Source organism: Streptomyces sp. NPDC028298 (assembly GCF_055565895.1).
This window is the reverse complement of the sequence record NZ_JBVHTL010000005.1, coordinates 426,405-475,302: the sequence shown is the minus strand read 5'-3', so window position 1 is coordinate 475,302 and position 48,898 is coordinate 426,405. Positions and strand designations below refer to the sequence as shown.

Sequence of the window (48,898 nt, the reverse complement as noted above, 5' to 3'; positions counted from 1 at the left end):
CGTCACACACGGATCACCCACCTTGGTGTCAGGGTCCGTGCCGCTGGTCTGCAAGCCGGAGGTGCCGTTCGTCTCCCGCCACAGCTGGAACTCCGCACCACGCAACGGGGCATTGGAGTCCGCGTCGACCTTCCACACCCGCACCCGACCCTGGCCAGGGATCACGGGCGTCTTCGTGTCCTGCGCCGTCACCGAAACACCCGCGTCGGCGTTGTCGTCGGTGAGGACCAGCGGGCCGAACACCGCGGGATCCGGCAGGTCGTAGCCGTCAGGCGCGGCCGTCTCCTGCCAGTAGTACGTCCCCGTCTCGACCGTCTCGCTGCAGGTGCCCGCCGCTCCGGTGGCACAGGGGTCGCCGACCTTGGTGTCAGGGTCCGTGCCACTGGTCTGGAGGCCGTCGGTGCCGTTGCTCTCCCGCCACAACTGGAACTCCGCACCTTGCAGCGGGTCGCCGGTGTCGGCGTCCGTCTTCCTGACGCTGACCGAGCCGGTGACGGGGGTCGGGGTGTCGGAGTCGCACTCCAGGTCGGCGTCGAACGGGAAGTAGTGGATCTCGCCCGCGTTCACCGCGCCGCCACCCGCCCCGCCGGACAGCGGGCCCGCGACGAGTGCGCGGGTGATGATGTCACCCTCGAGATTGGACGGGTCGAGGTCGGTGAGCTCGGCGCGCGGGGCGTAGATCGTGCCCTCGACGCTGTCGCCGTCCGCGATGGTGATGTCGGTCGCGTCGGCGAAGTTCCACAGGATGTACGGGGCCTGGTCCCCGGAGACACCCGCCATCGTGGGCGTGTGCCAGGTGAAGTCGCCGCCGGTGCCCGTGGTGTCCACGTCGATGAGCAGCGGGGTGTCGGCTGACGGCTCGTCCAGGAACGTCAGCGTGCCGATGTTGTCGAGCTGCTCGCCGGTCAGGCGCAGCACGTTGGTCTGCCCCTGAGTGAGGGAGATCTTGATGTCGGACCCGGTCGGGATCGTGTTCTGGTCGGGCAACGGGTCTCCGTTGCCGTCGAGCAGGATCACGGTCGCCCCGCACGTGGCCATCGAGTCGGCCCGGTCGCGGTAGGTGGAGAACAGCGAGGTGAAGTCCATCAGACCGGACTGGGCGACCGAGGCCGCCGACTGCTGAGTGGTGAGCTGGACACGCGGCGTGGAGTTGTAGGCGGCACCCTTGGCCACGACCTCCGTGTTGACGCTCGCCCCGTTCTGGTCCCGGGTGAGGATGTCGCTGGCCGCCGTGTTGCCGATCTTGGCGTATCCATTCTGCAGAACCTGCAGGACGCCGGACTGGCTGGTGCCCGCGTAGTCGATCCCACCGCCGACGAGCAGAGCCGTCGGCTGCGCGTCGCCCGTAGCGGTGAAGGTGCCGGGGGTGTTCAGGGCTACGTTGTAGTTGGCGCCGAAGGCGAGGTTCCCGCCGACGGCCACCGGGCCCTCCGACTCGGTGCTGCCGAACGTCGCGTGCTCTTGAGTGACGACCCCGAAGCCGTTGTTCCCGGCCACCGGGTTCCCGATGACGACTGGGGCGAGTGCCGCGGCGCCTGCCGGGCCGCCCACGAGCACGAACGCCGCCAGCAGCCCCGACCCGGCGAGTCCCGCAGCGGCCCGCAACGGGATCTGTCTCATGGCCGGAGCGCTGCGGGTGATCTGATGAGTCCGTCTTCTCATGGCCGAAAACCTATGAATGCATCCAGTTCTGATGTTGTTACAGGACCGGGACACTCCGTTCGAGCACTCGTATGGCCACTCGCGATTCCACCAGGAGTGGACGGCTGGGCGTCCGTCATCGCACCCCACTCAGAGGAAGCAGGCACTCGCTCGGACCAGCAGGCCAGCCAACTCAGTCGCAGCGGTCCGTTCGGAAGCTGTACAGCACGGAAGTACAGCAGATGCCGTCCATGGCCACCCACCGGTCTGGATCACGGGCCGGATCTGCTTCCGGTGCGCCCCTCCGTCATGGCCGCGGGGTCGATCGCCCCTCTGGCCGGCCACATCGTGCGCGTCTGCCGCCGTACAACCATCCTGCCGCGCCCGTCGTCTGATCACGCAGGTCAGGAGATTGATCGAATCGCTTGGGCCGGCGTGGAGGAGTGCACGGCGGGCCCTCATCCCACTTGAGGAAGCACATGTATGGACGGGTCACGGCCGCAGTTGTGGCCGTCTGCGGTTCTCTCGCTCTGGGTGGACTCACGGCGCCTCACGCCAGCGCGACCGGCGATGGGCCGGAGATCACCAAGGTGGTGGTCAACGGGGGCAAGAACATCGTGGTGGGCCCGACCGCCGTCACGTCCTTCACCGCGTCGGTGACGGCCTCCGACCCTGCCGGTGTGAAGGAGGCCTGGCTCGACATCTGGCATGGCAGCGGCTCGTACGACGACCATGACGGCGGGATCGCTCGCTCCGGCGAGCTCAGGTGCACCTCGTCGAGCTCCACCACAACCACCTGTACGTCTTCCTTCCAGGTGAAGGCCAATGCCAGGGCCTGGACCAACGAAGTGACCAACACGTTCGCCGGCACCTGGCACGTCAGCGCGAGCGCGTTCTCCGGCGCCCGGGTCCAGTCCTCGGAAGACTTCTACGGCACCGTCAAGGTGCAGCGCTCCTCCCAGCTCACCGTCGATGCCACCCCCGAGCCGGTGACGAAGGGCAAGACCGTCACGGTCACGGGAAAGCTCTCACGAGCGAACTGGGACACCCACAAGTACGGCGGATACTCCGGCCAGTTGGTCAAGCTGCAGTTCCGCAAAAAGGGCAGCACGACATACAGCACGGTCAAGACAGTCACCACAAGCTCCACGGGCACCCTCAAGACCACGGTGACGGCTTCGGTCGACGGGTACTACCGCTACTCCTTCGCCGGCACATCGACCACGCCGGCGGTGAACGCCGCGGGTGACCTCGTCGACGTGAGGTAGTCGGCAACGAAGCGGGGCCAGTCTCCGCAGCGGGGGTCGATGTCGAGCCGTCTCGCATTCCGGCTCATTCGCCAATGCCTGACGCCGGTCAGTCACTTGGAGAAACCCCCTCCTCAACTGCCACTGCCATGCCATACGCTGCGCGCAGCAGTCGCACCCCGCGTAACCGCAGCTCAACTGCCATGTCCGGGGTTGCACGGCGCTTTCTTCCGCCTGGTCGACACCGGGCTCAGTCATGGGGGTATCACCACTGTGCGTACGCGCAGCGTCGCCGGCGCGACGGCACTGGCCGTCCTCGCCGGCTCGGCAGTCCTGATCGGTGTCCCGGCCGTGCCCGCAGTGGCGGCCGGGCCCACGGTCGTCAGCACACCCGGCGGGATGGTCGTTGACGGCGTCCTCCAGCGGGTCTTCGTCGGCGACCGGTGGAGCGGGAAGATCCTGGCCGGCAACTACTCCGGCACCCTCGTCGACTCGGTGGACGGAATCGGGGCGGTCGCCGAACTGACCCTCGCCGCCGACGGCAGGACGCTGTACGCGGCTCTGCCCGACAGCCATCAGATCCTGGCCCTGGACGCCGCCACGCTCGACATCGAGGCCCGCTACGACGTGGCGGCAGTCGAAGGGCCGCGCCACCTCGCCTTCGCGGGCGGAAAGGTCTGGTTCGGCTACAAGGATCCGCAGGGCGGCAACCTGGGCTCGGTCGACCCGGCGGGAGGTGCCGCAGCCGTGACGCTCGGGCGGTTGCCTGACGGGGTGCACGCCTCCGATGACCTGGTCCTCGACTCCGACCCCGGCAAGGCGGGCGTGCTGGCGTTCGCCGCGACGGGCCTTGACGCGAGCGGCGGGATGGGTGTCCTGGACGTCTCCGGGACCTCACCGCAGGTCGTGGCCTACGACAACTCCCAGGTTCCTGGGGCCGGTGACGTCGATCTCGTACCCGGTGCTCAAGAGATCCTGATCAACGCGAGGACTCGGTACGCCTACGCGGACGGGAAGCTCAGCGGTGTCGGCTCCTACCCGTACGGTGGATGGGCCGGCGAGATCTCACCGAGCGGCTTGATCGCCAGGTTCGACGACAGATATGTAGTGGTCTACCGGTCCGGCACGGAGAACCCGATCGTCATCCACCGTGTCTCGGACAACGGGGTGGGCGGAGCGGCATGGGCTCCGGACTCCTCACGTCTGTTCGTACTCCGAGGGACGGACGGAGACGGCTATTTCCTCGAGCCGCTCACCGATCCGGCGCGGGACGTCCCGACTTTGACGGTGTACGCGCCGCCGACGGCCACCCGCGCCCGGCAGCTCACCGTCACCGGGGACCTGTCGATGACGCAGCTACCGCCTGACACGAAGCTCCAGGTCACCCGTACCGATCTGGAGTCCCCGAGCGGCAAGGCGCTGCCTGCCGTCACGGTGAAGGCGGACGGCTCGTACTCCTTCACCGACACCCCGCCCGCCGGTGGCACGGTCACCTACAAGGTGGCGTACGCGGGCGATGCCGATCGCGCCGCCGTCACCGCGAGCGACAAGGTGGCCGTCTCCCTCGACCCGACCTCGCTGAGCCTGAACAACAACGGCAAGGTCTACGCCTACGGCACCGACGTGACCTTCACCGCGCACCTCGGTTCGACCTACAAGAACCGCACGGTCGAGATCTGGGCCAATCCCTACGGCGGCGACAAGCCCAACAAGCTGGTCAAGACCGGGACGGTCAACTCCAGCGGCAACATCTCCGCGACGATCGACATGACCCGTGACACCGCGGTGACCGCGGTCTTCAAGGGCGATGCCCGCTTCAAGGCCAGGACCGTCGCGTCCACGGGCTACGCCCTGGTGAAGACCTCCACCGTCGTCTCGAAGCACTACAAGACGGCCAAGATCGGCTCGACGTCGTACTACTGGTTCCACAAGAGCACCAACCCCTTGCTCACCACGACCATGACGTACTACCCGGGCCGCAAGCAGCGCGTGGACCTGCAGGTCTACCGAGCCGGTGAGTGGCAGACGGTCGACGACAGTCCGCAGTACTTCAAGCTCGACTCGAACGGCAGGTCGGCCGTGAGCCTGAAGTCTCCCGGCGCGTCCGGCGTCAAGGTGCGCATGCGCTCGTCGTACGAGAACCAATACTCGGGCGACACCGTCAACTCGACGACGCACGGCTCGTGGAAGTACCTGTACTTCTCCAACTAGCCGGCGGGAGCAACGCCGGCCGAGGGAGCGACGCGGGATGCGGTGTCAGAGCCGCGGGCGGACGACGTCAAGAGGCCTAGGCGTCAAGGGATCACGGCGTCACGATCGTGAAGTCCGGGTCCGGGGTGGCGAGATGGCTGAGGAGGGTGGCCAGGGCGCCGGGGTCGCCGGTGACGCGGACGCCGTCCCTCTCCGCGAGCTCGTCCGGGCCGATGAGGCCCAGCAGGACCGCGCGCAGGTCCGCCTCGGTCAGGGTGTAGGTGACGTCCGGCTCGGGCTGCGCGGTCCGAGTCGGCCCGTGGGTTAGGACTCCGTTGCGGAGACGCTGGGTCACCGGTTGCCCGTCCGTCAGGTCCCAGCGCACGGTGATCACGGCGTCCCAGGCGCGCGGGCCGTCGACGCGGATGGCCAGGGCGTCGAAGAGCTGGTCCAGCGTGAGGGCCGCGAGCAGGTCGGGCGCGGCGGTCTCGATGGGGGTGCCGACCGGACCGTGGCGCAGTTCATGGGCGCCCGTCAGGAAGAAGTTGCGCCAAGTGCCGTTCTCGCTGCCGTAGCCCAACTGTTCCAGCGCGTCGGCCTGCAGGGCCCGGGCCTCGGCGTTGTCCGGGTCGGCGAACACGACATGGTTGACGACCTGGACCACCCAGCGGAAGTCGCCGTCGTCGAAGGACTGCCGTGCCTGGCGCAGCACCGCCTCGGCGCCGCCCATGAACCGCACGTAGCGGCGGGCCGCGTCCGTCGGGGGGTGTTCCCACAGGTGGGCCGGGTTGCCGTCGAACCAGCCGAGATAACGCTGGTAGATCGCCTTGGTGTTGTGGCTGACCGAGCCGTAGTAGCCGTGCGTGTGCCAGGCACGCTCCAGCGCCGGGGGCATCTCCATCCGCTCGGCGATCTCCGGTCCGGTCAGACCCTGGTTGAGCATCCTCAGCGTCTGGTCGTGGAGATACGCGTACAGGTCGCGCTGCTCGGACAGGAACCCCCGTGCCCGTTCACCGCCCCAGACCGGCCAGTGGTGCGAGGCGAAGACCACGTCGGCGGAGGCCGAGAAGAGATCGATGGCCTCGCCGAGGTAGTGGGCCCACACCCGGGGGTCGCGGACCACGGCACCGCGCAGCGTCAGCAGGTTGTGCAGGTTGTGGGTGGCGTTCTCGGCCATGCACAGCGCGCGGAGGTCGGGGAAGTGGATGTTCAGCTCCGCGGGCGCCTCGGTGCCGGGGGTGAGCTGGAAGACCATCCGGATGCCGTCGATCGTCTCCGTCTGACCGGTGCGGGTGATGTCCAGGGTCGGCGGGATCAGACCGACCGTGCCGGTGGAGGTGGTCTGCCCGAGCCCCGCGCCGACCTGCCCGCGTTCGCCCCGCGGCAGCGCGGCGCCGTACATGTAGGCGGCGCGACGGCTCATGGCCGTACCGGCGTAGACGTTCTCGCTGACCGCGTGCTCCAGGAAGCCCTGGGGCGCGAGGACCGGCACCCCCGCGGCGACGTCCTCGTCGGTCAGGACGCCCCGGACGCCGCCGAAGTGGTCGACATGGCTGTGCGTGTAGAGCACGCCGGTCACCGGCCGGTCCCCGCGGTGGGAGCGGTAGAGGGCCAGGGCCGCGGCGGCGGTCTCGGCGGAGATCAGCGGGTCGATGACGAAGACCCCCCGCTCGCCCTCGACGAGCGTCATGTTCGACAGGTCGAAGCCGCGCACCTGGTAGAGGCCCTCGGTCACCTGGAACAGCCCGTGGTCGGCGCACAGCCTGCTCTGCCGCCACAGGCTCGGGTTGGCCGTGTCGGGGCAGTCCTGGTCCAGGAATCCGTAGGCGCCGAGGTCCCACACCGTGCGGCCGGCGGTGTCACGCACCAGCGGGTCCTCCGCCGTTCCCATGAAGCCGCGCCGGGCGTCCTCCAGGTCCCGGGTGTCGTCGAGGGGGAAGCGCCGGATTACGGCCCGGTTCGCGTCGGCGACCGCCGGGTGGGCGGGCTTGCTGTCGGTGGGCTGGGCCATCTCGCTCTCCCCTGTCGGGCCGCGTCGCGGGATCCGGCGGCAGGGTCCACTCTTGCCGGGAACGGGAGACAGGTACGAGAGGGCTTACGCCGTACGGGTAAGGCCGTGTCCGCGCCCCGACCGCCGCTCCGTCACCATGTCACCGCTGCCCTCGATCCCGGCGCCCCGGCACAGGCCAGAGGGTCATTCACCTGCCGGGGGCTCACTCGCCTCCCGGCGACCCGTCCGTCTGCCGAAGGCCCCTTCACCAGGTCGTGAAGGGGCCCGTGCGCGACCTCGTCCGGCGTCACTTCTCCCCTCCAGGCATCACTTCGACATGATGAAGTCCAGGGCGAAGCCGGAAGCGGTGGTCCAGTAGGTGACGAGCTGGCCGTCGTCCGCGTAGAGCTTCCTGACGGGCAGCGGGACGTCGATCGAGGTGCCCGCGGTGCTGCCGGGCTTGCTGCCCTGGAGATTGAGGGTGATGCTCCTCGCCTCGTACTCGTCCCTGGCGCCGCCGGCGACGAGCAGCGCCGCGTAGGCCTCCTGGCCCGGGGCGAGGGTGACCGGCACTCCCGGGGTCCCGTCGCTCTCCTTGATCACGGGGGTGTTCCGGGTGCCGGCGCCGATCCGCACGAGCGGGTAGCGGTAGAGGTTGCACTTCTTGTCGCTCGCGTTCTGGACGGTCAGGACGAGGTGCCTGGCGTCCCTCTCCTTCACGGAGGACACCCCGAGCTCCTTCTGGGAACAGGTGGCGACGGCGGCCTTGGCCGCGGCGCGGTGCGTCACCGCCGCAGGGGCCTTCCCGGTGGCCGTCCGCGCCCCGGAGGCCGAGGCCTGCGCCGACACACCACATCCGAGAGCCAGGACGAGACCCGCGGCCACGGCCACGCGGCGACCCACGACGGACTTCACGTTCATATGCGTGTTCCTTTTCCTATCGGTACGAGGTCGCCCGCAGATGGGTGTTCCCGTGGACGGGTGAGTCGGGGGGAAGGGTGCGCTGCCGGGCGGCCGGCCGCTTCAGTCGGTGCGACATCCACAGCGTCGGATCCCGGGCCGGCCCAGGGCAACAGGCCCCGCCCAACCCGCAACGCCGGAACGATCCCACCCCCGACGAGCTGCGGAAACGAGGAGGGCTGGGATGCCCGTCCGGAACGGGAACCCGCTGGATCCGGCGGCGGATCGGCGGCACGGCGGCCGATGGTCCCCGCAGCGGCCGGTCTCCTCACTGGAACCACCCGCATCCGTGCGGCAGTCTTCTCCTCCGTGGGGAATCTTCCGTCTCAGAGTGCGTCGAGCGACGCCGCCGAACACATGGTGGTGGCCGGGGACGACGCCCTGGCCCAGCGGCTGGCCGCCGAACTGCGTGGGGTGTACGGCGAGCGGGTGACCCTCGTGGTGCCGCCCGTCCAGCGTGGTGTGCGGCCGCCGGTCGTCGGGCGGGCGCGGGCCACCGCCCTGTTCGACCGGGTTTCCGCCGCCGTCAACCGGGCCTCCGGGAACGGGAACGGCGGAGGAGGAGGCGGAGGGGCGGGGGCGGGGACCGCTGGAAGCGACGAGGCGTCCGGTTCCGAGCGCGTCGTCGAAGCCGCCGAACTCACTGAGAACGCGCTCTCCTACGCGGGCGTCGAGCGGGCCACCGCGCTCGCCCTCGTGTACGACGACGACGAGACCAACATCCGTGCCGCGCTCACCGCCCGGCGGCTCAACCCGCGCATCCGGCTGGTCCTGCGGCTCTACAACCGGCGTCTCGGCCAGCACATCGAGGCCCTCCTCGACCAGGCCTCGGCCCTGGCCGCCGCCGCTGCCGCCACCGCCGCCGCCGCCGGACCCGACAGCACACCTGACGCCGGCGGCGGCGCGAACTCCGCCGGAGGCGGCACCGGTTCGGGCGCCTCCCGTGCCGGCCGGACCGCCGAGATCTACGACGCCTCCACCACCGTCCTCTCCGACGCCGACACGGCCGCGCCCGCGCTCGCCGCGACCGCCGTGGCCGGCACCAGCAAGGTCGTCCAGACCGACGGGCTCATGCTGCGCGCGGTGGAGCGGCCGCCACCCGCTCCCGGCGAGGTCGCCGATCCGGGGCTGTGCACCCTGGCGTTGCTGTCCGCCACGGCCAACGACCCGGCCGGCGCCGACGGTTCCGAGGGCAGCGGTTCGCAGGGGCCTCAACTCCTGCCCGACGAAAGGGCGGTGGCCGCCGCCACCGGGCGCGGCACCGTCGTCCTGGAGAACGTGTCGTACTCCGGTCCCGAACTGGGCCCCGGCCGCGGGGTCGTGCCCTGGTTCGGCTCGCTGCTGTCGCGGCGGCTGCGCTGGTCGTTCGCCGGGCTCGTCGCGTGTGTGGTCGGGCTCGCCGTGGCGTCGATGCTGGTCACCGGGGAGCACCCGCTCCAGGCCACGTATCTGACCCTGCTCGATCTCTTCGCCATCAACGACCCGGCCATCGGGCAGCCCCTCGGACGGCAGATCCTTCAACTCTGCTCGGGGCTGGTCGGGTTGCTGCTGCTGCCGGTGCTGCTCGCCGCGGTGCTCGAGGCGCTCGGCACGTTCCGCAGCGGGACCGCCCTGCGGAAACCGCCCCGCGGGCTGTCCGGACACGTCGTGCTGCTCGGGGTCGGCAAGATCGGTACGCGCGTGCTGGCGCGGCTGCGTGAACTGCGGATCCCCGTGGTGTGCGTGGAGGCCGATCCCGAGGCCCGCGGGCTCGCGCTGGCACGGAGCCTGCGGGTGCCCGTGGTGCTGGGGGACGTCACGCAGGAAGGCGTGCTGGAGGCCGCCAAGATCCACCGGGCGCACGCGCTGCTGGCGCTGACCAGCGCGGACACCATGAACCTGGAAGCCGTGCTCTCCGCCCGCACCCTGAATCCCGACCTGCGCGTCGTGCTGCGGCTGTACGACGACGACTTCGCGACCGCCGTCTACCGCACCCTCCGGGCCGCGCATCCCGGCGCGCTCACCCGGAGCCGCAGCGTGTCCCATCTCGCCGCGCCCGCGTTCGCCGGAGCGATGCTGGGGCGACAGATCCTCGGGGCGATTCCCGTCGAGCGGCGGGTGCTGCTGTTCGCCGCGGTGGACGTGGGCGGACACGCGCAGCTCGAAGGGCGCACGGTGGGCGAGGCGTTCCGGGCCGGGTCCTGGCGCGTGCTCGCGCTGGACACGGCGACCCCGGAGGAGCGCCGGGCCGACCCGGCGCCCGACGCGCGTGGTCCCCGGCTGGTGTGGGACCTGCCCTCCAGTTACGTCCTGAAGCCCGAGGACCGCGTGGTGCTCGCCGCGACCCGAAGAGGTCTCGCGGAACTGCTCGGCCGCCGACCCCGGCAACGGGCGGGGGCGTAGCCCGGGGCTCGACAGCAGGCGGGGCCGACCCGGGGCTGGGCCGACAGCGGCCCGGCTGGGCGTGGGCGCCCGACCCGGGGCTCGGCCACAGCGGCGAGGGCTGGTCCGGGCCGACAACCGGGGAGAGCCGACACGGGCCGGCGACGGGACGGACGCAGCACGGGCCGACGACCGGCGGGAATCGGCCCGGGGGCTCGGGCGAGCCCCCGGGCCGACGTGGTCACTTGCCCAAGTGGCGTTCCGCGAAGTCGAGTTCCAGGCGGACCTGCTTGATGCGTTCGTCGACGACCAGGGAGCCGTGGCCCGCGTCGTAGCGGTAGACCTCGTGGACGGCTTCGCGGGCGGCGAGGCGGGTGACGTAGTTGTCGATCTGGCGGATGGGGCAGCGGGGGTCGTTGACCCCGGCCGAGATGTACACGGGGACCTTCACCGCGTCGACGTACGTCAGCGGGGAGGACGCCTCGAAGCGCTCGGGCACCTCTTCCGGGGTGCCGCCGAGGAGCGTGCGGTCCATCGCCTTCAGCGCCTCCATCTCGTCGTGGTACGCCGTGACGTAGTCGGCGACCGGGACGGCGGCGATGCCGAGGGCCCAGGCGTCCGGCTGGGTGCCGACACCGAGGAGGGTGAGGTAGCCGCCCCAGGAGCCGCCGGTGAGGATCAGCCGGTCGGGGTCGGCCAGGCCGGAGGTGACCGCCCATTCGCGGACCGCCGCGATGTCCTCCAGCTCGATGAGGCCGACGCGGTGCTTGAGCGCGTCGGTCCACGCGCGGCCGTAACCCGTGGAGCCGCGGTAGTTGACCCGGACCACCGCGTAGCCGTGGTCGACCCAGGCCGCGGGGCCCGCCGCGAACGAGTCGCTGTCGTGCCAGGTCGGGCCGCCGTGGATCTCGAAGACGGTGGGCAGCGGGCCCGTGGCGCTGGCCGGCTTCTGGATCAGGGCGTGGACGCGGCCGCCGGGTCCCTCCACCCAGACGTCCTCCACCGGGACGGAGCCCGGGGACTTCTGGCCGGGCGGGTCCAGGACGATCTCGCCGGTCGTCGAACGGACGGTGGACGGCTCCGCGGCCGAGGACCACAGATACTCCACCGTCCCGTCCGGGCGGGCCGTCGCCCCGGACACCGTGCCGGGCGGGGTCGGGACCCGGGTCAGCTCACCGGAGGCGAGGTCGTAGCGCCATACGTCGCTGCGCGCCTCGAAGCTGTGCGCGATGAGGAGGGCGGAGCCGTCCGGATACCACTCGGCGGCCACGTCACCGGGCAGGTCGAGACCCAGGTCGGTCTGCTCGCCCGTGGCCACGTCCCAGACGAGGGGCTCCCAGCGGCCGCGCCGCTGGTGCCCGATGAGCAGCCGGCTGTCCCCGTCGACAGGGGCGAAGCCCAGCACCTCGAGGCCCAGCTCGACCGTGCCGCCCTCGGTGTCGTCCAGCTCGGCGACCGCCGAACCGTCCGGGCGCAGCACCCTGAGCGCCGAGTGCATCGCGTCGCCGTGCTCGGTGTGCTCGACGGCGATCAGCGAGCCGTCGTGCGAGAGGTCGCCGACGCCGGCCGACTCGCGGTGCCGGTAGATCTCCACCGTGGCCTCGCCGGCGCGGGCCACGTGGATCGTCGATCCGTCCTCGTCGGTCGAGCGGCCCACGACCGCCGTACGTCCGTCGCGTCCGATGGCCAGGCCCGCGGGATAGGAGGGGTCGAGGCCGGGGACGGCCGGGTCGTCCACGGCGCCCACGACCAGGGCGGCGTCGAAGGGGCGGCGGCGCCACACGCCGAACTCGTCGCCGTCCTTGTCGTCGAACCACCAGATCCACTCGCCGTCGGGCGAGAGCACCCCGTCCGTCGTGCCGTTCGCCCGGTGGGTGACCTGGCGCTGCTCCCCCGTCGCTCGGTCCCACGCGTACAGCTCGTACGTCCCCGTCGCGTTCGAGACGAACAGGGAGCGGTGCGGTGCGTCCTCCGCCCAGTCCGGCAGCGACACCCTCGGTGCCCGGAAGCGCTTCTCCCAGTCGGGCATGTCTGCCTGCTGCGGCTCGGTGGACCTGGTGCTCTCAGTCATGGCCCCATAGTGCCTGGCCCGGCCCGTCCCGCGCCGGGGAGGTCCCCAGCCTGTGGACAACCTCGCGGCGCCCGCGCGCCCGGCCGGCCGCCCCACGGCCCGCGAAGCAGGCCCCGCGTTCCCGTGACGCGGTCGGGGCCGGTCCCGGGGAAGCGTCATATGCGCAGGTCGGAGCCGTTGTCAGTGGCCGGGTGCAGAATTTTTCGCATGACCGATCTACGCAAGGCCGTGGAGAGTTACTGGGCCGCCGCGGACGCCCGGGACTGGGAGGCGTTCGCGGAGCTGCTCGCCGAGGACGTCGTGTACACGTTGCCGCAGACGCGCGAGCGCATCAGCGGCCGGGAGCGGTACGTCGAGTTCAACCGCGAGTACCCGGGCGACTGGCACGTCGAGATCGAGCGCGTTGTGGCCGAGCCGGGCCAGGCCGTCACCTGGACCCATGTCACGGTGGGATTGGAGGAGATGCACGCGATCACGTTCTTCACGGCGGACGCGCGGGGCCGCATCGCCACGGTGACGGACTTCTGGCCCGAACCGTACGAGCCTCCGGCGGGCCGGGACCACCTGGCCGAGCGGTACTGAGCGGGCCCCACGGGCGAGTCCGGCCCGGCCGCCCCGTACCGTGGACGGCGTGTACCGGTTCCTGCTGACGCCCCGCTGGTGGGGGATCAACGTCTTCGTGCTGTTGGCCATCCCCTTCTGCGTCTTCATGGGGTCGTGGCAGTTGGGGCGGTTCGAGGACCGCGTCCAGGATCACCGGACGGCGGACGCCGAAGCCTCGTCGGCCCGGACGGAACCCGCCCGGCCACTGGCCTCGATGCTGCCCGTGACCACCGAGACGTCCGGCAGGCGGACCACCGCGACGGGGCGGTACGCCAAGCAGTTGCTCGTGCCGGGCCGGGAGCTGGACGGCAGGAGCGGGTACTACGTGCTCACCATGCTGCGGGTCGACGGCGGCAGGACGCTGCCCGTCGTCCGGGGCTGGCTGCCCGGTACCGCGGACGCGGCGAAGGCCCCGGTCCCGCCCACCGGCGAGGTCACGGTCACGGGTTCGCTCCAGGCGTCCGAGAGTCCCGGTTCCAACGGGGTCAGCGCGGTCGGCGGGCTCCCCGCGGGGCAGACGGCCGCGATCAGCTCCGCGTCGCTGGTGAACCTCGTGCCGTACACCCTGTACGACGCCTGGATCACGCTCGACAAGGCCGACGCCGGGATGAAGGCGGTGCCTCCGAGCGCGCCCGCGAACAGCGGACTCGACCTCAAGGCGTTCCAGAACCTCGGCTACACCGGCGAGTGGTTCGTCTTCGCGGGCTTCGTCGTCTTCATGTGGTTCCGCCTGCTGCGCCGCGAGACGGAGTTCGTCCGCGACGCCGAACTGGGACTGCTGCCGGAGACCCGGGACCCCTCGGGGACCCCCGAGACCCCGGCCGTCCCCGAGACCCCGGCCGTCCCCGAGACAGCGGCCGAGCCGTCCGGGACGGCCTGAGCACACGGACAGGGCGGCGACGAAGCATCGCCGCCGCCCGATGGCGAAAGGATCAGCCGTCCGTCAGGACGACGCCAGGATCCCGGTGTGATAGACCGTGCCCGCGCAGGCGTTGCCCACGGTGACCGAAGCGCTCGCGCCGGTCGCCGCCGTGCTGGAGACGACGACACTGCCGTCCAGCGTGCCGTCCTCGACGAGGAGCTGGGGCGCTGTGCCCTCCGCGCCGGAGCCGGTGGTCGTACCGCCGGTGTCGGTGGCTCCCTGCGTCGGGGTGGGATCCGGTGAGGGCTCCGCGGTCGGGCAGGTCGACGAGGGCACCCAGGCGAACTTCACGACGTACGAGGTGCCCGGCTGGAGCACCAGGGACGTGACCTCCGTGGACGGGTCGGGCAGCCCGGTGGCCGCGTCGCCCCCCACATGCGTCGCCACACCGATCCTGGCGGGGTCGGCCGCGCCCTGGGCGGACGTGCCGACCGTGCCGGCGCTGGTGACCGTGCAGGCGGTGGTGGAGACGTTCGAGACGGTGAAGGAGCCGTAGACCGCGCCGGTCGCGTCCGGTCCGGCCGCCGTGCCGGTCGCACCGCCGAGCTGGTCGGCCGTGCACGGGAGGGCGGCCGAGGCGGAGGCCGAGGGGTCGGCACCGCCGGTGGCGGCCCCTCCCGCGCCCTTGTCGGTGCCGCCCGGTGTCTCCGTCCTGCCGCCGTCGCCGGCGCCCTTGGATGTGCCCGTCGAGCCGGCGTCCTTGCCGGAGCCGCCGTCCGAGCCCTTGCCCTGGGTGGTGCCGCCCTGGGCCTGTGAGCTGTTGGCCGCGATGGACGGGTCGGGGTTCGACCCCGAGGAGTTGGAGACGTGGACGAACGCGGGGATCGCCGTGCCCATGAAGAGCGCCGCCGCCGCCATGCCGACCACTGCCTGCCGCTTGCGCGCCCGCCGCGCCGGAACCGCCCGGCGCAGATGTTCCAGGGTGCCGTCCGCGGGTTCGATCTCCTGAACGGCCTGGTGCAGCAGCCGGCGCAGTGCCAGCTCGTCGCCGAGCCCTTCGGGTCCCGCTCCGTCCATGTCCGGGATACCGGGCTGTTCGTCGGGGCCGTTGTTCACATTTCCGTTCCCAGCGTGCGATTGCGTGTGCTCGTGTTCCGGGCGTCCCTCGTCCTCGGGGCGCCGCCGGTCGTCGTGCTCGCTCATGCCGAAGCCCCCATGGCGACACGGAGCGCGGCGATGCCCCGCGAGCCGTACGCCTTCACCGAACCCAGGGAGACACCGAGCGTCTCGGCGACCTGGGCCTCGGTCATGTCCGCGAAGTAGCGCAGGACCAGGACCTCGCGCTGGCGCCGCTGGAGCCCCTTCATCGCCTTGATCAGGGCGTCGCGCTCCAACTGGTCGTACGCGCCTTCCTCGGCGCTCGCCATGTCGGGCATCGGCTTCGAGAGGAGCTTGAGGCCGAGGATGCGCCGGCGCAGCGCCGAACGCGACAGGTTGACGACGGTCTGACGCAGGTAGGCGAGCGTCTTCTCCGGGTCCCGGACGCGTTTGCGCGCCGAGTGCACCCGGATGAACGCCTCCTGGACGACGTCCTCGCAGGAGGCCGTGTCGTCGAGCAGGAGCGCCGCGAGGCCGAGAAGCGAGCGGTAGTGCGCCCGGTAGGTCTCGGTCAGATGGTCGACGGTCGTGCCCGCCGCCACGCTGTCCTGGGCGCCGTCACGCTGACTCGGGATGCGGGCGGGCCGCGCTGAGGGCATGGGGGCGATCACCGGCATGCCGCCGGGCGCGCCGGGGCTGCGGGGTCGGCGGGGTGGACGCAGGGCCATGCCCCTTGTCTGGACCGCGGTGAATTCGAGTACCTCTGCCACGCCAGTTGGACACACTTCCCCCCGGCAGGGTTGTACGCGACCGTCATCACATTCGTACCGGATGCCGAAACGGCCGGAACCCGTCTCCTCGGAACGCCCCCCGGACCCCCTGTCGTTACGCGGCCCCGCGCGCGCGACAGTGCACCAGATGCCCTCATGCGTAACAGCTCTTCCCCTGTGCCCAATGCTCTGCCGCCCCCCGGACGCCCCTGAATGGCGACGGCGAAGACGCTCACCGCCCTGCGCGCGGTTGCGCGGGGCGGTGACAAAATCTTCGAACGCCGACCCGGGTCCGTTCAAGTGGTCAGGACCATTAAGTTGATCACTGAACCGACAGAGATCCTACAAACCCGCCCCCCGGACGGCACCGGGATTACGGCCGGAGGCCGCCGGCGGCGCAGAACCTACGGGGTGCGGCTGATCTCGGCCGCCACCAGTTCGGCGATCTGGGCGGTGTTCAGGGCCGCTCCCTTGCGCAGGTTGTCCCCGCACACGAACAGTTCGAGGGCCGTCGGATCGTCCAGTGCCCGGCGGACCCGGCCCACCCAGGTCGGGTCGGTGCCCACCACGTCCGCGGGGGTGGGGAACTCACCGGCGGCCGGGTTGTCGAAGAGCACGACGCCGGGGGCGGTGTCCAGGATCTCCCGCGCCTTCTCGACCGTCACCTCGTCCTGGAAACGGGCGTGCACGGTCAGGGAGTGCGTGGTGACGACGGGAACCCGGACGCAGGTCACGGCGACCTTCAGCCGGGGCAGCCCGAGGATCTTGCGGGTCTCGTCGCGTACCTTCATCTCCTCCGAGGACCAGCCGTCCTCGGCGAGCGACCCGGCCCACGGCACCACGTTCAGCGCGACCGGCTCCGGGAACGGCCCGGTGTCGTCACCCACGGCCCGGCGCACGTCACCGGGGCTGTTCCCCAGTTCCGTGCCCGCGACCAGGGACATCTGGCGGCGCAGGGTGTCGACGCCGGCCCGGCCCGCGCCGCTGACCGCCTGGTACGAGGAGACGACGAGTTCCCGCAGTCCGAACTCGGCGTGCAGGGCACCCAGCGCCACGATCATGGACAGGGTCGTGCAGTTCGGGTTGGCGACGATCCCACGCGGGCGCACCCGCGCGGCGTGCGGATTCACCTCGGGGACGACGAGCGGCACTTCCGGGTCCATGCGGAAGGCGCCGGAGTTGTCGACGACGACCGCGCCCTTGGCGGCGGCGATCGGCGCCCACTGGGCGGCCACGTCGTCCGGGACGTCGAACATGGCGATGTCGACCCCGTCGAAGGCTTCCTCCGCCAGGGCCGTCACCTCGACCTCCACACCGCGCACGGCCAGCTTGCGGCCGGCCGAGCGCGGCGAGGCGATCAGTCGGATCTCACCCCAGATGTCCGCGTGCTGGGACAGGATCTGGAGCATGACCGTGCCGACGGCTCCGGTCGCTCCCACGACCGCGAGCGTCGGTCGTCGGGTCATCGCCCGGTGCCTCCGTAGACGACGGCCTCGTCGCTGTCGGAGTCGAGGCCGAAGGCGCTGTGCACGGCGCGGACGGCGTCGTTGACGTCGTCGGCGCGGGTGACGACGGAGATGCGGATCTCGGAGGTCGAGATCAGCTCGATGTTGACCCCGGCGTCCGTGAGGGCCTCGAAGAAGCCGGCCGTGACACCCGGGTTGGTCTTCATGCCGGCGCCGACGAGCGAGATCTTGCCGATCTGGTCGTCGTAGCGCAGCGACTCGAAGCCGATGACGCTCTTCGCCTTCTCCAGGGCGTCGATGGCCTTGCGGCCCTCGGTCTTCGGGAGGGTGAAGGAGATGTCCGTCAGGCCCGTGGTGGCCGCCGACACGTTCTGGACGATCATGTCGATGTTGATCTCGGCGTCGGCGATGGCGCGGAAGATCGAGGCGGCCTCGCCCGGCTTGTCCGGTACGCCGACGACCGTGACCTTGGCCTCGGAGGTGTCGTGAGCGACACCGGAAATGATGGCCTGCTCCACCTTCTGGTCCCCTTGCTTCATCGGTGCGCTGCTGACCCAGGTGCCCTGAAGTCCGCTGAAGGACGACCGCACGTGGATCGGGATGTCGTAACGGCGGGCGTACTCCACACAGCGGTGGAGCAGCACCTTGGAGCCGGAGGCGGCGAGCTCCAGCATGTCCTCGAAGGCGATCCAGTCGATCTTCTTCGCCTTCTTCACCACGCGCGGGTCGGCGGTGAACACGCCGTCCACGTCGGTGTAGATCTCGCACACCTCGGCGTCGAGCGCCGCGGCCAGCGCGACGGCCGTGGTGTCGGACCCGCCGCGGCCCAGCGTGGTGATGTCCTTCTTGTCCTGCGAGACGCCCTGGAATCCGGCGACGATGGCGATGTTGCCCTCGTCGAGCGCCGTACGGATACGGCCCGGGGTGACGTCGATGATCCGGGCTTTGTTGTGGACCGAGTCGGTGATGACGCCTGCCTGGCTGCCGGTGAAGCTCTGGGCGCTGTGGCCCAGGTTTTTGATCGCCATGGCCAGCAGGGCCATGGAGATCCGCTCTCCGGCGGTCAGCAGCATGTCGAACTCTCGTCCGCTGGGCATCGGAGATACCTGCTCGGCGAGATCGATCAGCTCGTCCGTCGTGTCGCCCATCGCGGAAACGACGACGACCACCTGGTGGCCGTTCTTCTTCGCTTCCACGATCCGCTTGGCGACGCGCTTGATGCCCTCGGCATCGGCTACGGAGGAACCTCCGTACTTCTGCACGACAAGGCCCACGTGCGCTCCTCGCTCAGTCCGTCTCTGCACCGCACTACTGCGGTCGGCTCAGTCTAACGAGCGGCCGGATTTCCCTTCCGGGGTATCGCATCGTGAGATGTCCCGCTCACGACGTGATCACTCCGGGCTGTCAGGTCGGCAAGGGAGTCCGGCCGCTCCGAGACGGCACCTGCCCGTGCCGGAGCCCCGTCACTCCGAACGTGCCCCAGGTCACAGCGGGGGCCGAGCGAGAAGCGGAGGGACGGACGGGCGGTGACGGGTCCTCGGCGGGCTACTTGACCGTGCGCAGACCGAGCGGGCCGGCGATCTCCTCCGCCATCACCTTGCCGGCCTCCTCCGCGAGCGCCTCCTCGCCGAGGTCCTGGTCGGTGTCGAGGCCGTTCAGCTCCTCCAGGGGCTGGTTCAGCCGGACGTGGGCGACCACGGACTGCAGGGCGCGCAGGGTCGCGGAGGCGGTGGAGCCCCAGTTCGAGAAGTAGGAGAACTGCCACCACCACAGGGCCTCCGTGGTGCGGCCCGCGCGGTAGTGGGCCATGCCGTGGCGCAGGTCGGCGATGACGTCGGCGAGGTCGTCGGAGATACGGGCCGGGACCGGGGCCTTGCGGGGCTCGTACGGGTCGAAGACCTCGGAGTAGACGTCGATCGGCTCCAGCATCACGGCGAGGCGCTCGCGGAGTTCGTCCACGTCCGCCTCCGGGCCGAGGTCGGGCTCGTAGCGCTCGTCGGGAACGATGTCCTCGTGCGCCCCGAGACGGCCCCCGGCCAGCAGGAGCTGGGAGACCTCCAGCAGGAGGAAGGGCACGGCCGAGTCCGGCTCGTCGCCCTTGGCCACCTCGGTGACGGCGACCAGGAAGCTCTCCACCTGGTCCGCGATCTGGACCACGAAGTCGTCGGGGTCCGGGCTGGTCTCGTGCAGCGTGGCGTCAGACATCTAGAAGTCGTCTCCCCTCGAAGGCGCGGCCGAGTGTGACCTCGTCCGCGTATTCCAGGTCGCCACCCACCGGGAGGCCGCTGGCCAGGCGGGTGACCTTGAGGCCCATGGGCTTGATCATGCGGGCGAGATACGTGGCCGTGGCCTCGCCCTCCAGATTCGGGTCCGTGGCCAGGATGAGCTCGGTGACCGTGCCGTCGGCCAGGCGGGCCAGGAGTTCCCTGATCCGCAGGTCGTCCGGGCCGACGCCCTCGATCGGGCTGATCGCGCCGCCGAGCACGTGGTACTTCCCCCGGAACTCACGTGTGCGCTCGACCGCGACGACGTCCTTCGGCTCCTCCACCACACAGATCACCGAGAGGTCGCGGCGCGGGTCGCGGCAGATGTTGCACAGCTCCTCCTGCGCGACGTTGCCGCAGGTCGCGCAGAAGCGGACCTTCGCCTTGACCTCCATGAGGGCCTGTGCGAGCCGGCGGACGTCCGTGGGCTCCGCCTGCAGGATGTGGAAGGCGATCCGCTGCGCGCTCTTGGGACCGACGCCGGGGAGCCGCCCCAGTTCGTCGATGAGGTCCTGAACAACGCCTTCGTACAACGGACTGCCTTTCCGAGTGTTTCGGTACCGCCTGGTCCCGTCCTACTGTTTCTTCCTGGTGCGTACGGTAGTTGGATGCCGCCGGTCTTAGAAAGGCAGACCGGGGATGCCGCTGCCGCCGCCGAGGCCCTGGGTGAGTGGGCCGAGCTTCTGCTGCTGGAGCGCCTGCGCGTTCTCGTTCGCCGCCTGGACGGCCGCGACGATCAGGTCGGCGAGCGTCTCGGTGTCCTCGGGGTCGACCGCCTTCGGGTCGATCACCAGGGCGCGGAGCTCTCCGGAGCCCGTCACGGTCGCCTTGACCAGGCCGCCGCCCGCCTGGCCCCCGACCTCGGTCCGCGCCAGCTCCTCCTGCGCGTTCGCCAGGTCCTGCTGCATCTTCTGGGCCTGCTGCAACAACTGCTGCATATTGGGCTGGCCACCACCGGGAATCACGATCAGCTCCTGGTTTCGAGTACGGCTGTGCGAGCGCTTCTTCCTGTCCAGCACGAGCCTACGTGGTCCAAGGGCCCGTCGCCCAAGCACTCTTTCGAGTGACATCGCAGCGCCGCCTATACCTGATCAAGGCCCTCTTCCGGGCGGAAAAGCCGGTAAACCCGGTCCATCGCCACCCATTGGGCGGTAGGAAGGGGGCTGCGCATTTGCACCACGCGTCACACGACGTCACGCACCGCACGCACTTCACGTACGGCCGGTGCCGTCACCGTCGTCACCGACGCCACCGTCGTCCGTCATCACCGTCGTCAACTAGGGAGTGCCGGGTGAGTCAGCCGGAGATGCAGCCGGAGGGGCCGCTCCAGGACGGGCGGAGCGAGGGCGCGGCGGGGCCCCGGCCGGGCGACCTGACCGGTCGGCCGTTCCCGCTCGGCGACTGGGGGGAGCCCGCCGAGCGGCTCCACGAGCTGTACCGCTGGGTGGAGCAGGGGGCGCTCGACACGGCCGCCTGGTATCTCTCCGACCGCGTGTGGAAGCGGCGGGCGGCACGGGTGCTGCGGTCCGGTGCCACGCTGGGAGCCGTCGCCGGGGCCGCGCTGCCGCTGCTCGACCTCGCCGGACCGGTGCGCGGGGCGGCTCCGTGGGGCTATCTGGCGCTGCTGCTCGCGGCCTCCTGCGTCGCCGTCGACCGCTTCTTCGGCGTGACCTCCGGATGGATAAGGGACGTCGCGACCGCGCAGGCCGTGCAGAGGCGGCTTCAGGCGCTGCAGTTCGACTGGGCCTCCGAGAGCGTCCGGGAGGTCCTCGGGCCCGCCGACGGAACGGCCAGCGAGGCCGCCGACCGCTGCATCGGCGTGCTGCGCCGGTTCTCGGAGGACGTCACGGAACTGGTGCGCACCGAGACGGCGGACTGGATGGTGGAGTTCCGTACGGGACCGGCGCCGCTGGGGATCCAGTCCTCGGCGGCGGGAGCGCCCCGCCCCGACGGGCCGCCGCTGAACGGCCGCGCCCCGCTGCCGCCGGGCACCCGCCCGAACATGCCCCGCCAGCGCCCGCCCGAGCCCAGGTAGCCGGGCCGCCGGCGCCCGCACGGGACCCGGCGGCGTCCGGGACGGCCGGGTCCGGCCCCGCCGCGGTACGGCACCGGGCGACGAGCCACGCGCTACGGCACCGGACGGCGAGCCGCCGGTCAGCCGGCTCCGCAGATCCTCAGCCCGACCGGCGTCCCGCAGGGGAGATGGCCGTGGGTGCGGACGACGTCCTGGCCGCTGCCCCGGCTGATGTAGGAGAGGAAGCTGGAGGCGAGCGAGTCGGCGGGCGGCTGTCCGTAGGTGTAGGCGTACTCGATCTCGCGGTACGGGTAGTCCGTGGTGCCGTGCTCCAGGTCCTCGACGGAGGCGGCGTGACCGTCGAGGCTGATCCGGTGCAGGCCCTTGTGGCCGGTGGCGTCGTTGAGTTCGCTGTAGCCGATCGCGCCGGGCAGCCTGGCGACCGTGTCGAGCACCTGCTCGGTGGAGTCGAGTTCGCACCGCACGACAGGTGCCGTCGCGTCGTCCTTGTGGACGCAGTCGAGCGAGGAGTTGGCGATCTCGCCGCGCCCGAGCACCCGGCGCTGGAACACCTGCCGGGTACCGGAGTTGGCGTCCCGGCTGACCAGGAGGACGGGTCGGTCGGGTCCGCCGAGCTGCTTCCAGTTCGTGATCTCGCCGCGGTACAGCCGTCGTACGTCGGTCAGCGACAGGTTCCTGACCGGGATGGCGTCGTCGACGACGAGCGTGAACACCGACACCGCGATCCGGTTCTCCCGCAGGCGCGGGAAGTCGCCGGGTTTGGGGCCGTCGGAGAGCGCAAGGAGGGCCGGGGACCCCTTCTTCGACGCCTGACCCGCCGCGTCGAGTTCGCGCACGCCGGCCGTGCTGCCGTGGGCGTCCACCGTGATCGTGGCGCCCTGGCAGTCGTGCTCGTACTTCTCGGCCAGTTCGCGCGCCACCGGCTCGAAGGCGGTGGAGCCCGTGACGGCCAGCGTGCCCCGCTCGCAGCCGATCGGGGGCGGGGTGTCGTCGCGCAGGACGACGATCACGGCGAGCGTCACGACGCACACCGTCAGCAGGACGGTGATCAGCCGCGCGGCCCGGCTGAACAGCGGCGGCTTGTCGTCCGGTGTCGTACTGCGGTTGGGCCGGACCTCGCCGTCCCGGATGCCGCCGACGATCCGTACCGGACAGCCCACGTCGCCGCCCGACAGCAGGACGAGCAGCTTGAAGTGCTCGCCCCGGTTGAGCGGGACCCGCGGGATGCGCAGCGTGCCGCGCTCGTAGCTGAGACCGGCGGCCGGGGTGAAGTGGTCCATCAGATGGTCGGTGCCGGGCGGCTGGGTCACGGACACACCGCGGATGGTGCGATCGGTGAACACCGCGGTCAGACCGTGCCGTTCACGGCTCGTGTAGTCCTCCGCGCCGATGCTCTGCGAACCGTCGTTCTCGATCCGCAGCAGCACGAGGGTGGCGTCGGACATGCCGGGTGTCTCGTCGAACAGTCCGAGCCGTACGTTCGCGCGCCCCGAGCGGACGCCGTCGCCGATGGGGTTGTCCATCTGGACGCGGTAGCCGACGGTCTTGCGGCGCGGCACCCTTCGCTCGTACCAGACCATCACGGCGGAGGAGACGACACCGATCACGGCGGTCCCGACGGCCACGACGTTCTCTGCGCTCAGCCACTCCACGTGAGCCACTCCCCCGAGCCCTGCCCTGCGGTGCGGTCACCGTACGGCTCTGGCCGGAAACACCCCACATACGGGAAGTGAACTTCAACAGCCTTGACGGGCAAGGGGGTTGGCGCACACGCCGAACCGGCCGAGCGCACACGCCGAACCGAGCGGCCGCCCACGGACGGCTCGCGGGCCGTCCCGCGAGCCGTCGCCCGCGGGACGGCCCGGGACTCAGCCGCTCCTGGTGTACGTCAGCTCGGCCTCGGCCGCCGAACCGGTCTTCGCCCGCCGCAGCCTGCCGTCCGGCAGCAGCGTGACCTCGGAGGCCGCCCCCGGCTTGCAGGACGGCGGGGCACCGACGGTGACCTGGGAGGGACCGATCTCCAGCGGCCCCGCGGTCCCCGGGGCGGCGGCGAGGGCGGCCTGGAAGACACAGTGATAGTTGCTGCCGTCCGCGGTGACCGTCAGCACCGTGTCGCCGACCGCGCCCTGCTGGATGGTCATCCGGCGGGTGTGGTGGCCGCTTTCGTTGTCGATGACCGCGTCCCAGGTGCCGAGGAACGCCTCCGGGACGGTGCCCGACTGCGTCGTCTGCGCGCCGGACGACTCGGGGGTGCCGCCGGCCGGGGGCTGCGAGGCGCTCTGCCCCGGTGTCGTCGGCGCGCCGGAGGTGGAGCCGGACGCCTTGGGGTCGTCCTGGCCGCCCCCGCTCCCCCGCCCGTTCAGCAGCGCGAACACGCTGCCGCCGGCGCCGAGCGCGACGACCAGGGCCACCACCACGAGGAGGGCCGTGGAGCGGCCGTTGCGGTGCGCGGGCTCCGGTCCGAGCGGGGCGACACCGGGACCGTACGGAGGGGTCGCGCCGTAGGGAGGGGTCGCTCCGCCGGGACCGTACGGCTGGGCGGCCACACCGGGACCGTAGGGAGGCGTCGAACCGTACGGCGGCTGGACCGAACCCCAGCCGGCCTGCGGGTAGCCGTACGCGGGGTGGGCCGGGCCCTGGCCGGCGGGCCCCGGGTGCTGCTGCGGATAGCCGTAGGCGGGGTGCGGGCCGGCCGGCGCCGGGGGAGGCGTCGCGCCCGAGCCCCCGATCACCGTCGGGAGATGGTTCACGGGGCCGGGCTGTCCCGGAAGCGGCGGGGTGGCGCTCCCGTCGGCGGGCGCGGGCGCGTGTTCCGGGGAGGCCTCGGAGGACGCGGCGGGTGCCGAGGAGGAGGCCGAGGGCGTCGAGGAGGCGGCGGAGGCCGAGGGAGCGGGCGAGCCGGCGGGCGGCTTGGAGAGATCGGGGGCGGCGACGGGAGCCGGCGGCAGGGCCGGGCGGGCGCCGGGCGCCGGAGCGCCGGGCGGGAGCTGCGGCGGTCCCTGGTCCGGGTCCTCCGTGTCCAGCAGCCGCACGGCGTGCCGTCCGAGCTGGGCCACGAGCGAGCCGGGCAGCCAGGGGTCGAGGGTGCGGCCCTCCGCGACGGTGTCCTCCGCGCCCGTGCGCTCCAGGATCTCGTCGAGCCCGGGCCGGGCGGCGGGATCCTTGCGCAGGCAGTCCCGTACGAGGTCGGCGAGCCCCTCGGGCACTCCCGTCAGGTCCGCCTCCTCCTGCGCGATGCGGAACATCATGGCGTGCACACCGCTGTTGGCCGCGCCGAACGGAAGGGCGCCGGTGGCCGCGTACGACAGGACCGAGCCGAGGCAGAAGATGTCGCACGCGGGCGTGACACGGTCGCCGCGCACCTGCTCGGGAGCCATGAATCCCGGCGAGCCGACGAGCGCCCCGGTGTGGGTCAGGCCGCCGTCCGTCACCGTCTCCAGGGCACGTGCGATGCCGAAGTCGATGACGCGGGGCCCGTCGATGGTGACGAGGACGTTCGAGGGCTTGAGGTCACGGTGGATCAGGCCCGCGGCGTGGATGTCCTGGAGCGCGTGCGCGAGACCCGCGGCGAGGATGCGCACGGACCGCTCGGGCAGCGCGCCGTGATCGCGTCCGACGACGGCCTGGAGCGAGGGCCCCGCGACATAGCCGGTGGCCACCCAGGGAATCGCGGCATCGGTGTCCGCGTCCAGGACGGGCGCGGTCCACAGCCCGCCGACCCGGCGGGCGGCCTGCACCTCCTGGCGGAAGCGGGCCCGGAACTCCTCCTGTTCGGCGAGTTCGGGCCGGACCAGTTTGACCGCGACGGTACGTCCCCGGTCGGACCGCGCGAGATAGACGTGGCCCATTCCTCCGGCGCCGAGTCGCGCCAGCAGTCGGTACGCCCCGATCTGCTGCGGATCCCCCGCCCCCAGCTTCTCCATGGCAGTGCCCACCCTCCCCCATATGTGTGCAACAGACCGAGGATAGTGCGCCGTGGCCGAAGCCGGGCGGGGCCGTGTCCACGGTTCCGTCACGGCTGGTGCCGTTTTGGTAACGGGGCGCATCGGCGTCCTCGCGCCCTCCTCCGGGAACCGTCCCGTGGGGTCGGCGGACTCCCGTGCCGGGGCCCGGCCAAGCCCGACAGTCTGTCGCGGAAAGCCCCCGACCGCAGACAGGACGCCGATGTCGCGCCCGGTCCGTGGACATTTACGCTTCGCCGCATGACCCCTCAGCCCAACCCCCAGGCCGGCGCCGCCGTGAAGGCCGCGGACCGCGCGCACGTGTTCCACTCCTGGTCCGCGCAGGAGCTCATCGACCCGCTCGCCGTCGCCGGCGCGGAGGGGTCGTACTTCTGGGACTACGAAGGCAAGCGGTATCTGGACTTCACCAGTGGGCTCGTCTTCACGAACATCGGCTACCAGCACCCGAAGGTCGTCGCCGCGATCCAGGAACAGGCCGCGACCCTGTCCACCTTCGCGCCCGCCTTCGCCGTCGAGGCGCGTTCCGAGGCGGCCCGGCTGATCGCCGAGCGGACCCCCGGCGACCTGGACAAGATCTTCTTCACCAACGGCGGCGCGGAGGCCGTCGAGAACGCCACACGGATGGCCCGGCTGCACACCGGCCGCCCGAAGGTGCTCTCCGCCTACCGCTCGTACCACGGCGCCACCTCCACGGCGATCAACCTCACCGGTGACCCGCGGCGCTGGCCGAACGACCTCGGCGCGGCCGGTGTCGTCCACTTCTGGGCGCCGTTCCTGTACCGCAGCCCCTTCCACTCCGACAGCGAGCGGCAGGAGTGCGAGCGCGCGCTCCAGCACCTGGAGGACACGATCGCCTTCGAGGGACCGGGGACCATAGCGGCCCTGATCCTGGAGACGATCCCGGGCACCGCGGGCATCATGACGCCGCCGCCCGGCTACCTCGCCGGTGTGCGCGAGATCTGCGACCGGTACGGGATCGTCTTCATCCTGGACGAGGTCATGGCCGGGTTCGGCCGCACCGGCAAGTGGTTCGCGGCGGACCACTACGAGGTGACTCCGGACCTGATGACCTTCGCCAAGGGCGTGAACTCCGGCTACGTGCCGCTGGGCGGCGTGGCGATCTCCACCGCCATCGCCGAGACCTTCGCCCGGCGGCCCTACCCGGGCGGGCTGACCTACTCCGGCCACCCGCTGGCCTGCGCCGCCGCGGTCGCGACGATCAACGTCATGGAGGAGGAGGGGATCGTCGGCCAGGCGGCCACGATCGGCGAGACCGTCCTCGGACCGGGGCTGCGCGCGCTGGCCGAGCGGCACCCGAGCGTCGGCGAGGTGCGCGGCACGGGCGTCTTCTGGGCGCTGGAGCTGGTGAAGAACCGGGAGACCCGCGAGCCGCTGGTCCCGTACAACGCCTCGGGCGAGGCGAACGCGCCGATGGCCGCGTTCGGCGCCGCGGCCAAGGCCCGCGGTCTGTGGCCCTTCATCAACATGAACCGCACCCACGTCGTGCCGCCGTGCAACATCACCGAGGCCGAGGCCAAGGAGGGCCTCGCGGCCCTGGACGAGGCGCTGTCGGTGGCGGACGAGCACACGGTGTGAGGCTCTTGAGGCCTTGAGGGTGCCCGCTCCCGGGTGCTCGGGGGTTCGTCTCCCGGGCGCCGGGAGTTCCCCTCCCCGGTGGTCAGGGGTCGTCGCTCCCGGTGGGGGTCGGTCGTGGTGGTTCCTCGTGTCCCTCCGGGGGTGGCGGGGAGTCGGGCGGCCGGCCCCCACGGCGTATGGTGGCCTGCTCGAAGAGATACACGAGCGGACGCGCACCGACCCACGCGACGGGGAGTGAGATCACCACCATGGCCGGCACCGGCGGCAGTGGCGCCGTAACACGCAGCACCCTGCGGCAGCAGATCGCGGACGCGCTCCGTGACGAGGTGCTCGGCGGGCGCCTGCGGCCCGGCCAGGAGTTCACGGTGAAGGAGATCGCCGAGCAGTACGGCGTGTCCGCCACCCCGGTCCGCGAGGCCCTGGTCGATCTGTCGGCCCAGGGACTCCTGGACGCGGACCAGCATCGCGGCTTCCGCGTCCACGAGTACTCGGGCGCCGACTACCGCGGCATGATCGAGGCGCGCAGCCTGATCACGGAGGGCATGTTCCGCAGCCTCGTGGCGAGCGGCATGCCGCAGGCCGACGACCCCCGCGCGCTCGCCGCCCTCGCGGCCGTCCGGCGCCGCGGCGAGGAGGCCCAGCGCGCGGCGACCGCGGGCGACCTGAACATCCTCATCGGCTACGACCTCCGTTACTGGCGCGAACTCAGCAACCTGTTCGGCAACTCCTATCTCGCCGACTTCCTGCACCGGATGCGGGTCCAGTCGTGGGTCTGCACGGTCCAGCACCTGCGCCACGTCTCCGATCTCAAGGGCCATCTGTGGTCCGGCCACACCGAGCTGGTGGACGCCCTCGCGCGCCGTGACGCCGACGGGGCGCGGGCGATCGTGACGGCGTACAACGAGCACGCGCTGACCCTCATCGAGCGCCTCGACGCCCCCTGAGACGCGGGCCCCGGCCGGATCGTCCCGTTCCCGTGTTTGGGGACACTCCCCGCGGGTGATCGGGAGGATGGGGGCGTGCCCCCTGGAGACGGACAACCCCGGCCGCCCGGCGGCCTACTTGCGCACCGGCCTCTTCACAGGACCGCCACGCGCATTACGCTGCCCTGACCACCCTGCACCCCAAGGAGCAAGAGGAGCCGTCTGTTGGCCTGTGACCTGTGGTTGGTCCCGCTCGTCGACGTGCTGTGCCACACCCCCGACAACCCCTTCGCCGAGGAACTGGCGCTCTACGACAAGGTGCTCGCCGAGGCCGGGCTCCCGCCGGTTCCGGTGTACGCGTACATGCCGGGCCTGTCGGGTGACGTGGCCCCGGTCGCCGGCTTCGACTACGACGCGCTGCACTTCCTGCGCCGCGCGTACCTGCTCCAGATGTGCGGGCTCGCGGTGGCGCCGGTCGACGAACTCGGCGGCGACTACGAGCAGTTGCTGGAGATGTTCGAGTCGAACGCCCAGCAGTCCCATCTGGTCTGGCACTACGACCACGCGGGCGCCTACGTCCCGGTGGACTTCCCGCACCCGCTGGCCAACGACGAACTCCTCGCGGGCGGCGGGCCGCTGGGCTCGTCCCAGGTTCTCCTGCGCGAACTCGAGTTCGTGGCCCCCTCGATCGGCATCGACCCGGCGAATCCGCCGGCGCCGCCGCAGCCCCCCAACGCCCCGACGGAGCTGGAGGAGCCCGCCGCTCCGGCCCCCTACGACTCCAGCCCCTTCGCCCGTGAGCGTCACGTCTGGCTGGGCCTGCATGCCGCGGCGACCCGGAGCCTCGCCCAGGGCTCCATGATCGTGTTCAGCTGATCCGTCCGTGCCTGGGTGCGGGGCCCGGTCTCACGGCCCCGCACCCGGTGACGCCCGTCAGCCTAGCTGGGACAGCCCCTTGTGGAGGTCCTCCGGGTTCATGACGGGGGTGAACTCCACGCGGGCCCCGAGATGCATGAAGAACGGCTCGGAGATCACCGGCATCTGGCTGCTGTCCTGCATGTCGAAGACCATGTAACAGGTGCGGCTGCCCTCCTGGGCGGTGAAGTAGGCGGATTCCGGCTTCAGCCGGTCCATCGTCTGCCGCATCAGCTCCGGCAGCTTTCCGCTGCTGATGAGTTCGTTGGCCTTGTCCGTGTCCATGGTGGCCTTGAGCATCACGCGCATCGCACTCTCCTTGTCCGTCTGCCGACGCACGCGGAAGCACCAGAACGTGCGCTTTCAGGCTATTCCCCCCGCCTGCTGCGCACTCACCGCGCCGGCCCGCACATCACTCTCTCCAGTGAGGCCCGGTCCCGCCCCGGCCGGCCCGTCCCGCGCGGCGCGTCGGCGGCACCCGCGGCCCGCGGCCCGCGGCCCCAGCCCGCCGCCAACGCGTGCGCCCCCGGACGTCGTCCGGGGGCGCACGCGTGGAATCAACCGCTCCGGACCAGGGTCCGGACACTCGGCACTAGATGAACGAGTTGACCTCGATCGTCTCGGTGCGGCCCGGGCCGACACCGATCGCGGAGATCGGCGCGCCCGACATCTCCTCCAGCGCCTTCACGTAGGCCTGCGCGTTCTTCGGGAGGTCACCGAAGGTCTTCGCCTTGGTGATGTCCTCCGACCAGCCGGGCAGGGTCTCGTAGATCGGCTTCGCGTGGTGGAAGTCGGTCTGGGAGTACGGGAGTTCCTCGACGCGCTTGCCGTCGATCTCGTACGCCACGCAGACCGGGATCTCCTCCCAGCCGGTCAGGACGTCCAGCTTGGTGAGGAAGAAGTCGGTCAGACCGTTCACGCGGGTCGCGTAGCGGGCGATGACCGCGTCGAACCAGCCGCAGCGCCGGTCACGGCCGGTCGTCACACCGCGCTCGCCGCCGATGCGCCGCAGCGCCTCGCCGTCCGCGTCGAACAGCTCGGTCGGGAACGGACCCGAGCCGACGCGGGTGGTGTACGCCTTGAGGATGCCGATGACCCGGCTGATCTTGGTCGGGCCGACGCCGGCGCCCGTGCAGGCGCCGCCCGCGGTCGGGTTCGACGAGGTCACGAACGGATACGTGCCGTGGTCGATGTCCAGGAGCGTGCCCTGGCCGCCCTCGAAGAGCACGACCTTGTCCTGCTCCAGCGCCTGGTTGAGGATCAGGACGGTGTCCGCGACGTACGGCTTGAGCCGGTCCGCGTAGCTCAGCAGCTCCTCGACGACCTGGCTCGCCTCGATGGCGCGGCGGTTGTAGAGCTTGGTGAGGAGCTGGTTCTTGACCTCCAGCGCCGCTTCGACCTTCTGGGTGAGGATCGACTCGTCGTAGAGGTCCTGGATGCGGATGCCCACGCGGTTGATCTTGTCCGCGTACGTCGGACCGATGCCGCGTCCGGTGGTGCCGATCTTCCGCTTTCCGAGGAAGCGTTCCGTCACCTTGTCGACAGTGACGTTGTAAGGCGTGATGATGTGAGCGTTTCCGCTGATCAGCAGCTTGGAGGTGTCGACGCCGCGCTCGTTCAGTCCGTTCAGCTCGGAGAACAGGACGGACGGGTCGACGACGACTCCGTTGCCGATCACCGGAGTGCACTCCGGCGTGAGGATTCCGGAAGGGAGGAGGTGGAGGGCGTACTTCTGATCGCCCACGACTACCGTATGGCCGGCGTTGTTACCGCCCTGGTAGCGCACCACATAGTCCACGGATCCACCGAGCAGATCGGTGGCCTTTCCCTTGCCTTCGTCACCCCACTGAGCACCGAGCAGCACAAGTGCGGGCACAGGCGTACACCCCTTCCGGGCGGGGCATGTCCAAGGTCGGGGACGTACGTGGCCGTGGCTACGGCTGCGCACACCGGCGACCACCATTGGCCGCGACCGTCGGACCGGATGCCCCGGAATAGACGAAGCCCCTGGCGCAAAGGCGCAAGGGGCTCTTGCAGAAAGATGCTACCCGAGGAAGCGAGGCAGGACCGAGGTGGCGGCTTCCGACCAGCTCCTGGTGGTCATCGACCCGGTCGCCCGACGAACCGACGGCGAGTCCGTCCGGATCGCGAAAGACGTGCTCAGCGCGGGTGCGGCGACGAAGGTGTGCCTCCCCGAGGGGCCCGAGGAATTCGCTCGGGCGCTGATCCGACGGGGCGCGCGCCGACCCGTCGTCATCGGTGACGACGGCGCCCTGCTGCGGGCGGTGTCCCTGTTGCACCGGCGGCGGGAACTCGCCGGTTGCGCGCTGTCCTTGGTGCCCGTGGGCGGCGCGCTGTCGCTGTCCCGTTCGCTCGGGGTGCCCATGGGTGCCGTGGCGGCGGCCAGGGCGGTCCTCGACGGGGCCGAGCGGCGGCTCGACCTGCTCGTGGACGACAGCGACGGCGTGGTGCTCGGCGCGCTGCGCATCCCCTCGCTTCCTTCCCCGCACCCGGCTCCGGTGCCCGCCGGAGCACCCGGGGAGGAGGCGGGCGGGCATCCGTGGCTGCGTACGTGCCAGTCCCTCGTACGGACCTTCGCCTCCCGGCCGTCCCGGCTCGCCTCCGCGCCCGGGGCGGGGCCCTCCCGGCTGCGGATCGAGGTCGACGGGGTGTGCGTGGTGGACCTGGACCAGCCCGTGGAAGCCGTGTCCGTGACGCCGGGGGGCTCGGGGACCGGGGCCGAGATCGAGGTGCGCGCGGTGTCCGTGGGGGCCGGGTCCTCGCCGCTGCGGCTGCTGGGCCACAAGGTCACCGTCTCCGGCGCCGACTTCCGCTACGGCGCGGACTCCGTGGTGAGCGGCCCGGTCCGCACCCGGACCTGGACGGTACGGGAGTCGGCCTGGGGCCTGACCCTCCCGTCGGCACCCTGAACGGCCGACAGGAGACGGACCCTGCACCGCCCGGCGTGCGGGCCGTCCCCGTGGGCGGGCTGCGGCGCCCGGCGTCAGGCGTCCGTGCCGAACAGGGTCTCGCGGTGGGCGCGCCAGCGTTCCATCATCGCGGCGATCTCACCGTCGACGAACTCGAAGAACGCGAGGGTCTCGGAGAGCCGCCGCCCGGCCGGGGTCGCGGCGCCGAGGGAGTCGACACCGGCGCGCAGGGCCAGTTCCCAGCGCTTGAGCACCGCGTCGCGGTTGGTCAGCGCCTCGTACCACTGGTTGCTGTGCACGCGGTACCGCTCGCGCCGCGAGCCGGGTTCGCGCTCGCGCGAGACCATGTGCTGCTGCGCGAGGTAGCGCACCGCCCCGGACACGGCGGCGGGGCTGACCCGGAGCTGTTCGCCGAGTTCGGCGGAGGTCATGGCGCCGGAGTCGGAGGCCAGCAGCGCGGCGAAGACGCGGGCGGGCATCCGCTGCATCCCGGCCTCGACGAGCTGGGCCGCGAAGCCCTCGACGAACTGTGAGACCGCCTCCGGGTCCCGCTCGGCCGCCCTCGGTTCCGCCATCTCCCGATCATCTCCCCTGCTCACGCTTCGCGGTCGAGTGTATCCAGGATTTATACGTTTCCTTAACTTCACAAATTTCTGAAGGAAGCGTACGTTCGGGCCATGACGAAGGCAATCAGCGTCGCCGGACTGCACAAGTCGTTCGGGAAGACGCACGCGCTGGACGGCCTGGACCTGGAGGTCGAGGCCGGTGAGGTGCACGGCTTCCTCGGCCCCAACGGCTCCGGGAAGTCCACCACCATCCGGGTCCTGCTCGGCCTGCTGCGCGCCGACTCCGGGACGGCGCGCATGCTGGACATGGACCCCTGGGCGGACGCGGTCGAACTGCACCGCCGGGTCGCCTACGTCCCCGGCGACGTCACCCTGTGGCGCAACCTCTCGGGCGGCGAGGTCATCGACCTCTACGGGCGGCTGCACGGCGGGGGCCGTTCCCGGCGCGGCGGACCGGGCGGCGGACGCAGCGGCGGCCTCGACCCGGCACGGCGCGCCGAACTGATCGAGCGCTTCGAACTCGACCCCACCAAGAAGGGGCGCACCTACTCGAAGGGCAACCGTCAGAAGGTCGCCCTCGTCGCCGCCTTCGCCTCGGACGTCGACGTGCTCATCCTGGACGAGCCGACCTCGGGCCTGGACCCGCTGATGGAAGAGGTCTTCCAGAAGTGCGTCCGGGAGGAACGCGACCGCGGCCGCACGATCCTGCTGTCCTCGCACATCCTGAGCGAGGTCGAGGAACTCTGCGACCGCGTCAGCATCATCCGCGCGGGCCGGACCGTGGAGAGCGGCTCCCTCACCGACCTGCGCCACCTCACCCGTACCAGCGTCACCGCCGAACTCGCCGGCCCGCCGAACGGACTGGCGGACCTGCCCGGAGTCCACGAACTCGACGTCCAGGACGCCGGGGTCAGGCCCGACGGATCCGGCCACCGGGTCCGGTTCCAGGCGGACGGCGACCGGCTGGACGCCGTCCTGCGCTCACTGGCCGACTCCGGCGTCCGGTCCCTGACCTCGACCCCGCCGACCCTGGAGGAGCTGTTCCTGCGGCACTACCAGGACGACGTGCGGCCGGACGGATCCGAAGGCGCGGTGGCCCGATGACCGCCACGACCGCGGGCACCTTCGCCGCACGCGTCGGCGGCTCCCGCCCCCTGGCCGGCACCGGGACCCTGCTGCGCTTCGCGCTGCGCCGCGACCGCGTGACGATGCCGCTGTGGATCGGCGTGACCGCGCTGATGGTGCTGTCCCTGCCGGCCTCGCTGAAGAGCGTCTACAGCACCCCGGCCGAACGCGCGGGCCTGGCACGGCAGATGCTCGCCGACAACTCCCTGCGCGCCACCTACGGCCCGGTGTTCGGCGACTCGCTCGGCGGCCTCACCGCCTGGCGCATCGGCGTCTACGCCGGAATCCTCGCCGCCGTCATGAACCTGATCATCGTCGTCCGGCACACCCGGGACGAGGAGGAGAGCGGGCGCCAGGAACTCGTCTCCGCCGCGATGGTCGGGCGCCGGGCCCCGCTGACCGCCGCCCTGCTCGCGGCGCTCGCCGCCGACGGGGTCCTCGCCCTCCTCGTCACGGTCGGCCTCGCCGGACAGGGCGCCGCCGGGGCCCTGGCGCTGGGGCTCGCGATCGGCGCGACCGGGATGGTCTTCGCGACCATGGCCGCGATCGTCGCCCAGCTCACGCAGAGCGGGCGGCTCGCCAAGGGACTGACGGGCGGGCTGATCGGCGCCGCCTTCGTCCTCAGGGCGGCGGGCGACTCCGCGAGCGACGACGGCTCGTCGGCACTGACCTGGATCTCACCGCTGGGCTGGCTGGAGAACGTCCGCGCCTTCGCGGACGAACGGTGGTGGGTCCTGGCGCTGTTCACCGCCGCCGTCGCCGCGCAGGGCGCCGCGGCCTACGCCCTCGCCGGGCGGCGCGACCTGGGCATGAGCTTCCTGCCCACCCGACCGGGCCCGGCGACCGGCCGTCTCGGCACGGCCGGGGCGCTGGCCTGGCGGTTGCAGCGCGGCGCCGTGCTCGGCTGGAGCCTCGGCTTCCTCGCGGCGGGCGCCGCGTTCGGCGGCATCACGAAGGGGGCCGCGGACCTGGTCGGCGGCAACGCCAAGACCCGCGAGATCATCGAGCGGATGGGCGGGCAGGCCGGGATCACCGACGCGTTCCTCGCCGCCATGGTGAACATGCTGGGCATGGTCGCCGCCCTCTACATCGTCGCCTCGGTGCTGCGGCTGCACGGCGAGGAGACCTCCCAGCGCGCCGAACCGCTGCTCGCCGCCGCCGTCGGACGGCTGCGCTGGGCCGGCGGGCACCTGGTCCTCGCCTTCGGCGGCGCGGTCCTCGTCATGCTGCTCGGCGGACTCGGTCTGGCCCTCGGCTACGGCGCCGAGACCGGCGCGATCCTCGGCGCCTGTCTGGTCCAGGTCCCGGCGATCTGGACCCTGGGCGGCCTCGCCGTCCTGCTGTACGGCGTCTCGCCCCGGGTCGCCCCCGGCGCCTGGGCCGTGGCGGGCCTCGCCCTCGTGCTCGGCTGGATCGGCCCCGCCCTGAAGATCCCGCAGGCCGTCATGGACCTCTCGCCCTTCGGCCACCTGCCGAAGCTGCCGGGCGGCACGATGGCCTGGACACCGGTCCTCGTTCTCACCGCGATCGCGGCGGCCCTCACGGCGGCGGGCCTGGCCTGCCTGCGCCGCCGCGACCTGGCCACCTGAGGCGCCCGGCGGCGCGACCCGACGCGACGGAACGAGGGGGCGCGCCGCCCGGAGGGAACGTCGAGCGGTCGCGCCCGCCGGGCGGTACGGCGAGCGGTCACGTCGCGGGGCGCGGCGGCGACGGAGGTCAGACCTCCACCGGCAGGCTCTCCAGTCCGCGGATCACGAGGCCCGGCTTGCGGACCGGCTCCCCGGCTAGCCGGAGACCGGGCGCCTTCGTCAGGAGCGCGCCCATGGACGCGGCCAGCTCGATGCGGGCCAGCGGGGCGCCGATGCAGTAGTGGATGCCCGCGCTGAAGGAGATGTGCGGGTTCTCCGCCCGGGTCAGATCCAGCGTCTGCGGGTTCTCGAACACCGCGCCGTCTCGGTTCGCGGAACCGAAGAGCATCGCGATCTCCGCACCCCGCGGCACCGTCGTCCCGTCGATCTCGACGTCGTCCAGCACCCAGCGCTCGAACAACTGGAGCGGGGTGTCGTACCGCATCAGCTCCTCCACCGCCGTGGGGATCAGGCCGTGGTCCGCCCGCAGCCCCGCGAGCTGCTCCGGATGCCGGAACAGGGTCCACCAGCCGGTCACGGTGGCGTTGACCGTCGCCTCGTGCCCCGCGTTCAGCAGCAGCACGCAGGTCGAGATCATCTCCTGCTCGGTGAGCCGGTCGCCCTCGTCGTGGGCCGCGATGAGCCCCGAGATCAGATCGTCGCCGGGCTCCTTGCGGCGGGCCTCGATCAGCCCGCGCAGATACTCGGTGAACTCGACCGACGCCCGTACCGCCCTGCGCGCCGTCTCCTCCGACGGATTCAGCTCGTACATCCCGCAGATGTCCGCCGACCAGGGCCGCAGCGGCGCCCGTTCGGACTCCGGGACCCCCAGCATCTCGGCGATCACCGACACCGGCAGCGGCTCGGCCACGTCGGCCAGCAGGTCCCCGCCGCCGGCCTCCACCAGCCGGTCGACCAGCTCGCCCGCCAGCCCCTCCACGTACGGCTTCAGCCGCTCGACCGTGCGGGGCGTGAACGCCTTCGACACCAGCCGCCGGATCCGCGTGTGGTCCGGCGGCTCCAGGTCGAGCATCCCGTGGTCGTTGAGCACGTGGAACGGCTCGTGCTCCGGCGGCGGCGCCGTCCGCCCGAAGTCCTCGTGCGTGAAGCGGTGCTGATAGGTCCGGCCCAGCCGGCGGTCCCGCAGCAGTGCCGACACGTCCGCGTGGTGCGGCACCAGCCACTGGTTCGTCGGCTCGTAGTAGTGCACCCGGCCCCGCGCGCGCAGTTCCTCGTACGCCGGGTACGGGTCCGCCACGAACGCCGGATCCCAGGGGTCGAAGGCCCGCGTACTCTCCAAAGCTGCCATGAACGGACGCTAGCCCGGCCCACCCCCCGCTGACCAGGGCCGACCCGGACCGCGGGCGCCGGACGCCGTCATCTGGGGGTGACCAGCCGCGCCTCGTACGCGAACACCGCCGCCTGCGTGCGGTCCCGCAGCCCCAGCTTCACCAGGATGCGGCTCACATGGGTCTTGATCGTCGACTCCGCGACGACGAGCCGCTCGGCGATCTCCGCGTTCGAGAGCCCCTGCGCGATCAGGACCAGCACCTCCGTCTCCCGGTCGGTCAGATCCCCGTACGAGCCGTGCGCCGTCGCCGGCGGCCTCGGCTCCTCCGCGAGCTTGGAGAACTCCGTGATCAGCCGCCGGGTGACCGAGGGGGCGAGCAGCGCCTCCCCGGCCGACACCACCCTCACCCCGTCGGCGAGCTGGCGGGCCGAGGCGTCCTTGAGCAGGAAGCCGGAGGCCCCCGCGCGCAGCGCCTGGTACACGTACTCGTCGAGGTCGAACGTCGTCAGGACCAGCACCTTCGCGGCGCCGTCCGCGGCGACGATCTCCCGGGTCGCGTCGATGCCGTTCATCTCCGGCATGCGGATGTCCATCAGCACGACGTCCGGCCGCAGTTCGCGGACCCGCTCGACCGCCTCCCGGCCGTTGACCGCCTCGCCGACCACCTCGATGTCCGGCATCGCGCCCAGCAGCACGGAGAAGCCCTCGCGGACCATCATCTGGTCGTCGGCGATCAGCACGCGGATCGCCCGACCCGTACCGTCCGTCATCCGTTCTGCTCCCCCGACGGCACCGGCAGGAACACCGCCACCTCGTACCCTCCGTCGTCCGTGACGCCCGTCGTCATCTCGCCGTCCAGCATCGTGACCCGCTCGCGCATGCCCGTGATGCCGTGCCCCGCGCCGTGCGTGGACTTCTCCAGGGTGGTCACCGGCGCGGGGCCGTTGACTATGCGCAGGCCGAGCCCGCCGAGCACGTAGCCGATCTCGACACGGGCGGAGGCGCCCGGCGCGTGCCGCAGGGTGTTGCTGAGGGCCTCCTGGACGATCCGGTACGCCGACAGCTCGACGCCCTGGGGAAGTTCGCGCACCGCGCCGGTGACCGCCTTCTCCACCGTCAGACCCGCCTCCCGCACATTGGCCAGGAGCCCGTCCAGGTCGGCGAGGGTGGGCTGCGGCGCGTCCGGCGCCTCGTAGTCCTCGGCCCTGACCACGCCCAGGACCCGGCGCAGCTCGGTCAGCGCCGCCACCGCGTTCTCCCGGATCGTGACGAACGCCTGCTCCAGCTCCGGGGGCGGGTTCTCCACCCGGTAGGGCGCCGCCTCCGCCTGGATGGCGACCACCGACATGTGGTGGGCCACCACGTCGTGCAGCTCGCGGGCGATCGTCGTGCGCTCCTCGAGCAGCGTGCGCCGGGAACGCTCGTGTGCCGTCTCCGACTGGTGCGCCGTGACCTCCTGCGCGGCCTCCCTGCGGATGTTCCTGACCGTGACGATCAGGAGGATCAGCGCGGAGACGAACAGGAGCGGGAAGGAGTTCGCGCTGTAGTAGCCCCCGCCGAAGAAGGTCTCGGCCGCCAGGCTGTACGCGGCGGTCAGCAGCCACATCCAGACCGCGACGCGAGGACGCGACCGCAGGGCGACGACCGTCAGCACGGTGACGTGGGCCATGAAGCTGCCGGGCGCCCACGGCCAGTCGCCCCACGAGCCGTCGAACACGGAGACGACCGGGACCGCGGCGAGCGAGAGCCAGAAGGCGCCGATCGGACGGACGAGCGTCGCCAGGACCGGGAGCAGGGCGAGGAGCCCGCACAGCAGGGACGCGAACGGTCCGCCGCCGGGGCCGCCGGCGGCGGTGGACCCCGCGGCCATGGCCAGCAGTCCCGCCGCGGCCACCACCGCGTGCGGGGTCCAGGCGGCGTACCTGCGCAGGCCCGGAGACAGGCGACGGGTGATGGGGCCGTCGGTGCGCATGCGGGGCAGCGGGCGGTAGGCGAAGGCGTCGTGGAACATGTCCTGCCGCAGGCCGCGCAGGGCGTCCGCCGCGAGGCGGTACTCCGGGCTGTGCTGCCTGCCCCCGGCGCCGCCGGGGGGCGGGGACGTCGTCTGCGTGTGGGTCGTCTCGGTCACGTTCAGAACGGTAGGCCGGACGGGGGCCGCGGTCGTCACCTGCGAGGAGGGTCCTTCCGGGTCCGTCTCAGGTACTACGGGCGGCCCCGTCCGTCATCCCCGCTCCTGAGCGCGCTACCAGGCCAGTTGCGCGATCTCCTCGGCCACCACGGCGCAGGCGTCGGCGGCCGGGTCGATCAGGGGGAAGTGGCCGACGTCCTCCAGCAGCGTCAGCCCCACCACCTCGCCGGCCTTGGCCGCCGCGTCCGCGTACGACTCGGCGACCGCCTGCGGGACGACGATGTCGGTGCGGCCCTGGACGAGCGTGGTGGCGATGCCGGTGGGGAGCAGGCGCACGGGGTCGGCGTAGGGCAGGCGTTCCGCGAACGTGGCCTGTCCTCCGAGGAGTTGGCGGGAGGCCCCGCCGCACACGTCGAGTTTCTCCGCGACCTCGAAGTCGGCGATCGGGGCGAGGGCGACGACGCCGCGCAGCGGTGCGGGGCGGTCGGTGTGCCAGGGCGCGTCGGCGGGCAGGAGGTGGCGGGCCGCGGCCCACAGGGCCAGGTGACCGCCCGCCGAGTGACCGGTGATCACGATGCGCCGGGCGTCGGCCTGGGGAAGCGCCGCGCGGACGAGGGCGGGCAGCGCGTCGAGCGCGGCCGCCACGTCGTCGAAGGTGTCGGGCCAGCGGCCGGCGACCGGGGCGCCGGCCGCGGTGTCATCCGTCCCGGAGGAGCCGGCGTCGTCCCGTCCGGGGTCGGCGGGGCCGCTCTGCGCGGGGATCGCGGGCCCGGCACCGGCGGGTGAGGGCGCCTCTCCCCGGCGGTACTCGACGTTCGCCACGGCGAATCCGCGGCGCGTCAGGAAGTCGGCGAACGGGGTGATGTGGCGGCGGTCGTACGGGGCACGCCAGGCGCCGCCATGCAGCACGACCACGACAGGGGTGAGGACCTCCGGGTCGGGGTCGCGGGGGGCGTAGAAGTCGATCACCTGGTCGGGGTGGTCGCCGTACGCCAGGGTGACGTCCGGGTCCACCGGCGGGTGCGAGAAGGCCGACGCCTCTTCGGCGGCGTCGCGCGCGATCGCGGCGTCGTCGCCGTCCCGGGGTGCGGCGTCGTCCTGCATGCTCCAACCTCTCAGCGGTGAAACGGATTTGGCGGGCGGGGGAACAATTCGGCCGTTCGCGGGGACGGTATCAGGCCGGTGACGTGGGTCGACAGCGGGCTGTCACTCTCGGTCATCGGGGGAACGGTTCTCCTGTTCGCCCTGTCCCGGGTGGGCAGTCGCCCGGCGTACGGGCAGGGGCGGAGGGGATTTCACCCCCTCCGCCCCTGCCCGTCCCGTACCCGGGGCTCCGCCCCGGACCCCGCTCCTCGAACGCCGGAGGGGCTGAAATTCTCGCCACGGGGCTGAAATCTGCCCGGCGGCCGGGCCTCGCGGCCGATTCAGCCCAACGTCTCCGCCAGGATCCTCGCCGCTCGTTCCGCGTCCGTGAAGCCGACGTACAGGGGGGTGAAGCCGAAGCGGAGGATGTCCGGGTGGCGGAAGTCGCCGACCACTCCGTTGTCGATCAGCCGCTTCATCACCGCGCCCGCGTCCGCGCAGCGCAGGGCCACCTGGCTGCCCCGTTCCGCGTGCGCGGCGGGGGTCACCGACTCGACCCGGCCCTCGGGGACGTACGCCGCGACGCACTCCAGGAAGAAGTCGGTCAGGGCGAGCGACTTGGCGCGGACGCTGTCGATCGAGACCCCGTCCCACACCTCCAGCGCCGCTTCCAGGGCCAGCATCGAGAGGATGTCCGGCGTGCCGACCCGCCCGCGCAGCGCGCCCGGCGCGGGCTCGTAGGACGAACTCATCGCGAAGGGCTCGGCGTGCGAGTTCCAGCCCGGCAGCGGGGAGTCGAACCGGTCCTGGAGGTCCGCGCGCACGTACAGGTACGCGGGCGAACCGGGGCCGCCGTTCAGGTACTTGTAGGTGCAGCCGACCGCGAGGTCCACCCCGTGCTCGTCGAGACCGACCGGCAGGGCACCCGCGGTGTGGCACAGGTCCCAGACGGCGAGCGCGCCCGCCGCGTGGATCGCGGCGGTGAGGGAGGGCAGGTCGTAGCACCGGCCGGTGCGGTAGTCGACGTGGTTGAGGAGCACGGCCGCCGTGCGCGGGCCGAGCGCCGAGGGCACCTCGTCCGGGTCGACCGGGCGCAGCTCACAGCCCGTCATCCGGGCCGCCGACGCCGCGATGTACCCGTCGGTCGGGAACGTCGTCGCGTCGACGAGGATCTCGTCGCGCCCCTCGCCCGCCAGCCGTACGGCGCCCACCAGGGCCTTGAAGACGTTCACGCTGGTCGAGTCGCCGACCACGATCTGGCCCGGCGCCGCGCCGACCAGCGGGGCGATGCGGTCACCGATCCGCTCCGGCGCGGTCCACCAGCCGCTCTCCTCCCAGGAGCGGATGCGCAGTTCGCCCCACTGCCTGCGCACGACGTCCTCGACCCGGCCGGGCACCTCGGCCGGCAGCGCGCCGAGCGAGTTCCCGTCCAGGTACACCACGTCGTCGAGCACGAACCGCTTGCGCAGTCCGGCGAGTTCGTCGGCCGCGTCCAGCTCGGCCGCCCGCGCGGCGAGCGCGGACAGATGGGCTCGCTCAGACATAGGACCTCGCCGTCCACAGCTCGGGGAACACGTTCTTCTGCGCGCGCTTCTCCAGCCAGGCCACTCCGGCGGAGCCGCCGGTGCCGGTCTTCGAGCCCATCGCCCGCCGGGTCGCGACGAGGTGGTCGTTGCGCCAGCGCCACACCAGCTCGGCGACATCGGTCAGCGCCTCGCCCAGGCGGGCGAGCTCGTCGCTGTCGTCACCGGCGTACAGGGCCGTCCACACGGCCTGCACCTCGGGCACGGGCTCGTAGCGGAGCGACACGTCACGCTCCAGCACCGAGGCCGGGATCGCGTGGCCGCGCCGCGCGAGGAGCCGCAGCACCTCGTCGTACAGGCTCGGCTCGTGCAGCGCCTTCTCCAGCTCGGCGTACACCCGCGGCGCGCCCCGGTGCGGGACGAGCATCGAAGCGGACTTCTCGCCGAGCAGGAACTCCATGCGCCGGTACATCGCCGACTGGAAGCCGGACCCCTCGCCGAGGGCCGAGCGGTAGGAGTTGAACTGCGCGGGCGTGAGCTGTCCGAGCGGCCGCCAGGACGCGTTGAGCGCCTCCAGCTCCCGCACGGACCGCTTCAGCGCGGCCACCGCGACGGGGACGTCGTCCGCGCGCAGCGCCTTGGCCGCCGTCTCCCACTCGTGGACGATGACCGTGAACCACAGCTCCATGACCTGGGTCGTCACCAGGAAGACCATCTCTCCGGGGTCGTCGGAGAGGGTGTGCTGGAGGTGGGTGAGCACGTCCGCCTGTACGTAGTCCTCGTACGGCGTCGTGCCCTGGAAGTCGAGATGCGGGGTCTCGGGCTCCTGAGCCTGCGTGGGCTGAGCCTGGTGGGACATCGCTGTCTCCTGATTGTGCTCCGGGTAGCGGTCCGCCCCTGCCGTTACCGACACGGGGGCCCCGGTCCCCACCGGGCATCCTCCACAATCGTCCCCCGAAACCGCAAGGTCCGCCCGGTCACACCGGGCGGACCCGCGCCGGGGGCCCCGCGGACGGGGCCACCGGCGGGATTCCGGCCTAGCCGAGGGTCTGGGCCGCCGTCGGCGAGGAGTCCTTCAGGAACTGGCTGCAGCGCTCGTACTCCTCCTGCTCGCCGATCGCCTGCGCGGCGCGGGCGAGGGCGTGCAGGGCGCGCAGGAAGCCGCGGTTCGGCTCGTGCTCCCAGGGCACCGGGCCGTGGCCCTTCCAGCCGTTGCGGCGCAGCGCGTCCAGGCCGCGGTGGTAGCCGGTACGGGCGTAGGCGTACGACTCGACGACGCCGCCCCGCTCGAACGCGTCGTCGGCGAGCTGCGCCCAGGCGAGCGAGGAGGTGGGGTACTTCGCGGCGACGTCGGTGGGGGCCGTGCCGTTCGCGAGGAGCTCGCGCGGCTCCGGGTCGTCGGGCAGACGGGTCGGGGGCGGTCCCCCGAGGAGGTTCTCGTGAATCGTCATGGGTTCCAGTCTGCTGCATTCTCCGTGATCGTCGACGGTCGCCCACGGCGGCGGGGGAACGATCCGCTCCGGACGCGGGCCCCGGACGGGCGCCGGCCGGACGTGTTCACGCCACGCGGTCGGAGCCGGGTGGGTCGCCCCCGAGGACGCCCCGGGAGCGCTCCGGCTCCAGCGGGGGTGCCGTCAGGGAACCGTGCCTGCGGCACTCGGGGCGCAGACAGCCCGGCGGCGGGCGGCGCACCGTCGTGAAGGCCAGCACCGCGCCGACCACCAGCACGCCCGCGCACAGCGGCATCGCCCGGCGGAACGCCGCGTCGAAGGCGTCCGCCGAGCGGTACGCCTCCGGTCCCATCCCGGTGAGCAGCGGCAGCGCGGCCACGGCGACGAGCCCGGCCGCGCGGGCGGCCGCGTTGTTGATCCCGCTGGCCAGGCCCGCCCGCCCGGTGTCCACCGAGGCCAGGACGGTCGCGGTCAGCGGCGCCACCAGGGTCACCATGCCCAGGCCCATCACCAGCAGCGCGGGCAGCACGTCGGCCACGTACGACGCGTCCTCGCCGACACGCAGCATCAGCAGCATGCCCGCCGCGCACAGCAGCGGCCCGACCGTCAGCGGGATGCGCGGTCCGATGCGCTGGGAGAGTTCGCCGGAGCGGGCGGAGAAGAGCAGCATCAGGGCCGTGGTCGGCAGGAGTGCCGTGCCGGCCTGGAGCGCCGAGTAGCCGGCCACGACCTGGAGCTGGAGCGCGGTCAGGAAGAAGAACCCGCCGAAGGCCGCGTAGACGCACAGGGTCACCAGGTTGACGGCCGTGAACTGGCGCGAGGCGAAGATGTCGAGCGGCATCATCGGATCGGGCCGCCGCCGCTCGACGTACACGAAGGCCACCCCCGCCGCCACGCCCGCGACCGCGGCGACCGGCACCAGCACGGAACCGCTCGGGGCCTCGATCAGGGCGTACGTCACCAGGGCGAGCGAGAGCGCGCCGAGGACGGCGCCGAGGACGTCGAAGCCTCGGTGGGCGGCACCTCCCCCGCTCCCGGCCCCGTCCGGGCGGGCGGTCGACCCGGTGGATTCGGGCACGTGGCGCAGGGCGACCGGGGCGCACACCAGCGCGACGGGAATGTTCAGCAGGAACACCCAGCGCCAGCCCGGCCCGTCCACCAGCCAGCCGCCCAGGAACGGCCCGACGGCGGCCCCGACTCCCCCGAAGCCCGACCACAGGCCGATGGCGCGGGACCGGTCGTCCGGATGGAAGGAGGCCTGGATGATCGCCAGCGAACCGGGGGTGAGCAGCGCCCCGCCGACGCCCTGGAGGACGCGGGCCGCGATCAGCACGCCCACGTTCGGCGCGAGCCCGCACAGCAGTGAGGCGGCGGCGAACCACACCACGCCGAGGACGAAGATCCTCCGGCGCCCGAACCGGTCCCCGAGCGAGCCGCCCAGCAGGATCAGCCCGGCCAGCGAGAGCATGTAGCCGTTCACGGTCCACTGGAGGGCGGCGAGGCTCGCGTCCAGGTCACGGCCGATGGTCGGCAGGGCCACGTTGACGACGGTCGAGTCCAGCAGGGCCATGCTGGAGCCGAGGACGGTGGTCAGCAGGATCCACTTCCCCGTCGGGGAGGCGATCCGTACCGCGGGTCCACTCGCCGCGGGTCTGCCGTCCGATGCGTCGCGCGCAGGCACAGCCATACCTCGGAGCATACGGAAGGGCCCGGCACCATGGCAGGTGCCGGGCCCTTCCGGGGGGACGATCGACAGGCGGCCGTAGCCGGCGGACGGTCCCCGGTCGACTACTTGAGGCGGGTGCCCGTGGAACGCAGGGCGGCGCAGGCCTCGGTCACACGCTGGGCCATGCCGGCCTCGGCGAGCTTGCCCCAGGTGCGCGGGTCGTACTTCGACTTGGTGCCGACCTCGCCGTCGACCTTCAGGACACCGTCGTAGTTGCGGAACATGTGGTCCACGACCGGACGGGTGAAGGCGTACTGGGTGTCGGTGTCGAGGTTCATCTTCACGACGCCGTTCTCCAGCGCGGTGGCGATCTCCTCGGCGGTGGAGCCGGAGCCGCCGTGGAAGACGAAGTCGAACGGGCTCGCCTTGCCGTACTTGGCGGCGACACCCTCCTGGAGGTCCTTGAGGAGCTCGGGGCGCAGGACGACGTTGCCCGGCTTGTACACACCGTGCACGTTGCCGAACGAGGCGGCGAGCAGGTAGCGGCCCTTGTCGCCCAGGCCGAGGGCCTCGGCGGTGCGCAGCGCGTCCTCGACGGTCGTGTACAGCTCGTCGTTGATCTCGTGGCTGACGCCGTCCTCCTCGCCACCGGTCGGGGTGATCTCGACCTCGAGGATGATCTTCGCGGCGACGGCCTTGGCGAGCAGCTCCTGGCCGATGGCCAGGTTGTCGGCGAGGGTCTCGGCGGAGCCGTCCCACATGTGGGACTGGAACAGCGGGTTCTCGCCCTTGGCGACGCGCGCGGCGGAGATGTCGAGCAGCGGACGTACGTAGCCGTCCAGCTTGTCCTTGGGGCAGTGGTCCGTGTGCAGCGCGACCGTGATGTCGTACTTCGCGGCGACGATGTGCGCGAACTCGGCGAGCGCGACGGCGCCGGTCACCATGTCCTTGTTGTGCTGACCGCCCAGGAACTCCGCACCACCGGTGGAGATCTGGATGATGCCGTCGCTCTCGGCCTCCGCGAAGCCGCGCAGCGCAGCGTGCAGGGTCTGGGACGAGGTCACGTTGATGGCCGGGTAGGCGAACTTGCCTGCCTTCGCCCGGTCGAGCATCTCGTTGTAGACCTCGGGGGTTGCGATGGGCATCTGTCCGCTCCTTGTATGTGCGGGTCTGCGTACTGCTGCTGCGGTACGACGGGACTGGTGCTTATGGCCCTGACCTAGGGGGGCGACGTCATCGTCGGCCCCATCTTTCCAGACGCCGCCGGTGAGATAGGACACCCCGTCCGACATGCGGGACCCGGCGTTCGGCCGGGTCCCGTGAGAGCGTCGTCAGTCGAGTCCCAACTCGCCCTTGGCGTAGGCGAAGAGGTACGGAACACCGGCGCCGGCCTCGATCTTCTCGGCCGCGCCGGTGGCACGGTCGACGATCGTGGCGACGCCGACGACCTCGGCCCCGGCCTCGCGGACGGCCTGGACGGCCTCCAGCGGGGAGCCGCCGGTCGTCGAGGTGTCCTCGACCACGAGGACGCGGCGGCCCTTGATCTCGGGACCCTCGACACGGCGCTGCAGACCGTGCGCCTTGGCGGCCTTGCGGACGACGAACGCGTCCAGCCTGCGGCCCTGGGCGGCGGCGGCGTGCAGCATCGCGCCGGCGACCGGGTCGGCGCCCATCGTCAGCCCGCCGACCGCGTCGAAGTCCAGGCCTTCGGTGAGGTCGAGGAGGACCTGCCCGACGAGCGGGGCGGCCTCGCCGTCCAGCGTGATCCGGCGCAGGTCCACGTAGTAGTCGGCCTCAAGACCCGAGGAGAGGGTCACCTTGCCGTGCACCACGGCCTTGTCCTTGATCTGCTGCAGCAGCTCGCCGCGTACGTCACTCATGGGGGCCAGCTTAGAGGCGCCGCCAGCTCCAGGTCGTGGTGGCTTCGAGGGGCTCGATGGGTGTGACCAGCCGGGGGTGGGTGTTGAGCCCGTTCGGCGGACCCGTCTGCGGCTCCACGCACACGGCGGCCTCCTGCTCGTCGTAGACGACGACCCACTGCTCACGGCTCGCGACCTTCAGCTCCAGCCGCTCCGGCCAGGTAAGGGTGACGTCGACGCCCTCCGGCATGCCGAAGCAGTCGTCCCAGGGGCCGGGCGCCGGGTCGACGCGGCGGCCGGTGGGCAGGTGGTCGTCGCCCCGCTCCTCCTGCCAGGCCGGCTGGAAGTCCACCCGGACGTCGTCGCCGCCGTCCCCCAGGTTCCTGTTGAACCAGGGATGCCAGCCGATCTGCGCCGGGAACGACTCCCCGTACGTCTCCACCGACATGGTGATCGCCAGGCTGTCCCCGGTGAGGGCGAACGCCTGGGTGACGCGGGCGGGGTGCGGCCAGGGCTCGACCAGGTCGTACGTGATCACGGCCTCGTCCGCGGTGACGCGGGCCCTCTTCCAGGCGCCGTCGCGGGCGGTGCCGTGGATGGCGTGCGGCGGGGAGTTGAGCGGCATCTGCCGGACGGTGGCGCCGTCGAGGAACCGGCCGTCGCGGATCCGTCCGCACCAGGGGACCATCGGGAAGCACCCGAACTTCGCGCCCTGCCGCAGCAGTTCGACGCCGCCGACCCGCAGACTCCCGACCCGTCCGCCGTTGCCCGGCGTCACGGTCACCTCCGCGTCACCCGCGGTCAGCGTGATGTCTTCGTTACTCACGGAGCCGACCCTACTGGGGCGGGAGCACCATATGGTTCCCCCGCCCTCGTCACCGGCGGGAGCGCGGCACGGTTCCCGCCGCCGTCGTCACCGGCTCAACGGCGCTTGCGCAGGGCCCGGGTGAGCGCGATCGCCGAGGCCAGCGCCAGCGCCGCCGCGGGGGCCGCCCAGCGCAGGGTGGCGCGTGCGGCGGTGGCCTCCGGCGGGGGGACGGGGGCGTAGCGGCCGCGCGGCGGGGCGTGGTCGACCTCCTCCGCGCTGCGCCCGATCATCGTCCGCCGCGCGTGCGCCGCCTCGGCCATCGCGTCCGCCCTTCCCGGTCCCGCGGTCTCCGCCGCGAAGTCCTCCCCGTCGAACTCGTCCTCCTCGCCCACGGGGCCGAGCGAGGAGGAGGCCACGTCGGCCTCGAATCCGGGCTCGGAGTCGGCCTCGAATCCAGGCTCGCCCTCGGAGTCGAACCCGGACTCGGAATCGACCTCGGCTCCGGACCCGGCGTCGGGGAAGGACCCCGGTCCGGCATCGGACGCCGGTCCCGCTTCGGACGCCGGTCCGGCATCAGACACCGGTCCGGATTCCGGCACGGGTCCGGATTCGGCGGGCGCCGGTTCGCCTTCGGCGGCCGGCGCCGGTTCGCCTTCGGGCACGGGCTCTTCGGCGGGCGCCGTTCCGGCCTCGGGATCGGGGCCGACCTCGGGGGCCGGCGTGGGCCCGGGCGCGGCCTCGGCTCCCGCCCCAGGGCCGGGCTCGGAGCCGAACCCGGAGTCGGGGGCGGAGCCGGAGCCGGAGTCGGGGGCGGAGCCGGACTCCGGGGCGGAACCGGAGGCGGGGGCGGAGCCGGAATCCGGGGCGGAGCCGGAGGCGGGGGCGGAGCCGGAATCCGGGGCGGAGCCGGAGTCGGGGGCGGAGGCGGGGGCGGAGCCGGAATCCGGGGCGGAGCCGGAGGCGGGTTGTGCCGCGAGGTCCGATGTCACGGCTTCGGCGAAGCGGGTCAGCAGGCGCGTGCCCGTCGAGGCCACGGCGTCGTGCGGGAGTTCCGCCACGCGGCCGTCGCCGGAGGCCGTCCCCCCGAACGCGAGGGTGGTGCCGCCTTCGGCGGGAAGAAGCCGCAGGATCAGCGCCAGCTTCACCGCACCGCCGCCGCGCACCTCGGTCGCGTCGCCCTCGACGGCGTACGAGCCGTCGCCGCGGGCGGAGACACGGAACGCTCCGCGATAGGTGATCGTGTGACCGGCGACGCGGACCTTCAGCCGCCCGGCGACCCGCGCGTCCCGCCCGTCCCCGGCACCCGAGGACCCGTCCGCGCCGGCCCGCCCGGCCCCGGGGACGGACGGCGAGCCGCCGTCCGCGTCGGCCGCGCCGTCGGCACCGGCCGACGCGTCCTGCTGGAGACCCGGGATCGCGCGGGCGACCCGGACGGGATCGGCCAGCAGCTCGCGCAGCCGCCCGGCCGGAAACGGAACGAACACCTCATGCTCCATGTCAGCCGAGCCTACCCAGCACGAACCGGACCGCACCCGCGTATCCCGGGATTCCCGGACTCCCCCTCAGTCGGGGTACCGCGGATGCACCAGCGTGGACGGCGGGAGCGGACGGTGACCGCGACTGCGGGAGGCGGCGCGCGCGTCCGCGGTGAGGGCCGCCTGGGTGAGGGTGCGCAGCCGCGGGCAGGAGGAGTCCAGCCGCAGGGGCGCGGGCGCCCGGGAGGCGAGGATGAAACCCCAGTCGCCCGCGGCCCCCGGGACCCGGTCGGCGCGGGGGGCGGGGCGGGGCGTGGGGGCTTCGTTCCGGGCGCCAACCCGGTGCGGCCTGGTGGAAAGGGCCGCCCCCCGGGGCGTCCCGTCGGACATCCAAAAAAGCCAGTTGCAGTT

At 72.1% G+C, this 48,898-nt stretch carries 40 protein-coding genes and 1 pseudogene; 12 read left to right on the top strand and 29 right to left on the bottom strand.

What is annotated here, in order from left to right; translation table 11 throughout:
- A partial coding sequence (locus ACZ4TO_RS24800; protein ID WP_468025229.1) for a collagen-binding domain-containing protein occupies positions 1-1,662 on the bottom strand: 1,662 nt, incomplete at its 3' end.
- A 569-nt stretch (positions 1,663-2,231) separates the two neighbouring features.
- On the opposite strand from ACZ4TO_RS24800, the gene ACZ4TO_RS24795 reads away from it, so the two are divergent.
- Both ACZ4TO_RS24795 and ACZ4TO_RS24790 read left to right on the top strand, forming a co-directional pair.
- Positions 2,232-2,909 (top strand): calcium-binding protein, encoded by a 678-nt coding sequence (locus tag ACZ4TO_RS24795; protein WP_468025228.1) that lies wholly within the window; start codon positions 2,232-2,234, stop codon positions 2,907-2,909.
- Positions 2,910-3,161: 252 nt separating this feature from the next.
- Positions 3,162-5,099 (top strand): YncE family protein, encoded by a 1,938-nt coding sequence (locus ACZ4TO_RS24790; RefSeq protein WP_468025227.1) that lies wholly within the window; start codon positions 3,162-3,164, stop codon positions 5,097-5,099.
- 91 nt (positions 5,100-5,190) lie between these two features.
- Here ACZ4TO_RS24790 and ACZ4TO_RS24785 read toward each other — a convergent pair whose 3' ends face one another.
- Positions 5,191-7,089 carry an alkyl/aryl-sulfatase gene (locus ACZ4TO_RS24785; protein WP_468025226.1) on the bottom strand — a complete coding sequence of 633 codons (1,899 nt, stop codon included), beginning with the start codon at positions 7,087-7,089 and terminating at the stop codon, positions 5,191-5,193.
- 306 nt (positions 7,090-7,395) lie between these two features.
- On the bottom strand, positions 7,396-7,989 hold the full coding sequence (locus ACZ4TO_RS24780) for a DUF4232 domain-containing protein (protein ID WP_468025225.1): 594 nt from the start codon (positions 7,987-7,989) through the stop codon (positions 7,396-7,398).
- A gap of 396 nt (positions 7,990-8,385) precedes the next feature.
- Between ACZ4TO_RS24780 and ACZ4TO_RS24775 the strand changes: the two genes are divergently transcribed.
- Positions 8,386-10,410 carry an NAD-binding protein gene (locus ACZ4TO_RS24775; RefSeq protein WP_468025316.1) on the top strand — a complete coding sequence of 675 codons (2,025 nt, stop codon included), beginning with the start codon at positions 8,386-8,388 and terminating at the stop codon, positions 10,408-10,410.
- 220 nt (positions 10,411-10,630) lie between these two features.
- Here the strand turns inward: ACZ4TO_RS24775 and ACZ4TO_RS24770 are convergent, their stop codons facing one another.
- Positions 10,631-12,460 carry a S9 family peptidase gene (locus ACZ4TO_RS24770; protein ID WP_468025224.1) on the bottom strand — a complete coding sequence of 610 codons (1,830 nt, stop codon included), beginning with the start codon at positions 12,458-12,460 and terminating at the stop codon, positions 10,631-10,633.
- 207 nt (positions 12,461-12,667) lie between these two features.
- Between ACZ4TO_RS24770 and ACZ4TO_RS24765 the strand changes: the two genes are divergently transcribed.
- Positions 12,668-13,042, top strand: a complete 375-nt coding sequence (locus tag ACZ4TO_RS24765) for a nuclear transport factor 2 family protein (protein ID WP_468025223.1) — start codon at positions 12,668-12,670, stop codon at positions 13,040-13,042.
- Positions 13,043-13,091: 49 nt separating this feature from the next.
- Positions 13,092-13,943, top strand: a complete 852-nt coding sequence (locus tag ACZ4TO_RS24760) for an SURF1 family protein (RefSeq protein ID WP_468025222.1) — start codon at positions 13,092-13,094, stop codon at positions 13,941-13,943.
- 63 nt (positions 13,944-14,006) lie between these two features.
- Here the strand turns inward: ACZ4TO_RS24760 and ACZ4TO_RS24755 are convergent, their stop codons facing one another.
- From ACZ4TO_RS24755 to ACZ4TO_RS24725, 7 genes are all read right to left on the bottom strand, one after another.
- Positions 14,007-15,128, bottom strand: a complete 1,122-nt coding sequence (locus ACZ4TO_RS24755; protein ID WP_468025221.1) for a hypothetical protein — start codon at positions 15,126-15,128, stop codon at positions 14,007-14,009.
- Positions 15,125-15,751, bottom strand: coding sequence for a SigE family RNA polymerase sigma factor (locus ACZ4TO_RS24750; RefSeq protein ID WP_382783826.1), 627 nt, complete (start codon positions 15,749-15,751; stop codon positions 15,125-15,127). The genes ACZ4TO_RS24755 and ACZ4TO_RS24750 overlap by 4 nt, the downstream gene beginning before the upstream one ends.
- Positions 15,752-16,197: 446 nt before the next feature.
- A complete protein-coding gene (locus ACZ4TO_RS24745; RefSeq protein WP_468025220.1) occupies positions 16,198-17,259 on the bottom strand; it encodes an aspartate-semialdehyde dehydrogenase in 1,062 nt (353 codons plus the stop codon).
- A complete protein-coding gene (locus ACZ4TO_RS24740) occupies positions 17,256-18,533 on the bottom strand; it encodes an aspartate kinase (protein ID WP_339130615.1) in 1,278 nt (425 codons plus the stop codon). The genes ACZ4TO_RS24745 and ACZ4TO_RS24740 overlap by 4 nt, the downstream gene beginning before the upstream one ends.
- Before the next feature lie 271 nt (positions 18,534-18,804).
- On the bottom strand, positions 18,805-19,464 hold the full coding sequence (locus ACZ4TO_RS24735; RefSeq protein WP_382783818.1) for a DUF5063 domain-containing protein: 660 nt from the start codon (positions 19,462-19,464) through the stop codon (positions 18,805-18,807).
- Positions 19,457-20,056, bottom strand: a complete 600-nt coding sequence (gene recR / locus ACZ4TO_RS24730; RefSeq protein ID WP_362069269.1) for a recombination mediator RecR — start codon at positions 20,054-20,056, stop codon at positions 19,457-19,459. The genes ACZ4TO_RS24735 and recR overlap by 8 nt, the downstream gene beginning before the upstream one ends.
- An 87-nt stretch (positions 20,057-20,143) precedes the next feature.
- Positions 20,144-20,488: a YbaB/EbfC family nucleoid-associated protein gene (locus tag ACZ4TO_RS24725; protein ID WP_468025315.1), complete on the bottom strand. Its 345-nt coding sequence runs from the start codon at positions 20,486-20,488 to the stop codon at positions 20,144-20,146.
- 326 nt (positions 20,489-20,814) lie between these two features.
- Between ACZ4TO_RS24725 and ACZ4TO_RS24720 the strand changes: the two genes are divergently transcribed.
- A complete protein-coding gene (locus ACZ4TO_RS24720; RefSeq protein ID WP_382783815.1) occupies positions 20,815-21,558 on the top strand; it encodes an SLATT domain-containing protein in 744 nt (247 codons plus the stop codon).
- 119 nt (positions 21,559-21,677) lie between these two features.
- Here ACZ4TO_RS24720 and ACZ4TO_RS24715 read toward each other — a convergent pair whose 3' ends face one another.
- Both ACZ4TO_RS24715 and ACZ4TO_RS24710 read right to left on the bottom strand, forming a co-directional pair.
- Positions 21,678-23,210: a substrate-binding domain-containing protein gene (locus tag ACZ4TO_RS24715; protein ID WP_385043630.1), complete on the bottom strand. Its 1,533-nt coding sequence runs from the start codon at positions 23,208-23,210 to the stop codon at positions 21,678-21,680.
- A gap of 216 nt (positions 23,211-23,426) precedes the next feature.
- The gene (locus ACZ4TO_RS24710; RefSeq protein WP_385048846.1) at positions 23,427-25,481 is read right to left on the bottom strand and encodes a protein kinase domain-containing protein; all 2,055 of its coding nucleotides are present in this window, start codon (positions 25,479-25,481) and stop codon (positions 23,427-23,429) included.
- A gap of 279 nt (positions 25,482-25,760) precedes the next feature.
- Here ACZ4TO_RS24710 and ACZ4TO_RS24705 point away from each other — a divergent pair, with 279 nt between their 5' ends.
- The 3 genes from ACZ4TO_RS24705 (at position 25,761) to ACZ4TO_RS24695 (ending at position 28,915) form a co-directional block, all read left to right on the top strand.
- Positions 25,761-27,116 (top strand): aminotransferase class III-fold pyridoxal phosphate-dependent enzyme, encoded by a 1,356-nt coding sequence (locus tag ACZ4TO_RS24705; RefSeq protein WP_468025219.1) that lies wholly within the window; start codon positions 25,761-25,763, stop codon positions 27,114-27,116.
- Between the two features lie 248 nt (positions 27,117-27,364).
- Entirely contained in the window at positions 27,365-28,060 is a 696-nt protein-coding gene (locus ACZ4TO_RS24700) for a GntR family transcriptional regulator (protein WP_382783804.1), read from the top strand.
- A gap of 204 nt (positions 28,061-28,264) precedes the next feature.
- Complete coding sequence (locus ACZ4TO_RS24695) at positions 28,265-28,915, top strand: hypothetical protein (RefSeq protein ID WP_382783801.1); 651 nt, start codon at positions 28,265-28,267, stop codon at positions 28,913-28,915.
- 57 nt (positions 28,916-28,972) lie between these two features.
- Here the strand turns inward: ACZ4TO_RS24695 and ACZ4TO_RS24690 are convergent, their stop codons facing one another.
- Both ACZ4TO_RS24690 and ACZ4TO_RS24685 read right to left on the bottom strand, forming a co-directional pair.
- The gene (locus ACZ4TO_RS24690; protein ID WP_468025218.1) at positions 28,973-29,263 is read right to left on the bottom strand and encodes a hypothetical protein; all 291 of its coding nucleotides are present in this window, start codon (positions 29,261-29,263) and stop codon (positions 28,973-28,975) included.
- A gap of 283 nt (positions 29,264-29,546) precedes the next feature.
- Positions 29,547-30,830, bottom strand: coding sequence for an adenylosuccinate synthase (locus tag ACZ4TO_RS24685; protein WP_382783795.1), 1,284 nt, complete (start codon positions 30,828-30,830; stop codon positions 29,547-29,549).
- Between the two features lie 196 nt (positions 30,831-31,026).
- On the opposite strand from ACZ4TO_RS24685, the gene ACZ4TO_RS24680 reads away from it, so the two are divergent.
- On the top strand, positions 31,027-31,884 hold the full coding sequence (locus ACZ4TO_RS24680) for a diacylglycerol kinase family protein (protein WP_382783791.1): 858 nt from the start codon (positions 31,027-31,029) through the stop codon (positions 31,882-31,884).
- Positions 31,885-31,958: 74 nt separating this feature from the next.
- Here ACZ4TO_RS24680 and ACZ4TO_RS24675 read toward each other — a convergent pair whose 3' ends face one another.
- Positions 31,959-32,459, bottom strand: coding sequence for a GbsR/MarR family transcriptional regulator (locus ACZ4TO_RS24675; RefSeq protein ID WP_382783788.1), 501 nt, complete (start codon positions 32,457-32,459; stop codon positions 31,959-31,961).
- A 102-nt stretch (positions 32,460-32,561) separates the two neighbouring features.
- Between ACZ4TO_RS24675 and ACZ4TO_RS24670 the strand changes: the two genes are divergently transcribed.
- Together ACZ4TO_RS24670 and ACZ4TO_RS24665 are read left to right on the top strand one after the other, a co-directional pair.
- Complete coding sequence (locus ACZ4TO_RS24670; RefSeq protein WP_382783785.1) at positions 32,562-33,554, top strand: ABC transporter ATP-binding protein; 993 nt, start codon at positions 32,562-32,564, stop codon at positions 33,552-33,554.
- Positions 33,551-35,164, top strand: coding sequence for an ABC transporter permease (locus ACZ4TO_RS24665; protein ID WP_468025217.1), 1,614 nt, complete (start codon positions 33,551-33,553; stop codon positions 35,162-35,164). The genes ACZ4TO_RS24670 and ACZ4TO_RS24665 overlap by 4 nt, the downstream gene beginning before the upstream one ends.
- Before the next feature lie 127 nt (positions 35,165-35,291).
- On the opposite strand, the gene ACZ4TO_RS24660 is transcribed toward ACZ4TO_RS24665, so the two are convergent.
- From ACZ4TO_RS24660 to ACZ4TO_RS24600, 13 genes and pseudogenes are all read right to left on the bottom strand, one after another.
- Positions 35,292-36,512 (bottom strand): cytochrome P450, encoded by a 1,221-nt coding sequence (locus ACZ4TO_RS24660; protein WP_468025216.1) that lies wholly within the window; start codon positions 36,510-36,512, stop codon positions 35,292-35,294.
- Between the two features lie 68 nt (positions 36,513-36,580).
- A complete protein-coding gene (locus ACZ4TO_RS24655; RefSeq protein WP_468025215.1) occupies positions 36,581-37,264 on the bottom strand; it encodes a response regulator in 684 nt (227 codons plus the stop codon).
- Positions 37,261-38,622 (bottom strand): sensor histidine kinase, encoded by a 1,362-nt coding sequence (locus tag ACZ4TO_RS24650; protein WP_468025214.1) that lies wholly within the window; start codon positions 38,620-38,622, stop codon positions 37,261-37,263. The genes ACZ4TO_RS24655 and ACZ4TO_RS24650 overlap by 4 nt, the downstream gene beginning before the upstream one ends.
- Positions 38,623-38,736: 114 nt before the next feature.
- Positions 38,737-39,726 carry an alpha/beta hydrolase family protein gene (locus ACZ4TO_RS24645; RefSeq protein WP_382783769.1) on the bottom strand — a complete coding sequence of 330 codons (990 nt, stop codon included), beginning with the start codon at positions 39,724-39,726 and terminating at the stop codon, positions 38,737-38,739.
- Positions 39,727-40,046: 320 nt separating this feature from the next.
- On the bottom strand, positions 40,047-41,249 hold the full coding sequence (gene kynU, locus ACZ4TO_RS24640) for a kynureninase (protein WP_382783765.1): 1,203 nt from the start codon (positions 41,247-41,249) through the stop codon (positions 40,047-40,049).
- On the bottom strand, positions 41,242-42,087 hold the full coding sequence (locus tag ACZ4TO_RS24635; RefSeq protein WP_382783762.1) for a tryptophan 2,3-dioxygenase family protein: 846 nt from the start codon (positions 42,085-42,087) through the stop codon (positions 41,242-41,244). The genes kynU and ACZ4TO_RS24635 overlap by 8 nt, the downstream gene beginning before the upstream one ends.
- A gap of 178 nt (positions 42,088-42,265) precedes the next feature.
- A complete protein-coding gene (locus tag ACZ4TO_RS24630; RefSeq protein WP_382783758.1) occupies positions 42,266-42,679 on the bottom strand; it encodes a DUF3151 domain-containing protein in 414 nt (137 codons plus the stop codon).
- A 106-nt stretch (positions 42,680-42,785) separates the two neighbouring features.
- Positions 42,786-44,366 (bottom strand): MFS transporter, encoded by a 1,581-nt coding sequence (locus ACZ4TO_RS24625; RefSeq protein WP_468025213.1) that lies wholly within the window; start codon positions 44,364-44,366, stop codon positions 42,786-42,788.
- Between the two features lie 101 nt (positions 44,367-44,467).
- A complete protein-coding gene (gene fbaA / locus ACZ4TO_RS24620; RefSeq protein ID WP_361685384.1) occupies positions 44,468-45,490 on the bottom strand; it encodes a class II fructose-bisphosphate aldolase in 1,023 nt (340 codons plus the stop codon).
- 186 nt (positions 45,491-45,676) lie between these two features.
- A complete protein-coding gene (pyrE, locus tag ACZ4TO_RS24615; protein WP_382783752.1) occupies positions 45,677-46,225 on the bottom strand; it encodes an orotate phosphoribosyltransferase in 549 nt (182 codons plus the stop codon).
- Between the two features lie 10 nt (positions 46,226-46,235).
- Positions 46,236-47,030 carry an aldose epimerase family protein gene (locus tag ACZ4TO_RS24610; protein WP_468025212.1) on the bottom strand — a complete coding sequence of 265 codons (795 nt, stop codon included), beginning with the start codon at positions 47,028-47,030 and terminating at the stop codon, positions 46,236-46,238.
- Positions 47,031-47,125: 95 nt separating this feature from the next.
- Positions 47,126-48,508 carry an SRPBCC family protein gene (locus ACZ4TO_RS24605; RefSeq protein ID WP_468025211.1) on the bottom strand — a complete coding sequence of 461 codons (1,383 nt, stop codon included), beginning with the start codon at positions 48,506-48,508 and terminating at the stop codon, positions 47,126-47,128.
- Positions 48,509-48,574: 66 nt separating this feature from the next.
- A pseudogene (locus tag ACZ4TO_RS24600) lies at positions 48,575-48,898 on the bottom strand (spermidine synthase); the annotation flags it as partial.

Excerpts from the sequence above, each read along its gene's own strand:
- ACZ4TO_RS24785 (WP_468025226.1), bottom strand. The coding sequence starts at position 7,089 with ATGGCCCAGCCCACCGACAGCAAGCCCGCCCACCCGGCGGTCGCCGAC.
- ACZ4TO_RS24780 (WP_468025225.1), bottom strand. The coding sequence starts at position 7,989 with ATGAACGTGAAGTCCGTCGTGGGTCGCCGCGTGGCCGTGGCCGCGGGT.
- ACZ4TO_RS24775 (WP_468025316.1), top strand. The coding sequence starts at position 8,386 with ATGGTGGTGGCCGGGGACGACGCCCTGGCCCAGCGGCTGGCCGCCGAA.
- ACZ4TO_RS24770 (WP_468025224.1), bottom strand. The coding sequence starts at position 12,460 with ATGACTGAGAGCACCAGGTCCACCGAGCCGCAGCAGGCAGACATGCCC.
- ACZ4TO_RS24765 (WP_468025223.1), top strand. The coding sequence starts at position 12,668 with ATGACCGATCTACGCAAGGCCGTGGAGAGTTACTGGGCCGCCGCGGAC.
- ACZ4TO_RS24755 (WP_468025221.1), bottom strand. The coding sequence starts at position 15,128 with ATGAGCGAGCACGACGACCGGCGGCGCCCCGAGGACGAGGGACGCCCG.
- ACZ4TO_RS24750 (WP_382783826.1), bottom strand. The coding sequence starts at position 15,751 with ATGGCCCTGCGTCCACCCCGCCGACCCCGCAGCCCCGGCGCGCCCGGC.
- ACZ4TO_RS24745 (WP_468025220.1), bottom strand. The coding sequence starts at position 17,259 with ATGACCCGACGACCGACGCTCGCGGTCGTGGGAGCGACCGGAGCCGTC.
- ACZ4TO_RS24735 (WP_382783818.1), bottom strand. The coding sequence starts at position 19,464 with ATGTCTGACGCCACGCTGCACGAGACCAGCCCGGACCCCGACGACTTC.
- ACZ4TO_RS24710 (WP_385048846.1), bottom strand. The coding sequence starts at position 25,481 with ATGGAGAAGCTGGGGGCGGGGGATCCGCAGCAGATCGGGGCGTACCGA.
- ACZ4TO_RS24705 (WP_468025219.1), top strand. The coding sequence starts at position 25,761 with ATGACCCCTCAGCCCAACCCCCAGGCCGGCGCCGCCGTGAAGGCCGCG.
- ACZ4TO_RS24700 (WP_382783804.1), top strand. The coding sequence starts at position 27,365 with ATGGCCGGCACCGGCGGCAGTGGCGCCGTAACACGCAGCACCCTGCGG.
- ACZ4TO_RS24690 (WP_468025218.1), bottom strand. The coding sequence starts at position 29,263 with ATGCGCGTGATGCTCAAGGCCACCATGGACACGGACAAGGCCAACGAA.
- ACZ4TO_RS24675 (WP_382783788.1), bottom strand. The coding sequence starts at position 32,459 with ATGGCGGAACCGAGGGCGGCCGAGCGGGACCCGGAGGCGGTCTCACAG.
- ACZ4TO_RS24670 (WP_382783785.1), top strand. The coding sequence starts at position 32,562 with ATGACGAAGGCAATCAGCGTCGCCGGACTGCACAAGTCGTTCGGGAAG.
- ACZ4TO_RS24665 (WP_468025217.1), top strand. The coding sequence starts at position 33,551 with ATGACCGCCACGACCGCGGGCACCTTCGCCGCACGCGTCGGCGGCTCC.
- ACZ4TO_RS24660 (WP_468025216.1), bottom strand. The coding sequence starts at position 36,512 with ATGGCAGCTTTGGAGAGTACGCGGGCCTTCGACCCCTGGGATCCGGCG.
- ACZ4TO_RS24655 (WP_468025215.1), bottom strand. The coding sequence starts at position 37,264 with ATGACGGACGGTACGGGTCGGGCGATCCGCGTGCTGATCGCCGACGAC.
- ACZ4TO_RS24645 (WP_382783769.1), bottom strand. The coding sequence starts at position 39,726 with ATGCAGGACGACGCCGCACCCCGGGACGGCGACGACGCCGCGATCGCG.
- kynU (WP_382783765.1), bottom strand. The coding sequence starts at position 41,249 with ATGTCTGAGCGAGCCCATCTGTCCGCGCTCGCCGCGCGGGCGGCCGAG.
- ACZ4TO_RS24635 (WP_382783762.1), bottom strand. The coding sequence starts at position 42,087 with ATGTCCCACCAGGCTCAGCCCACGCAGGCTCAGGAGCCCGAGACCCCG.
- ACZ4TO_RS24630 (WP_382783758.1), bottom strand. The coding sequence starts at position 42,679 with ATGACGATTCACGAGAACCTCCTCGGGGGACCGCCCCCGACCCGTCTG.
- ACZ4TO_RS24625 (WP_468025213.1), bottom strand. The coding sequence starts at position 44,366 with ATGGCTGTGCCTGCGCGCGACGCATCGGACGGCAGACCCGCGGCGAGT.
- fbaA (WP_361685384.1), bottom strand. The coding sequence starts at position 45,490 with ATGCCCATCGCAACCCCCGAGGTCTACAACGAGATGCTCGACCGGGCG.
- pyrE (WP_382783752.1), bottom strand. The coding sequence starts at position 46,225 with ATGAGTGACGTACGCGGCGAGCTGCTGCAGCAGATCAAGGACAAGGCC.
- ACZ4TO_RS24605 (WP_468025211.1), bottom strand. The coding sequence starts at position 48,508 with ATGGAGCATGAGGTGTTCGTTCCGTTTCCGGCCGGGCGGCTGCGCGAG.